Source organism: Arenimonas soli (genome assembly GCF_014643775.1).
Taxonomy (GTDB): Bacteria; Pseudomonadota; Gammaproteobacteria; order Xanthomonadales; family Xanthomonadaceae; genus Arenimonas; species Arenimonas soli.
The window spans coordinates 222,546-277,327 of the sequence record NZ_BMKC01000003.1 but is presented as its reverse complement, the minus strand read 5'-3'; the positions used below and the strand labels follow the sequence as shown (position 1 = coordinate 277,327).

Annotated in this window: 55 protein-coding genes, 1 tRNA gene and 1 other RNA gene (2 of these 57 cut by a window edge); 16 read left to right on the top strand and 41 right to left on the bottom strand. The window is 69.9% G+C overall.

Going from position 1 to position 54,782, the window contains the following annotated elements; genetic code table 11:
* The 23 genes from IEX13_RS11920 to xerD all read right to left on the bottom strand — a co-directional run.
* Window positions 1-202: the 5' portion of a DUF6249 domain-containing protein gene (locus IEX13_RS11920; protein WP_188664529.1), read on the bottom strand. It extends 176 nt beyond the left edge of the window; the window shows 202 of its 378 coding nt (coding positions 1-202); its start codon is at window positions 200-202; its stop codon lies off the left edge, out of view.
* Between the two features lie 13 nt (window positions 203-215).
* Window positions 216-1,709 (bottom strand): serine hydrolase domain-containing protein, encoded by a 1,494-nt coding sequence (locus IEX13_RS11915; RefSeq protein ID WP_188664526.1) that lies wholly within the window; start codon window positions 1,707-1,709, stop codon window positions 216-218.
* 310 nt (window positions 1,710-2,019) lie between these two features.
* Window positions 2,020-3,879 (bottom strand): S8 family serine peptidase, encoded by a 1,860-nt coding sequence (locus IEX13_RS11910; protein ID WP_229668541.1) that lies wholly within the window; start codon window positions 3,877-3,879, stop codon window positions 2,020-2,022.
* A 164-nt stretch (window positions 3,880-4,043) separates the two neighbouring features.
* A complete protein-coding gene (locus IEX13_RS11905; protein ID WP_188664523.1) occupies window positions 4,044-4,985 on the bottom strand; it encodes a radical SAM/SPASM domain-containing protein in 942 nt (313 codons plus the stop codon).
* Window positions 4,982-5,857, bottom strand: a complete 876-nt coding sequence (locus IEX13_RS11900) for a glycosyltransferase family 2 protein (RefSeq protein ID WP_229668540.1) — start codon at window positions 5,855-5,857, stop codon at window positions 4,982-4,984. The genes IEX13_RS11905 and IEX13_RS11900 overlap by 4 nt, the downstream gene beginning before the upstream one ends.
* On the bottom strand, window positions 5,854-6,693 hold the full coding sequence (locus IEX13_RS11895; RefSeq protein ID WP_188664521.1) for a class I SAM-dependent methyltransferase: 840 nt from the start codon (window positions 6,691-6,693) through the stop codon (window positions 5,854-5,856). Before IEX13_RS11895 ends, IEX13_RS11900 begins: the two co-directional genes overlap by 4 nt.
* A gap of 9 nt (window positions 6,694-6,702) precedes the next feature.
* Window positions 6,703-7,560, bottom strand: coding sequence for a glycosyltransferase family 2 protein (locus IEX13_RS11890; RefSeq protein WP_188664519.1), 858 nt, complete (start codon window positions 7,558-7,560; stop codon window positions 6,703-6,705).
* Window positions 7,557-8,747 (bottom strand): ABC transporter ATP-binding protein, encoded by a 1,191-nt coding sequence (locus IEX13_RS11885; protein ID WP_188664517.1) that lies wholly within the window; start codon window positions 8,745-8,747, stop codon window positions 7,557-7,559. The genes IEX13_RS11890 and IEX13_RS11885 overlap by 4 nt, the downstream gene beginning before the upstream one ends.
* The gene (locus IEX13_RS11880) at window positions 8,744-9,517 is read right to left on the bottom strand and encodes an ABC transporter permease (protein ID WP_188664515.1); all 774 of its coding nucleotides are present in this window, start codon (window positions 9,515-9,517) and stop codon (window positions 8,744-8,746) included. Before IEX13_RS11880 ends, IEX13_RS11885 begins: the two co-directional genes overlap by 4 nt.
* 1 nt (window position 9,518) lies before the next feature.
* The gene (gspD, locus tag IEX13_RS11875; RefSeq protein ID WP_188664513.1) at window positions 9,519-11,696 is read right to left on the bottom strand and encodes a type II secretion system secretin GspD; all 2,178 of its coding nucleotides are present in this window, start codon (window positions 11,694-11,696) and stop codon (window positions 9,519-9,521) included.
* A 4-nt stretch (window positions 11,697-11,700) separates the two neighbouring features.
* Window positions 11,701-12,429: a hypothetical protein gene (locus IEX13_RS11870; protein WP_188664511.1), complete on the bottom strand. Its 729-nt coding sequence runs from the start codon at window positions 12,427-12,429 to the stop codon at window positions 11,701-11,703.
* The gene (gene gspM, locus IEX13_RS11865) at window positions 12,422-13,015 is read right to left on the bottom strand and encodes a type II secretion system protein GspM (RefSeq protein ID WP_188664507.1); all 594 of its coding nucleotides are present in this window, start codon (window positions 13,013-13,015) and stop codon (window positions 12,422-12,424) included. The genes IEX13_RS11870 and gspM overlap by 8 nt, the downstream gene beginning before the upstream one ends.
* A complete protein-coding gene (locus IEX13_RS11860) occupies window positions 12,999-14,132 on the bottom strand; it encodes a PilN domain-containing protein (protein ID WP_188664504.1) in 1,134 nt (377 codons plus the stop codon). The genes gspM and IEX13_RS11860 overlap by 17 nt, the downstream gene beginning before the upstream one ends.
* Window positions 14,132-15,010, bottom strand: coding sequence for a type II secretion system minor pseudopilin (locus IEX13_RS11855; RefSeq protein ID WP_188664501.1), 879 nt, complete (start codon window positions 15,008-15,010; stop codon window positions 14,132-14,134). The genes IEX13_RS11860 and IEX13_RS11855 overlap by 1 nt, the downstream gene beginning before the upstream one ends.
* Window positions 15,007-15,699 (bottom strand): prepilin-type N-terminal cleavage/methylation domain-containing protein, encoded by a 693-nt coding sequence (locus IEX13_RS11850; protein WP_188664498.1) that lies wholly within the window; start codon window positions 15,697-15,699, stop codon window positions 15,007-15,009. The genes IEX13_RS11855 and IEX13_RS11850 overlap by 4 nt, the downstream gene beginning before the upstream one ends.
* On the bottom strand, window positions 15,696-16,151 hold the full coding sequence (locus tag IEX13_RS11845; RefSeq protein ID WP_188664495.1) for a type IV pilus modification PilV family protein: 456 nt from the start codon (window positions 16,149-16,151) through the stop codon (window positions 15,696-15,698). Before IEX13_RS11845 ends, IEX13_RS11850 begins: the two co-directional genes overlap by 4 nt.
* Window positions 16,148-16,600 carry a type II secretion system protein XpsH gene (gene xpsH, locus IEX13_RS11840; protein WP_188664492.1) on the bottom strand — a complete coding sequence of 151 codons (453 nt, stop codon included), beginning with the start codon at window positions 16,598-16,600 and terminating at the stop codon, window positions 16,148-16,150. The genes IEX13_RS11845 and xpsH overlap by 4 nt, the downstream gene beginning before the upstream one ends.
* Window positions 16,601-16,618: 18 nt before the next feature.
* On the bottom strand, window positions 16,619-17,044 hold the full coding sequence (gene gspG, locus IEX13_RS11835) for a type II secretion system major pseudopilin GspG (protein ID WP_229668539.1): 426 nt from the start codon (window positions 17,042-17,044) through the stop codon (window positions 16,619-16,621).
* A gap of 5 nt (window positions 17,045-17,049) precedes the next feature.
* Window positions 17,050-18,267, bottom strand: coding sequence for a type II secretion system F family protein (locus IEX13_RS11830; RefSeq protein ID WP_188664489.1), 1,218 nt, complete (start codon window positions 18,265-18,267; stop codon window positions 17,050-17,052).
* A gap of 4 nt (window positions 18,268-18,271) precedes the next feature.
* Window positions 18,272-19,972, bottom strand: a complete 1,701-nt coding sequence (gspE, locus tag IEX13_RS11825; protein WP_425489109.1) for a type II secretion system ATPase GspE — start codon at window positions 19,970-19,972, stop codon at window positions 18,272-18,274.
* A 105-nt stretch (window positions 19,973-20,077) separates the two neighbouring features.
* The gene (gene purL / locus IEX13_RS11820; protein ID WP_188664486.1) at window positions 20,078-23,932 is read right to left on the bottom strand and encodes a phosphoribosylformylglycinamidine synthase; all 3,855 of its coding nucleotides are present in this window, start codon (window positions 23,930-23,932) and stop codon (window positions 20,078-20,080) included.
* 73 nt (window positions 23,933-24,005) lie between these two features.
* Window positions 24,006-24,803, bottom strand: a complete 798-nt coding sequence (locus IEX13_RS11815) for a DsbC family protein (RefSeq protein WP_188664483.1) — start codon at window positions 24,801-24,803, stop codon at window positions 24,006-24,008.
* Window positions 24,804-24,886: 83 nt separating this feature from the next.
* On the bottom strand, window positions 24,887-25,840 hold the full coding sequence (gene xerD, locus IEX13_RS11810) for a site-specific tyrosine recombinase XerD (protein WP_188664480.1): 954 nt from the start codon (window positions 25,838-25,840) through the stop codon (window positions 24,887-24,889).
* A 45-nt stretch (window positions 25,841-25,885) separates the two neighbouring features.
* Here xerD and IEX13_RS11805 point away from each other — a divergent pair, with 45 nt between their 5' ends.
* Window positions 25,886-26,353 carry an RDD family protein gene (locus tag IEX13_RS11805; protein WP_188664477.1) on the top strand — a complete coding sequence of 156 codons (468 nt, stop codon included), beginning with the start codon at window positions 25,886-25,888 and terminating at the stop codon, window positions 26,351-26,353.
* Window positions 26,354-26,365: 12 nt separating this feature from the next.
* Here the strand turns inward: IEX13_RS11805 and lptG are convergent, their stop codons facing one another.
* Together lptG and lptF are read right to left on the bottom strand one after the other, a co-directional pair.
* Window positions 26,366-27,466, bottom strand: coding sequence for an LPS export ABC transporter permease LptG (gene lptG, locus IEX13_RS11800; protein WP_188664474.1), 1,101 nt, complete (start codon window positions 27,464-27,466; stop codon window positions 26,366-26,368).
* Window positions 27,463-28,542: an LPS export ABC transporter permease LptF gene (gene lptF, locus IEX13_RS11795; protein WP_188664471.1), complete on the bottom strand. Its 1,080-nt coding sequence runs from the start codon at window positions 28,540-28,542 to the stop codon at window positions 27,463-27,465. The genes lptG and lptF overlap by 4 nt, the downstream gene beginning before the upstream one ends.
* A 72-nt stretch (window positions 28,543-28,614) precedes the next feature.
* Between lptF and IEX13_RS11790 the strand changes: the two genes are divergently transcribed.
* The 3 genes from IEX13_RS11790 (at window position 28,615) to IEX13_RS11780 (ending at window position 31,242) form a co-directional block, all read left to right on the top strand.
* On the top strand, window positions 28,615-30,090 hold the full coding sequence (locus IEX13_RS11790; protein ID WP_188664467.1) for a leucyl aminopeptidase: 1,476 nt from the start codon (window positions 28,615-28,617) through the stop codon (window positions 30,088-30,090).
* A gap of 1 nt (window position 30,091) precedes the next feature.
* A complete protein-coding gene (locus IEX13_RS11785; protein WP_188664464.1) occupies window positions 30,092-30,517 on the top strand; it encodes a DNA polymerase III subunit chi in 426 nt (141 codons plus the stop codon).
* Between the two features lie 92 nt (window positions 30,518-30,609).
* Complete coding sequence (locus tag IEX13_RS11780) at window positions 30,610-31,242, top strand: DUF4328 domain-containing protein (protein ID WP_188664461.1); 633 nt, start codon at window positions 30,610-30,612, stop codon at window positions 31,240-31,242.
* Here the strand turns inward: IEX13_RS11780 and IEX13_RS11775 are convergent, their stop codons facing one another.
* Together IEX13_RS11775 and IEX13_RS11770 are read right to left on the bottom strand one after the other, a co-directional pair.
* Entirely contained in the window at window positions 31,243-32,553 is a 1,311-nt protein-coding gene (locus IEX13_RS11775; RefSeq protein WP_188664458.1) for an aminopeptidase P N-terminal domain-containing protein, read from the bottom strand.
* A 7-nt stretch (window positions 32,554-32,560) separates the two neighbouring features.
* Window positions 32,561-33,112 carry a UPF0149 family protein gene (locus IEX13_RS11770; RefSeq protein WP_188664455.1) on the bottom strand — a complete coding sequence of 184 codons (552 nt, stop codon included), beginning with the start codon at window positions 33,110-33,112 and terminating at the stop codon, window positions 32,561-32,563.
* Between the two features lie 149 nt (window positions 33,113-33,261).
* On the opposite strand from IEX13_RS11770, the gene IEX13_RS11765 reads away from it, so the two are divergent.
* The 7 genes from IEX13_RS11765 (at window position 33,262) to rpiA (ending at window position 37,974) form a co-directional block, all read left to right on the top strand.
* Window positions 33,262-35,481 carry a putative bifunctional diguanylate cyclase/phosphodiesterase gene (locus tag IEX13_RS11765; RefSeq protein WP_188664452.1) on the top strand — a complete coding sequence of 740 codons (2,220 nt, stop codon included), beginning with the start codon at window positions 33,262-33,264 and terminating at the stop codon, window positions 35,479-35,481.
* 32 nt (window positions 35,482-35,513) lie between these two features.
* The gene (locus IEX13_RS11760) at window positions 35,514-35,735 is read left to right on the top strand and encodes a TIGR02449 family protein (RefSeq protein ID WP_188664449.1); all 222 of its coding nucleotides are present in this window, start codon (window positions 35,514-35,516) and stop codon (window positions 35,733-35,735) included.
* Window positions 35,732-36,025, top strand: a complete 294-nt coding sequence (locus tag IEX13_RS11755) for a cell division protein ZapA (protein ID WP_188664446.1) — start codon at window positions 35,732-35,734, stop codon at window positions 36,023-36,025. The genes IEX13_RS11760 and IEX13_RS11755 overlap by 4 nt, the downstream gene beginning before the upstream one ends.
* A gap of 41 nt (window positions 36,026-36,066) precedes the next feature.
* A non-coding RNA gene (gene ssrS, locus IEX13_RS11750) (6S RNA) lies at window positions 36,067-36,250 on the top strand.
* 3 nt (window positions 36,251-36,253) lie between these two features.
* On the top strand, window positions 36,254-36,835 hold the full coding sequence (locus tag IEX13_RS11745) for a 5-formyltetrahydrofolate cyclo-ligase (protein WP_188664445.1): 582 nt from the start codon (window positions 36,254-36,256) through the stop codon (window positions 36,833-36,835).
* Window positions 36,835-37,314, top strand: coding sequence for an EVE domain-containing protein (locus IEX13_RS11740; protein WP_188664442.1), 480 nt, complete (start codon window positions 36,835-36,837; stop codon window positions 37,312-37,314). Before IEX13_RS11745 ends, IEX13_RS11740 begins: the two co-directional genes overlap by 1 nt.
* Window positions 37,315-37,974 (top strand): ribose-5-phosphate isomerase RpiA, encoded by a 660-nt coding sequence (gene rpiA / locus IEX13_RS11735; RefSeq protein WP_188664439.1) that lies wholly within the window; start codon window positions 37,315-37,317, stop codon window positions 37,972-37,974.
* Between the two features lie 282 nt (window positions 37,975-38,256).
* On the opposite strand, the gene IEX13_RS11730 is transcribed toward rpiA, so the two are convergent.
* From IEX13_RS11730 to rplM, 4 genes are all read right to left on the bottom strand, one after another.
* Entirely contained in the window at window positions 38,257-39,318 is a 1,062-nt protein-coding gene (locus tag IEX13_RS11730; RefSeq protein ID WP_188664437.1) for a cyclic nucleotide-binding domain-containing protein, read from the bottom strand.
* A 133-nt stretch (window positions 39,319-39,451) separates the two neighbouring features.
* Window positions 39,452-39,525, bottom strand: a tRNA-Gln gene (locus IEX13_RS11725).
* A gap of 30 nt (window positions 39,526-39,555) precedes the next feature.
* On the bottom strand, window positions 39,556-39,948 hold the full coding sequence (gene rpsI / locus IEX13_RS11720) for a 30S ribosomal protein S9 (protein WP_188664434.1): 393 nt from the start codon (window positions 39,946-39,948) through the stop codon (window positions 39,556-39,558).
* A gap of 9 nt (window positions 39,949-39,957) precedes the next feature.
* Window positions 39,958-40,389, bottom strand: coding sequence for a 50S ribosomal protein L13 (gene rplM / locus IEX13_RS11715; protein WP_188665328.1), 432 nt, complete (start codon window positions 40,387-40,389; stop codon window positions 39,958-39,960).
* 109 nt (window positions 40,390-40,498) lie between these two features.
* Here rplM and IEX13_RS11710 point away from each other — a divergent pair, with 109 nt between their 5' ends.
* Both IEX13_RS11710 and coq7 read left to right on the top strand, forming a co-directional pair.
* Entirely contained in the window at window positions 40,499-41,668 is a 1,170-nt protein-coding gene (locus IEX13_RS11710; protein ID WP_188664432.1) for a (Fe-S)-binding protein, read from the top strand.
* Window positions 41,665-42,309 (top strand): 2-polyprenyl-3-methyl-6-methoxy-1,4-benzoquinone monooxygenase, encoded by a 645-nt coding sequence (gene coq7 / locus IEX13_RS11705; RefSeq protein WP_188664430.1) that lies wholly within the window; start codon window positions 41,665-41,667, stop codon window positions 42,307-42,309. The genes IEX13_RS11710 and coq7 overlap by 4 nt, the downstream gene beginning before the upstream one ends.
* Here the strand turns inward: coq7 and speD are convergent.
* Complete coding sequence (gene speD / locus IEX13_RS11700; protein ID WP_188664428.1) at window positions 42,306-43,100, bottom strand: adenosylmethionine decarboxylase; 795 nt, start codon at window positions 43,098-43,100, stop codon at window positions 42,306-42,308. The genes coq7 and speD overlap by 4 nt on opposite strands.
* 183 nt (window positions 43,101-43,283) lie before the next feature.
* Between speD and crp the strand changes: the two genes are divergently transcribed.
* Both crp and IEX13_RS11690 read left to right on the top strand, forming a co-directional pair.
* The gene (gene crp, locus IEX13_RS11695) at window positions 43,284-43,955 is read left to right on the top strand and encodes a cAMP-activated global transcriptional regulator CRP (protein ID WP_425489108.1); all 672 of its coding nucleotides are present in this window, start codon (window positions 43,284-43,286) and stop codon (window positions 43,953-43,955) included.
* 3 nt (window positions 43,956-43,958) lie between these two features.
* Complete coding sequence (locus tag IEX13_RS11690) at window positions 43,959-44,417, top strand: GNAT family N-acetyltransferase (protein WP_188664412.1); 459 nt, start codon at window positions 43,959-43,961, stop codon at window positions 44,415-44,417.
* Here IEX13_RS11690 and IEX13_RS11685 read toward each other — a convergent pair whose 3' ends face one another.
* The 9 genes from IEX13_RS11685 to pdsR are packed head-to-tail and all read right to left on the bottom strand — an operon-like array spanning window position 44,418 to window position 53,895.
* Window positions 44,418-45,080 carry an HAD family hydrolase gene (locus IEX13_RS11685; protein ID WP_188664410.1) on the bottom strand — a complete coding sequence of 221 codons (663 nt, stop codon included), beginning with the start codon at window positions 45,078-45,080 and terminating at the stop codon, window positions 44,418-44,420.
* A 4-nt stretch (window positions 45,081-45,084) separates the two neighbouring features.
* A complete protein-coding gene (gene trpC / locus IEX13_RS11680) occupies window positions 45,085-45,873 on the bottom strand; it encodes an indole-3-glycerol phosphate synthase TrpC (protein WP_188664408.1) in 789 nt (262 codons plus the stop codon).
* Window positions 45,870-46,220 carry an antibiotic biosynthesis monooxygenase family protein gene (locus IEX13_RS11675; protein WP_188664406.1) on the bottom strand — a complete coding sequence of 117 codons (351 nt, stop codon included), beginning with the start codon at window positions 46,218-46,220 and terminating at the stop codon, window positions 45,870-45,872. The genes trpC and IEX13_RS11675 overlap by 4 nt, the downstream gene beginning before the upstream one ends.
* A gap of 5 nt (window positions 46,221-46,225) precedes the next feature.
* Complete coding sequence (trpD, locus tag IEX13_RS11670; protein ID WP_188664404.1) at window positions 46,226-47,260, bottom strand: anthranilate phosphoribosyltransferase; 1,035 nt, start codon at window positions 47,258-47,260, stop codon at window positions 46,226-46,228.
* A gap of 23 nt (window positions 47,261-47,283) precedes the next feature.
* Window positions 47,284-47,871, bottom strand: a complete 588-nt coding sequence (locus IEX13_RS11665) for an anthranilate synthase component II (RefSeq protein WP_188664402.1) — start codon at window positions 47,869-47,871, stop codon at window positions 47,284-47,286.
* A gap of 49 nt (window positions 47,872-47,920) precedes the next feature.
* Window positions 47,921-49,654, bottom strand: coding sequence for a sensor domain-containing diguanylate cyclase (locus IEX13_RS11660; protein ID WP_188664400.1), 1,734 nt, complete (start codon window positions 49,652-49,654; stop codon window positions 47,921-47,923).
* Between the two features lie 10 nt (window positions 49,655-49,664).
* Entirely contained in the window at window positions 49,665-51,140 is a 1,476-nt protein-coding gene (trpE, locus tag IEX13_RS11655; protein WP_188664398.1) for an anthranilate synthase component I, read from the bottom strand.
* 49 nt (window positions 51,141-51,189) lie between these two features.
* On the bottom strand, window positions 51,190-53,199 hold the full coding sequence (locus IEX13_RS11650) for an ATP-binding protein (RefSeq protein ID WP_188664396.1): 2,010 nt from the start codon (window positions 53,197-53,199) through the stop codon (window positions 51,190-51,192).
* 6 nt (window positions 53,200-53,205) lie between these two features.
* Window positions 53,206-53,895, bottom strand: a complete 690-nt coding sequence (gene pdsR / locus IEX13_RS11645; protein WP_188664394.1) for a proteobacterial dedicated sortase system response regulator — start codon at window positions 53,893-53,895, stop codon at window positions 53,206-53,208.
* A gap of 141 nt (window positions 53,896-54,036) precedes the next feature.
* Here pdsR and IEX13_RS11640 point away from each other — a divergent pair, with 141 nt between their 5' ends.
* A protein-coding gene (locus IEX13_RS11640) for a marine proteobacterial sortase target protein (protein ID WP_188664392.1) crosses the window boundary here: on the top strand, window positions 54,037-54,782 show its start. 1,264 nt of this gene lie beyond the right edge of the window; the window shows 746 of its 2,010 coding nt (coding positions 1-746); the start codon lies at window positions 54,037-54,039; its stop codon lies off the right edge, out of view.

The following is a 54,782-nucleotide window of genomic DNA, read 5'->3' as shown; positions in this document are numbered from 1 at the left end:
GCGCCCGGCGACGGTCGCAGTCCTGCGGCGGCGCCTCGCCGGGCAGCGTGTTGGGCAAGGCGACGCCCGATTCGGCCAGCTGCAGCAGGAACCGGTAGCGCATTTCGGCGCGGGCGCGGCGGTAGCGCAACACCAGGGCGGTGATCAGAACCGGGGGCAACATGATCGCTGCCGGGATAATCAGGATCGGAAGGAGTTCCATGGGTGTGCTCCAGTTACGGTTGGCTTGTTTCAAAAAGGGACGCTTCCACCTGGGCGTGCAGCCATTCGCGCATGCCTTCCGCGGCATGGTCCTGGTTGGCCAGCACGATGATCACCAGGTCGTCGTCGGGGTAGTGGATGAACTCGGCCGATATGCCGGGCGCGCCGCCGTTATGCCCCACCCAGCGCCGCTCGGGCGTCCCGCCGATGCTGGAAAGATAGCCGTAAGCCATGGGCCCGGTCTGCTGGTGGGGTGTCCACAGGACGTCGAGCTGCGCGCGGGTCAGCAGGCGCCCGGCGGCCAGGGCCCGCGAGAAGGCGAACAGGTCGCGGGCGGAAGCGTAGCCGCCGCCGGCTGCGGATCCCCGCAGGCTCAGCTCGGCGCTGTTGTCCTGCCACGTGCCCGTGTCGGTCTTGAGGTAGCCCAGCGCAAAACCGGCGGCTACGTCGTCGCTGCGGTAATGGTCCGCATGCACCATGCCGGCCGGCCGATAGATGTGGTCGCGGATGTACCGGTAGTAGTCGCTGCCGCTGACCGCTTCGATGATGAGGCCCAGGATGACCGGGCCGCCATTGCTGTATTCCAGCCCCTTGCCCGGCTCGAACCGCAGCGGCTGGTCCACGAAGGTTTCCAGGAATTCCTGCTGGGTGTCGAGCTCGTGGCGGCGCGCGGCGTGCGCGGCATTCCAGTAGTCGCCGACGCCGGACGTGTGGGTGAGCAGCTGGTGGATCGTCACGTGGTCACGGATCGTCGCGTTCGGGAAGTCCGGCAGATGCAGCCCGACGGTGTCCTGCCAATCCAGCTTGCCGGCCGCCTGCAGCTGGGCGATGGCGATCCCCGTGAACATCTTGTTGATCGAGCCCAGGTTGATCGGCGTATCGAGCGTGTTGGCGCGACCGGACTGGCGGTCCGCCAGGCCGACGGCGTCGGCGTAGATCACGTCGTCGCCGCGGGCCACCAGCACGGCGCCGGAGAACCGGCCGGCTTCGGACTCGACCTTGACGCGGTCGCGAATCACCGCGGGCAACTGCTCCTGCCCGACCGAGGCCACCTGCGGCGGCAGCGGCCTGAGGGCGAAACGATCGATCCGGGGCGAATCGGTTCCGATCACCGCTAGCGTCAACGACAGGCGCCGGCCGGTCGGCAAGGTGTACTGCAGTTCGCCGGTGGGGCCTTGTTCGCCCTGGATCACGTTGGGCGCTGGCAGCGCCCCCAACTCCGACGCCAGAGCCTCGGAGAGCATGGCCAAGGTTTCCAGCAGGTCTGCATCGCCATTGCGCTCACGCAGGCCGGGGCTGAAGTGGCGCGCCAGAAGCGCCTGGCGTTCATCGGCTCCGGCGGACACGGCGTGCCAGAAGTGCGCGGCCTGTTCCTCCAGCACGCCACTCGACGTGCTAGCGGGGGTGGCGCCGGACTCCGGTTCGGACGCGGCGGTGGCCGCCGAGCCCATTGCCGCCGCCAAGGCGAGGGCCGCCAAGGTGTGTCGCACTGCATCGATGGCCATCATTTCCAAGCTCCGGGGTGCGCGGACGTATTTCAGCGCTTCGGAGGCTTGGATGCGGGGTGGAGGTCGTTTGGATTCACCGGCGTGACAGCTACGCGGCCGGACGTCCGCTTCGGGTCGGTACCGGCCTTGGTGGCAATCGGCCAGGAGCGGCCAGTCAGCTGAACTCCCAGGACGTGCCAAAACCCGCTGCGGTGGCGACACCGGACCAGCTGCGGCATTGGCCAGGCCAATGGCCAATCCTCTTGCCATGGCCACGAATGCAGAAGGCCCGCTTGCGCGGGCCTTCTGTGGAACCGGTTTCCGTGTCGACTCAGTACGTGACGATGACGGTGGCCGTGCAGCTGGTGGTGCCGGCATTGCACACCTGGTAGCTCGCCGAGGTGGCGCCCAGGTTTTCGCTGAAGCCGCCGGAATTGCTGGTCGTGGTGATCTTGCCGCCGTTGCGGAAGATGTCCACCGTCGCGCCACCGCCGCTCCAGGACAGGCTGTAGTTGTAGTTCTTGCCGCGCTTGTTCACCGAACCGCTGAGGTTCTCCGGTGCGCCCGCCGGCGGCGGCGGCTCGCTGCCACCGCCACAGCCGCTCGCGGTCAGGTAGTCGCTGGCCGCCTTGGCCTTGACGATGCCGTAGCCGAAGTAGACGTCCGGGCCTGCGGCGCCGGCGTCCTCGGCCGTGGCCTTGAGGGCCTCACGGATCTGGGTGCCGGTGCAGGTCGGGTGGTTCGACCACACCAGCGCCGCGACGCCGGACACGCCCGGCGTGGCCATCGAGGTGCCGCTCATGTAGCCGTAGTCGCCGGCGCCGACGCTGATCGCGGCGGAAGACGAACCGACCAGCGCGCTGCGGTCCTCGAGCGCGGCGCCAACCGCCGGGATCGAGGTGGTGTTGGCGGTGCCGAGCGTTCCGTACAGCATGCCCGCTTCGTTGTTGATGATGATGGCGCCGATGCCGCCGGAGTTCTGGCAGTTCTTCACCTTGTCGTGGAAGGAGATCACGCCGCGATCGATCACGCAGACCCTTCCGGCCGCGCCGGCGGCCGTCGACTCGGCCGTGCCCATGAAGAAGGTGGAACCGGACGCGGAACCCGCGTTCTCCATGGCGGACGACGCAAACCCGCTGCCGTCGGCTTCGAGCGTGGAAAGCGTGGCGCCGCCGGCCGGATAGGTGGAAAGCGTGTCCACGCCGCCGGCCGTCGCTTCCACGCAGTAGCCATCGTGGGTTTCGGTGGTGGCGTTCTTGCCGCGACCCGTCGAGACCGTGCAGGACGGGAACTGCGAGAAGCTGGCGATCTGGTTATTGGCGTCGTTGGCGCCGATCATCATCACCGACTTGTAGCCGGCCGGGTAGGAACGCACGCTGTTGCCGTCGTTGCCCGCCGCGGCGATGACCAGGCCGCCATTGGCGGTGAACTGGTCGAAGGCATTCTGCTCGGTGCTGTTGGCGCCACCACCACCCAGGCTCATGGAGATGATCTTCGCGCCGGCCTCCGAACACTTCGACGCCGCATGGGCCAGGTCGGACGAGTAACCCCAGCCCGCGTCGTTGAAGACCTTGACGATGTGCAGCGGATTGCCCGGCGCCATGCCGACCACGCCGAAGCCGTTGTCGAGCGCCGCGACGGTGCCGGCGACGTGGGTGCCGTGCGGGCCGCCGTCCTGGTACCAGTTGCCCGTGCCGCTGTCGTTGCTGCCGGTGATGTTGCTGTCCGAGAAGTCCATGTTCGGACCGCCCGTCTCGCCCTGGCCCGCATAGGCCAGGCCGGAATCGATGACGCAGACCTTCTTGGCGCTGGCCAGGTTCAGGGCGACCTGGTTGGCCTGCGACTGATAGATCGCGTAGGGCGTCAGCTGGGTCGTGGTCGGGTCACCGGCGTCGTCGTTGTACAGCGCCATCAGGTAGCGCGGGTGGTCCTGCTCGACGTACTCGATGTTCGGATTGTTCTTCAGGCCATTGAGGGCAGCCGCGGGAACCGAAATGGCCATCGCGTTCATGCCCGAGATCTGCAACTTGATGCTGCCGCCGGAGGCGCGGACGGCGTTTTCGACGTTGCCGCGGGCACCGTCCTTGAACTTGACGATGTACCGATCGGCATCCGGCTGGGAAGCCAGGGCCGCGCCCGAAAACGCGAGTGCGACGGCAGTGCAAAGCAGATTACGGGTCAGCTTGTTCACTAAAATCCTCCAGCGGTTACAGGGACGCGGCGGAGACAGAACTGTGCTGCCCGTCGCAAAGTAACCGGAAGCTAGCAGGATTTATCCCGCATTCATATGGGGGCATTCTTTAACCGAATATTAACGAGCCGTTCATATTCGCGGGCCCGCCTGCAGGGGGTCGGCTAGTTGTTGCCGCCGTCGAGCGCCGCGTCCTGCGGGGGGCCGGCGGCGCCGGCGGGGCCGACTTCGCAGCCGCCGCAAATGCGCATGCCGGCGCGGTTGTCGCGCAGTTCGCTGACGAAGCCGGCCCGGGCGGCGCCCGCCAGCACCTGGTTGTAGGTCTGCTCGCGCAGGTTGCCCAGGATGCCCGCCTGCGGGTGCACGCAGCAGGGCACCACGGTGCCGTCCGCGTCCATGTACAGCTGGTTCACCTCCCCGTCCCAGGGATGGTCGGTGAACTCCGCCGGGTCGGCCATGAACAGGCAAACCCCCTTGCCGGGCTGCGGGTCGCGGCCGGTCAGGTTCTGGCTTGATTCGGGCAGCCACATCCAGCGCCGGAAGCGCGGCGTCCAGCCCCGCGGCAGCAGGAAGGCGTTCCAGCGTTCGCGCGCGGCTTCGTCTTCGCACACGGTCATCGTGCGCAGCTCGATGTCGCTGCCGTGCTTGTCGCACAGCGCCTTGGTGCGCTCCAGGAACGCTTCCAGCTTCGACCACTGCGACGGCGGGCGCAGCCGTTCGTACTCTTCCGGCGTGCCGTCGCCGTCGCAGCTGACGATGATGCGGCTGAGCACGCCGCCGGCGATCGCCTTCTCGAAGTCGTCCCAGTAGACCTTCTGCGCGTTGGTCGAAAGCTCGACCTGCTCCACCGTCCAGCGCTGCCTGGGGATATGCGCCAGCAGCCCGGAGAGGTTCCGGTGCAGCAGCGGTTCGCCGAAGTTGAACAGGCGCAGCAGGTGGATCCGATCCACGTCGATGTTGGCCAGGATCGCCGCGAAGTCGGCTTCCGGCACCTGGCTGATCTTGGGCTGCAGGATCGAGTTCGGGCAGCCCAGGCAGCGCAGCTGGCAGCCGTGCACGATGTCCAGGTGGGCCAGGTAGATGCTGCGGGCGGGCGCGCGGTTCATCGCCATAGCTTACGGGCCAGCGCCAGCGGCAGGTGCAGCCACAGCGCCAGGAACAGCAGCGGCTGCAGCCACATCGGCGTGTGTTGCGCCTCGAACTTGCGGAAGTAGCGCCACATGCCGCGGTGTTTCTGCCATTCCACCCAGGCCGGGCGGCGGCGGCTGGACACGCCGCGCAGGTGGGTCACGGCCAGGTCGTTGACCACCAGCACCTCGTAGCCGGCCTGGCGCACGCGGCGGCACAGGTCCAGGTCTTCGGCGTGCAGGCGGTAGCCTTCGTCGAAGCCACCCAGGCGCACGAACAGCACCGCCGGCAGGAACATCAGCGCGCCGGACACGGCCTCCACCGGCTGCACCGCCTGGGCCGGGTCGCGGCCCAGGAACAGGTTGTCGCGGCGGCCGAGGGAAAACAGCTGCTCGCGCAGCGACGGGTCGCTGCGGCGCGAGGCCGGGTCGGGCGTGCCGTCCGGGTCGCGGTGTTCGACGCCCAGCAGGCCGGCGCCGGCGCGCACCATCGCCACGTCCGCCAGGCGGGTCAGCGTGTCGCGTTCGACGAAGGCGTCGGGATTGACGAAGGCGATCCACGGCTGGGCGATGGCCGTGGCGCCCTGGTTGCAGGCGGCGGCGAACCCGCGGTTGTCGGGATTGCGCACCAGGCCGATGCGCGGGTCGCGCCGGGCCAGGCGTTCGACGATGGCGCAGGTGTCATCCCGGGAAGCGTTGTCGACCACCATCACCCGCATCACATGCCTGGCCGCCAGCAGCGCGGACAGGCAGCGTTCGATGGTGGCGGCGCTGGCGTAGGTCACCACCACCACGCCGATGTCGCGGGCGCCGAAGTCCAGCGCGCCCTGGGGTGCGGGGGTCTGGCTCACGCTTCGCCCCGGAGCCGGGCCAGTGTGGCCTCGAGGTGGGCGATGTGGGCGGCGGCGGCGCGGTTGCGGCGCACTTGATCGCGGTAGTCGGCATAGACGCTTTCGGCCAGGTCGCCGTGCAGCGACAGCGCCGGCAGCGCGGCCAGGGTTTGCGGTTCGCGGGCGCAGGCGGCCAGCAGGTACATCGGCGCGTATACCAGGCCGGGCTGCAGGCCTTCGGGCGTGGCGGTGCTGGCCTCGGCCAGGCCGCCGCCGGCCAGGTCCCACAGCACCGACTGGAACAGCAGCTTCTGGCCGAACAGGCGCCGGGCCGGGAAGCGCGCCGCCAGCAGGGCTTCGAACTGGTCGCGGTAGAGCTCGCGCACGTGGTGCGGGTTCACTTCGCCGGTGAGGTCGGTGTAGACGCGCTTGTCCGGCGTGGACACCAGCAGCAGGCCGCCGGGCGCCAGCAGGCGGGCGAAGCCGTCGAGCAGTTGTTCCTGGGCCTGCACGTGTTCCAGGGTTTCGAAGCTCAGGATCAGGTCGAAGCTGGCGTCGGGCAGGTGGTCCAGGGCCGTGGCGTCGGCCTGTTCGTAGACCAGGCCCGGGATGTGGGCATAACGCGTGCGGGCGTGTTCGATGGTTTCGACGTCGGCGTCCAGGCCCAGCACCCGGCCACCGGCGCGGGCGATCAGGGCGCTGCCGTAACCCTCGCCGCAGGCGGCGTCGAGCACGCGCCGGCCGGTGGCCAGCGGCCGCGCCAGGGCGTAGCGGTGCCAGTGCTCGTAGGCGATCTCGCGGTCGCGCTCGGGTGTGTAGCGCTCGCCGGTGAACGGCAGGACGGGGTGTTCGGACATGGGCAGATGCTAGCCGAACAGGTCGCGCTGCGGGCCGGAACGCGCCAGTTTTTCAAGGTTTTCCTGCAGGCGCTGGCGGTGCGGGCGCAGCGGGTCGGCCATGATGAACCGGGCCACGCGCTCGTTGTAGTCGGGCCAGCGGGCCAGCAGGCGGGCCAGGTTGTCGCCGTTGGGTGCCAGGTCCAGCGGGCCGAAGGACGCATTGCCCAGGTGCACCACGTAGGCGGTTTCACACAGCACGTTGCGCCAGCCCATGGCGGCCGCGCGCAGGCAGAAGTCGTTTTCCTCGCCGTAGCCCGGGCCGAAGGTGGCGGCGTCGAAGCCCCCCAGCTGGCGCAGCGCGGCCCGGCGCAGGTACATGCAAAAGCCCACAGCGGTGGGCAGTTCGGGCAGGTCCGGGTCGGCGGTCAGCGCGGCGGCTTCGGCCAGGGAATCGGGGTCTTCGGGCACCGGATTGGCTTCGCAGAAACGCGGGAAGCTGCATATCTCGGCGTTGTTGGACCAGGGGGTGATGGTGGCGATGCGCGGGTCGCGGTCGGCGCAGCGGGCGATCTGCTGCAGCCAGCCGGGCGTAGTGACGGTGTCGGAATTGAGCAGCACCAGGTCGGCGTCGCCGGTTTCCCCGAAGGCGGCATTGCAGTTGGCCGGGAATCCCAGGTTCAGCTCGCGGCGCACGTAGTGGGCATCAAGGGCGCTGCGGTAACACCAGCCGCGTGCCATGGGATTGACGCGCGGGTCGGTGGAGGCGTCGTCGGCCAGCAGCACGGTGGTGCCGGCCGGCAGGGTGCGGTCGAGCGAGGCCAGGCAGGCGTCCAGCGCTTCGAGCGCGTTGTGGATCGGCACGATGACGGTGGGAAGGCGGCTCATGGCTCACCCCATCGGTGCGGCAGGCGCACCAGGCCGAACTCGCGTGATTCGCCGCGCACCACGATTTCGCGCTCGCGCTGGTCGAACAGGCGCAGGCCTTCGGCGTCCAGCGCCACCGCGCGCAGGCGGTAGCGGCCGGGCAGCAGCGGCAGCGCGTCGAAGCGTATCCGGAAGCCGAAGCGGCCATCCCCGAGGGATTCGGGCACGGCGCCGTCCATTTCCGAACTCACGCCATACACCGGCGTGCCATCGGCGTGCAGCCAGCCCAGCATGGCCACCGGGGCGCGGCCGTCGCGGCTGTGAAGTTCGAGTTCGCAGTCCAGGCCGGCGCCCTGCCCCAGCATCAGGGCGTCGCCGCTGTCGTCGCCCTGCAGGCGGAAAACCTGCACGCTGACCTCGCCAGGCAGACGCGGCGTGGTGGCGGTTTCACTGGCGACTTCGCCCGCTGATTTTTCCGCCTGGGCGGCTTCGTAGGCCTGGCTGACCTCGAACACGTCGCCCAGGGCATGCACCTTGCCGTCGCGCAGCCACAGCGCGCGCCGGCACAGCTTGCGCACGTGGTAGAGCGAATGCGACACCAGCAACAGGGTGCCGCCGCTGGCCAGGTAGTCGTCCAGCCAGCGGATGCACTTGCGCTGGAAGGCCTCGTCGCCAACCGCCAGCACTTCGTCGGTGACCAGCAGGGCCGGGCGCACCGCGGCGATGACGGCGAAACCCAGGCGCACCACCATGCCCGACGAATAGTGTTTCACCGGTTCGTCGAGGTAGGCGCCGATGTCGGCGAAGGCTTCGATTTCCGGCAGCTTTTCCGCCAGCGCGCGGGCGTCGAGCCCGTGCAGGGCCGCGGCCAGGCGCACGTTGTCGCGGCCGCTGAGTTCGGGGTGGAAACCGGCGCCCAGCTCGAGCAGCGCGCCGATGCGGCCGCGGGTGCGTACGCTGCCCGAGGTTGGCGTCAGCACGCCGGTGATCAGCTTCAGCAGGGTGGACTTGCCGGCGCCGTTTTCACCGATGATCGCCAACGATTCGCCGGGCTGCACGCTAAAGGCGATGTCCTCGAGCACGCTGGCGTGGCGCCGCGCCGGCCGGCCACGCACCACGTCCCACAGCGCCGCCAGGCGGTCGCCGCGATGGCCCAGCACCGGGTAGCGCTTGCACAGGGCGCGCACTTCGACCAGCGGCGTGCTCACAGGAAGTCCTCGAGGTGGGCGCGGCCGCGGCGCATCAGCCACTGCGCCAGCACCAGCAGCAGGCCCGCGACGGCCGCGCAGACGGCCAGGGCCTGCCAGTCCACCGGCGCGCCGGACAGTCCGGCACGGATGGCTTCCACCGGCACCGTCATCGGGTTCAGGACCAGCCAGGGCGACACCGCCGGCGGCAGCAGCGCGCGGTCGTAAAGCACCGGCGTCATGAAGAAGCCCAGCACCAGCAGCTGGCTGGTCAGCGCCGCGATGTCGCGCAGGAACACCTGCAGCACCGCCAGCAGGCGCGCCAGCGCCAGCGCCAGCACCGCCACCACGCCCAGGCCCGCGGCCAGCGCCGGCAGGCCCTTCCAGTCCATCGGCACGCCCCACAGCCACAGCGCCAGCAGCACGATCGCGAAACCCGCCAGCTCGATCAGCGTGGCGGCGGCGACCCGGGTGTCCACGTACAGGCCGTGCGGCACGGTGACCTTGCCGATCAGCGCGGCGTTGTCGGTCAGCGCGGTGACGCCGCGGTTGACGGCATTGGCCAGCAGGTTCCAGGGCCACAGGCCCAGGGCCAGGAAGGCGGCGTAGGGAAGTTCGCCGCCGCCCATCGCGCGCGCCGGCAGCAGCGCACCGAACACCCAGGCCAGCACCGCCAGCTGCAGCAGCGGCAGCAGCAGCAGCCAGGCGGCGCCGAGCAGGCTGCCGCGGTAGCGTTCCTCGAGCTCGCGTCGTAGCAGCTCGCGGAAAACCGCGCGGACGGCCGGACCCATGTCAGCGCGAATCGTCTTCCACGCGCAGCGGATCCAGCGCGCGGAAACGCTCGCCGTATTCGTCGGTGAGGCGACGGGCTTCGTTGGGATCGCGGATGACGCGCGGGGTGACCAGGATGATCACCTCGGTGCGCAGGTTGTCTTCGGTCTTGCGGCCGAACAGCGCACCCACCACCGGCAGACGGCTCAGGCCCGGGACGCCGTCGCTGCCCTTGAGCGAGCTGTCGCGGATGAGGCCGGCAAGCATGACGGTTTCGCCGCTCTGGATCGCCGCTTCGGTGACCAGGCTGCGCTTGTTGATCGGCAGGTTGCCGTTGTCGTCCGGCGTGTCGCCCGGCGAACTCACTTCCTGGTCGATCTCCATGAACACGGTGCCGTCGCGGCTGATACGCGGGGTGACAGTGAGGATGACACCGGTATCGAGGTACTGGACCTGGGTGAAGGTGCCGTTGCCGCCGGTGCCGTCACCGACGATCGGGTTGAAGCTGGTCGAATTGACCGGGATCTTGGTGCCGACGTCGAGTTTGGCCTCGGCGTTGTTGCGCACCACCACCGAGGGCGTGGACAGCACGCGCACGTTGGATTGGTTGTCCAGGGCCGAGATCACCGCCGCCGCGTTGCGGCCCAGGAAAGTCCAACCCAGGCCGTTCGCGCCGGTGATGCTGCCAGCGATGTCGCCCCAGATGTCGCGGCCCAGGGCGCTGGGCAGGTCGTTTTCGGTCACGGCCTGCTCGAAGAACCAGTTGACGCCGTAGCTGAGCTTGCCGCTGAGTTCGACCTCGACCACCTGCGCCTCGATATGCACCTGCAGCGGCATCGTGTCCAGGCGTTCGATGGTGCGGCGGATGGACTCCCACTGGCCCGGCGTCGCGCGCACCAGCAGCGCGTTGGATTCTTCGACCGCGCTCACCGACACGTCGTCCGAGGCACCCACGGCGATGCCGTCGCCGCCGCCGCGGCCGGCGGCCGCCGCTTGTTCGGCCGCCTTGGCGCGCGCGCCCGGGTCGGCGGCGTCGGGTGCCGGGGTGTTGATCGAACGGATCTGCACCGGCTCCAGGCCGGGCATCAGCGACGGCGGGCCGGCGGCATTACCGCCGCCGGACGCCGAATAACCGCCACCGAAGACCTGGCTGAGCTGTTCGGCCAGGTCGGTGGCCTTCATGTACAGCACTTCGTAGGTGTACAGGCGCGCGCCTTCGCCGCCGCCGGCGTCCAGGCGTTCGATCCACTTCTTGGCTTCATTGAGGTAGCGCGGCTGCGGCGTGATCACCAGCACCGCGTTCTGGCCCTGCAGGGGCATGAAGCGGAACATGCCCGACACCGGCGTATTGCCCTCGGCGCCGAAGATGGCTTCGAGTTCGCCGACCACGTCGTCGGCTTCGGCCGACAGCAGCGGGTACACGCCCACCGACATGCCCGACAGCCAGTCGACGTCGAAGATCTCGACGGTGCGCAGGTAGTTCTGCAGTTCGGCGCGGGTGCCGGCCAGCACGATCATGTTGCGGGCCGGGTCGGTGCTTACCACCGCATTGGGGCGCGCGTAGGGTTCGAGCAGCTTCTTCATCTCGTTGGCCGAGATGAACTGCAGCGGCACCGCCCGCACCTCGTAGCCGCGCGCGTTGCCGGCGCCGCCGGTGCGCGGCGACAGGTTGCCGGCGATGGCCTGCTCGGTCGGCAGCACGTTGTAGCGGCCGTCGAGCCAGACCAGGCGGGCGTTGTTCCAGCCCAGCACCATTTCCAGCAGGCCCAGGGCCTGGGCGGCATTGACCGGACGCGGCGTCGCCAGCGTCACCTGGCCCTGCACGCCCGGCGCGATGACGTAGTTCTGCTGCAGCAGGTCGCCCAGGATCACCTTCACCACGGCGTGCACGGGCTCGCCTTCGAAGTTGAAGGTGGCCTCGCCGGGCAGGTCCAGCGACGGCGGCGGCGCCGAGGCCACCTGCTCGTTGATGACCCGGCCGGTGCCGGGCGTGAGCTGCGCGGCATAAGGGTCGGGCGCCGTCCCGGCAGACGGATCGGCGCCGGCTTCGGGCGAGGTGGCTTCCCGGCTGACCACGGGCACGCCGGCCAGCGGGTCGGCGCCGCGGCGGACCACCGGCGAGGCCGGCGTGGCGCAGCCGGCCAGGAACACCAGCAGGGCCAGCACGACGAGGGGGGCGGGACGGAGTCGGAAATTCATCTGGCTACTCTACCTTCTGGCCTTCCCGCGCGGACTGCTCGCGCATTTGCGCGCGGCGGGCCTCGATGCGGCGGCGGATTGCTTCGACTTGCTGTTCTTCGCTCATGGCCTCGGCCTCCTTGGCCGGGGCGTCGGCCGTTGCCTCGGCCGGCGCGCCTTCCGGGGCCGGCTCGTCACCCCGGCGGCTGCGGCGGCCGTCCGCGGCCGGGGTTGGCCCGGCGGCGGCCCGCGGTCGCACCGGGTCGCCGCTGCCGTCGTAGAGGCGCAGGTCCAGCCGGCGCTGGCCTTCCGGGCCCTCGAAGACCGCGGCCCGCGGCTCCAGCGACACCAGTCGCCAGGCGGTGCCTTCGACCAGTTCGCCCTCGCGCACGCGCTCGTCGCGGCGGCCGTCGGGCGACTGCAGCATCGCGGCGCGGAACTCGCCGACGAGCAGGACGCCAGTCAGGGTGAAGTCCAGCGGCGCGTCCTGGTTGCCCGACTCGGACACCGCCACCGGGCGGCGGTTGGGAATAAGCAGTGGGCGCTGGGCGACCTCCGCGTACTGGCTGGGCGGGCCCAGGCGCGGGCTGCTGTCGGCCAGTTCCACCTGCGGCAGGGGCGGTGCCAGCGCGGCGTTGTCCGGGTGCGGTCCGAAGTTGGCGCCCAGGCCGGCGACGGCCAGCAGCAGCAGGGCCAGGGCCCAGGCCGCCAGGGCGGCCGGCAGCACGTTGACCGGGCGCAGGGACTCAATCACGGGCCACCCCCGGCACGTCCAGCAGGTAGCCGTAGAGATTGAAGTTCACGTCCACCGCCCCCGATTCCTGGGCGGACCCGAGGTAACTGGCGCGCGACAGCAGGTCGAGGTTGTCCACGAACAGCTGCGGGCTGCCGCTTTCGAGCGCATGCAGGACGGCCGCCAGCTCGGGCATGCCGCAGCGCAGTCGCACCTGCACGGTGGCGCGCACGAAGGGTTCGTCGCTGCGGCTTTCGGTGGGGGTGCGGGCGGTGATCTGGCAGCGCGAGGACTGCGGGCTGGCCTGCGACACCACCGACTCGAGCCGCTGCACCAGCGCGGCCGTGGCCAGCTGCCGGTTGGATTCAGGCAGGTAGGCGGTGTTGCCGGCTTCGAAGGCGCGCACGCGCTGGAGCTCGGCCTCCAGCGCCGGGCGCTGGGCGATTTCCATGCGCAGCATCAGGTGTTCGTCGCGCAGCCGGCCGATGTCGTCACCCATGGCCAGCATCGGTGCGGTGAACCACCAGTGCACCAGCACGAAGTAGGCAAGCGCGGCGATGGCCGCACCCACCAGCAGCCAGCGGGCGCGGTCAGCGGCCGGCGTCATTGGCAGCCTCCGGCGTGGCGCCGACCACGCGTGCGGTCAGGGTGAACCGGTCGCGGCCGGTGCGCGGATCGGCCTGCACCGCACCGGTGAGCGCGGGCTCCTCGAGCAGCGGGGAAGCCTGCAGCAGGCCCACCAGCGCCGGCGCGGCCCGGCTCTGGCCGACCATCACCAGCCGGCCGTCGTCCACGGTGAGCTTGTCCACCGAGGTGTCGTCGGGGATTCGGCGGGTGAGTTCGTCGAGCAGTTCGAGCATGGTCGGCCGGGCGGCGCGGCGCGTGGCCAGGAAGTTCGCGGCCTCGACCTTGGCCACCAGCTGGTTGCGCGCCAGGCGGGCTTGCCGGACCTCGAGCGTGGCATTGGCCACGTCCGCGCGCAGGTCGGCCAGGGCTTGGCTGCGGTTGTAGCGCACCAGGCCCAGGGCCAGCAGCAACGCCACCGCGGCCACGGCCACCAGGCCCAGGTTGAGCCGGCGCGACGGGTCGCTGCGGCGGGCGCGCTGGGTGTGCGCAAGCAGGTTGATGCCCAGGCCGCGGCCATCGGCGTCGCGCACGTCGGCGCCGGCCAGGCACGCGGCCAGGGGGGTGATGGCCTGCAGTTCCTGCTCGAGGCGGGCACGCGGCAGCACCAGCAGTTCCACCTGCAGGGACAGGCCGGCGGCGTCGCGGGCCAGGACGCGGCCTTCGAAGCTCACCTGGTCGGCGGAGAACGGCGTCTGGCGGTCGATTTCGTGGGCCAGCACGTCGCGCAGGCGCGGTTCGGCCGCGGCGGGAAGCGTCAGCGTGCGCCGAAGCACGGCGCTGGCCGGCAGCATCAGCCAGACGGGCGCCGGCGAATCGGCCAGCCGCCGGGCCAGGGCCTCGCGCAGCGCCAGGTCGGCCAGCGACACGTCGCCAAGCAGGCGTTCGCCGCTGGCGTCGGCCACGGACACCTGCAGCAGGTCGGCATCGCGATCGAGCAGCAGGCGGTGGGTTTCGCCCTGCAGCAGCGGGCGCAGGCCCGGCGGCAGCACGGCGCGCCAGGCGGCCGCGGCTTCGCGGCCCCAGCCGGGCAGCGGCGTGCGTGCCAGTCGCAGGCGCAAGGTTTCAAGCGATGTGGTCAGTCGATCGACAGCAGGCATCAGTCGGGTTCCCCTACCCGCCAGGCCAGCGGTGCGTAGAGCTGGCCGAAGCCCGCCGCCGCGCCGATTCGCACGGTGCTGGTGACTTCGACCGCCAGGCCGTCCGCACGGACGGCGCGGCTGGCGACACTATACGTGCCGGACCCGGCCGCGGCGAGGGCGCCGCCTTCGGGCGAGACCGGCAGCGGCAGGCCGGGCTGCCAGGCTGAACGCGCCTGGATCCAGGCCTCGGCGTCGGCCTGGCCCATGCCCAGGGCCAGCAGCACCGGCATCTGGGCGAAATCGCGCAGCGGCCTTGGCGACGCCGTGAACACCGTGACGTGGGGCACCAGGCGCGCGTAGACGTCGGCGTCCATGCCCAGCACCTGCTGCAGCTCGGACACGGTGTTGAAGGGCTGGTCCTTGGCGCCGTAGTCGAGCCCGGCGGCGGCGTAGTCCGGATCTTCGGCGCCGCCACCGATCGCCAGCAGGTCGTCGGTGTCGCGCCAGTCCTGGATGGCGCCGGCCAACTGCCGGGCCCGCAGCTCCTCCACGCCCAGGGCGATCATCAGCTCGGCCAACAGCGCTGCGTCGGCCGCGTTCAGGTCCACTTTCCCGGACTCGTCCAGCACCCGCACGTGCACCTTGTGGCCCGCGTAGTCGAAGGTGTTGGCGCGGCCGTCGGGAAACCAGCGGCGGGTCGGGTCGGCGTCGGCCAGGCGCAGTGCCGCGACCTCCAGGCCGGCCTCGGCCGCAAGCTGGCCGGCCAGGCGGGTGCGCAGGGCGCTGCCCTGCATGGACTCGATGCGGGCGCTGAAGGCGAACACCACCACCACGCCGGCCAGCAACAGCAGCAGCCAGATCACCAGCAGCAGCGCGGCGCCGCGCGAGCCCCTCATCGCACCGGCCCCGGGGTTTCGGGCGGGGGCGCCGGGTCGCCGGGGGAGAGCATGCCGGCGCCGGCACCCGGCGGCAGCGACTGCCCCAGCCGCGGTGCGGCGACGAAATCCGGCCAGCGCGCGCGCGGCTCGGTGAATTCAAGCTCCAGCCGCACCAGGCGGGGGATCCGCCCCACCGTTTCCCAGTCGGCCTGCCAGTCGCCGGCCTCGCCCGTTTCGTCCAGGGTGCGCACGGCGAAGCGGGCGTCGCGGATGCCCTCGAGCAGCACTTCCGGCGGGCGCTCGTGTTCGATCGGGCCTTCCGGGCTTAGCTGCTGGTGCTGGAACTCCAGGCGCAGGCCGCCGGCACCGCGCACCAGGCGGAATTCCTGCACGTGCGGGCCGCCGCGCGAAAGGTAACCGGGCATCGGCGCCACCAGGCGCAGATGGTCGGCGCTGGCTTCGAACACCGGCGCTTCCTCGCCGGCGCGGGGCACTTCCATCGGCAGCAGCAGCGCACCCTCGAGCTGGCGACGCAGGAAACCCTGGGCCGCGCGCAGGCGTTCGTTGCGCGCTGACTCGACTTCGGCCGCGGTGGTGGCGCGGGTGGCATTGCTGAGCGCGGCGAAGGCCAGGGCCATGCCGGCCGCCAGCAGCGCCGTGGCCATCATCACCTCGATCAGGCTGAAGCCGCGTGCGCACCGGGTCACGGCAGCGCCCCTTCGAGCATGGCCGGATAACGTGCGCGCAGGCTGGTGAAACGCAGCTGGCGGGCGTAGTCGTCTTCGCCCCAGCCCACGTCGAGCTGCAGCTGGTACAGCACGGGCGCATTGGGCATCACCCGGCCCGCGGTTTCAACCGGTTCGGCGCCCGGGATCTCCGGCGCCGCCGGCGCCGGGTCGGGCACTTCGGTGATCTCCAGGGTCCAGCGGTAGCGCCCGCGCGCGAACTCTCCGTGCTGCGTGCCCGGCTCGATCGCCGACAGCACGCCCTGCTCGGCCAGCAGGCTTTGCGCCAGCAGGGTGGCTTCGGTCGCGTCGCCGGAGGTGCGGACCTGGGCCAGGCCACCGCCGAGGATGGCGATGAGGATGCCCAGCGACACCGCCATCAGAACGAAGGCCAGCATGACTTCGATCAGGCTGAATCCACTCGTGCGCTTCATGCCGGGCCCTCGCCACGGCTCAGCGTTACTTCGCCGGTGAGCCAGGCGACGTCGACGCGCCAGGCGGCTTCACCGCGCTTGATGACGATGCGGCCGCCGGTGGCGGCGCCTTCCGGGAAAAAACGCACCGCGGCCTGGTCGCGCGCGGGGCGCTCTTCGCGGGCGGTGGTGGCGACCACGTCCAGGCCTTCGGGCAGCGTGCCCTTGCGGTCGTCGGCGCCCTGCCAGCTGCGCGTGTTCACGTCGATCACGAACACCTGCGGCCGGCCGGTGGCGATGGCGCGGGCGCGGGCGAAGCGCAGTTCGCCGGCGACGGTGCGGGCGGCGTCGTGCAATTCGCGGCCCGGCAGCTGCCGGCCAATGACCGTCGCGCCGATGCCGGCCAGGGTGGCGACCAGCACCAGCACCATCAGCAGTTCCAGCAGCGACATGCCGCGCGCGCGATTCATGGCGGCGTCGCCGGCCCGTCAGGGCTTGCGGATGTCCGCGTTGACGCTTTCGCCGCCCGGCTGCTGGTCGGCGCCCAGGCTGACCAGCTCGAAGGGGCCGTTGGTGCCGGGGCGGCGCAGCTCGATCGGCGTCTGCCAGGGGTCCTTGAGCTCCTCGGCCGTGGCGTAGGGGCCCAGCCAGTTCGGCTGGCCACCGCTGGTGACCAGCTGGTCGAGCGAATCGGGCAGGCGGCCGGTGTCCTGCCGGTAGGCGTCGACCTTCTGGGCCAGGGTGATCAGCTGGCTTTCGGTCAGCTTGACGTTGGCGCGGTCCTGGCCGCCCATGACGCGGCTGGTGATCAGGGCCAGCACGCCGCCGATCAGCACGATCACGATCATGATCTCGATCAGGCTCATGCCGCGCTGGCTGCGCGGGACGGAGAACTTGCGGGGCATTGCTTGCATGGTGGTCAGCCTATGGCGTTGGTGAGGTCGTAGATGGGCAGCAGCACGGAGAGGATGATCACCGCGACCACCACCGTCATCAGGATGGTCAGGGCCGGCACCAGCGCCGCCATCAGCCGGTCGAGCGCGTTGCTGGTTTCCTGGTCGAAGGTGTCGGCCACCTTCAGCAGCATGGTATCGAGTTCACCTGACTCTTCACCCACCTGGATCATCTGAACGGCCAGGCGGGGGAAACACTTCTGCCGGCCCAGGGCATAACCCAGGCCGTTGCCGGTCTTGACGTCTTCGGCGGCCACCTCGACGGCGTCGGCCAGCACCCGGTTCGACAGCACCGGGCGCGACAGGTTCAGCGCGTTCAGCAAAGGTACGCCGTTGCGCACCAGGGTGCCCAGGGTGCGCGCCAGGCGGGCGGTGTCCAGGCGCGCCACGAGGTCGCCGACATAGCGCAGGCGCAGCAGCCGCGCATCGATGGCGCGGCGGGCGTCGGGCTCGCGCAGGCGCACCGCCAGCCACAGGCCGGCGCCCGCCACCCCGATCGCCACCAGCCACCACCAGGCCCGCATGAACAGGCTCATGTGCAGCACGGCTTCGGAATACCAGGGCAGGTCGGCGTTCATGCTTTCGAACAGCTCCTGGAACTGCGGCACCACCACGGCCATCAGGAAGGCCACCGAGGCGAACACCATCACCACCAGGATCACCGGGTAGATGAGGGCGTTGACCACCCGGCCGCGCAGCTTGGCATTGCGTTCGAGGTAGTCGGCCAGCCGGCCCAGGGATTCGTGCACGTTGCCGCCGGCCTCGCCCGCGCGCACCAGGTTCACGTACAGGCGCGAGAACACCCCGTGTTGCTGTTCAAGCGCCGTCGACAGCGGCGTGCCGCCGCGCACGGCCTCGCGGATGCGTTCGACCACGCGCCGGGCCTGGGCGGTTTCGGGCAGTTCGAGCAGGATGCCCAGGGCGCGGTCCAGGGGCTGGCCGGCCCCGAGCAGCGTGGCCAGCTGCTGGGTGAACTGCAGCACCTGGTCTTCGTCGAAGTCCTTTCGCCGCCACGGGGGTGTCCAGCCGACACCGGCGCCGTCTTCGTCGGCGCGGCGGGCTTCGACCGGCAGGTGGCCCTGTTCCTGCAGGCGCACGATCACTTCGTCGGCGCTCACGGCCTCCATCTGGCCTTCGAGCGTTTCGCCGACGGTGGACAGGGCCTTGTAGCGGAACAGCGGCATCGGCTCAGGCTTCCTGGGTGACGCGCAGGACTTCCTCGATGGTCGTCAGCCCCTGCATGGCCTTGAGCAGGCCGTCTTCGTACATGGTGCGCATGCCGCGGGCGCGCGCCGCGTCCTCGAGCTCGCCCATGCCGGCGTGCTGCATCACCAGGCGGCGCAGTTCGTCGTCCATCACCAGGAATTCCATGATGGTGGTGCGGCCCAGGTAGCCGGTGGGCGTCAACGCGGACGGCTTCGGGCGGAACAGGTAGATCGTGCCTTCGGGCTGGAACCGGCGCAGGCCGAATTCCTCGATCACTTCCGGAAGCGCTTCGTACTTCTCGGCGTGCGTGGGCTCGATGCGGCGCACCAGACGCTGGGCCAGGATGCCGTTCACCGTGGAGGTGAGCAGGTAGTCCTCGACGCCCATGTCCATCATGCGGGTGATGCCGCCGGCGGCGTTGTTGGTGTGCAGCGTCGACAGCACCAGGTGGCCGGTGAGCGCCGACTGGATGGCGATGCGCGAAGTTTCCAGGTCGCGCATTTCGCCGATCATGATGATGTCCGGGTCCTGGCGCACGATGCTGCGCAGGGCCTGGGCGAAGTCCAGGCCGATCTGCGGCTTGGCCTGGATCTGGTTGATGCCTTCGATCTGGTATTCGACCGGGTCCTCGACGGTGATGATCTTCACGTCGGGGGTGTTGAGCTGGCTTAGCGCGGCATAGAGGGTGGTGGTCTTGCCCGAGCCGGTGGGACCGGTGACCAGCAGGATGCCGTGGGGCTGTTCGAGCACCTTGACGAACTTGTCGAGGAATTCGTCGGTGAAACCCAGGGCCTTGAAGTCCAGCACCACCGATTCGCGGTCGAGCAGGCGCATGACCACGCTTTCGCCGTGGGCGGTGGGCACGCTGGAAACGCGAAGGTCCAGCTCCTTGCCCTGCACGCGCACCATGATGCGGCCGTCCTGCGGCAGCCGGCGCTCGGCGATGTTGAGCTTGGCCATGATCTTGATGCGCGAGATCACCGCGGCGGTGAGGTTGGCCGGCGGCGATTCGGCTTCCTCGAGCACGCCGTCGACGCGGTAGCGCACCTTCAGGCGGTTTTCGAAGGGTTCGATGTGGATGTCGGACGCACGCAGTTCGACCGCGCGCTGGATGACCAGGTTCACCAGGCGGATGACCGGGGCTTCGGACGCCAGGTCGCGCAGTTGTTCGACGTCGGCTTCGTCGCCGGTCGATTCGTCGCCGAGGTTTTCGACGATGGTGCCCATGGCCGATCGGCCGGTGCCGTAATAGCGCTCGATCAGGTCGGCGATTTCGGCGCGCAGGCCGACCGACAGCCGCACCGCGCGGCCGGTGGCCAGGGCCACGGCTTCGGCGGCGTAGGGGTCCTGCGGGTCGGCGACCAGCAGGTCGACGTGGGCTTCGTCCTCGCCCACCGGGCAGACCGAGGCCTGCTTGAGGAAGCGCAGCGAAAGCTGCACGCCCGGCGGCGGCGCTTCCGGGCAGTCCTTGGTGGACAGCAGCGGCAGGCCCATGACTTCGGCCGCGGTTTCGGCCATGTCGCGCTCGGACACCATGCCCAGGCGCACCAGCAGCGCCACCAGCGAACCGCCGGCTTCGGCGTGCAGGCGCTGGGCGCGCGCGAGGTCGCTGTCCTTGAGGCGGCCGCGTTCGGCCAAGGTTTCGGCGACACGCAGGTCGGCATTGCCGGGTTGTTCGTTCAGGGCCGCGGCCACGCGGGGCTCCACGTCTGGGGGAGCCCGGAATTTAGCAGGTTGCCCCCGCCCCTGCCCTCCCCCGCGGCCGGGCGAGGGCGTAGGAATGCGCCGTCAGCCGACCCAGGCGCGGGCGTTGCGGAACATGCGCATCCAGGGCGAGTCCTCGCCCCAGCCGGCCGGGTGCCAGCTCATCTGCAGGGTCCGGAACACGCGCTCGGGGTGCGGCATCATCAGCGTGGCGCGGCCGTCGCGGCTGGCCAGGCCGGTGATGCCGGCCGGGGAGCCATTGGGATTGGCCGGGTAAGCCTCGGTGACGGCGCCGCTGTTGTCGACGAATCGCAGCGCCACCGCCGCCTGGTCCTGGTGGCCCGGCTGGTCGAAGCGGGCCTGGCCTTCGCCATGGGCCACCACCACCGGGATGCGTGAACCGGCCATGCCGGCCAGCAGGATCGAGGGCGAGTCCAGCACTTCCACCAGCGCCAGGCGGGCTTCGTACTGTTCGCTGCGGTTGCGCAGGAAACGCGGCCAGTGTTCGGCACCGGGCACCAGGCCCTTGAGCTGGGCCAGCATCTGGCAGCCGTTGCACACGCCCAGGCTGAAGCTGTCGGGGCGTTCGAAGAAACGCGCGAACTGCTCGCGCAGGTCCGGGCGTTCGAGGATGGACGTGGCCCAGCCGCGGCCCGCGCCCAGCACGTCGCCGTAGCTGAAGCCGCCACAGGCCGCCAGGCCCTTGAAGTCTTCCAGCCGGTGCCGGCCCTCGATGAGGTCGGTCATGTGCACGTCGACGGCGCTGAAGCCGGCGCGGTCGAAGGCGGCTGCCATTTCCACCTGGCCGTTGACGCCCTGTTCGCGCAGCACGGCGACCTTCGGGCGCACGCCGGTATGGATGTAGGGCGCGGCGATGTCCTGGGCCGGGTCGAACGTGAGCACCGGCGACAGGCCGGGATCGGCGAAGTCCAGGCGCGCGGCACGTTCGCCGTCGGCCCCGGCCGGATCGTCGCGCAGTGCCTGGATGGCGTGCGTCACCGACCACCAGGCGCCGAACAACTGCTGCCAGCTCCACTCGGCCAGCAGGTCGCGGCCCTGGTTGACCCGCACCACCGGCGCCGTGGTCGGCTTGCCGATGCGCTGGGCGCAGTGGGTGAGGTCGTGGCGATTCACCAGGTCGGCGAAGGCGACGCGGTCTTCGGACGCGATCTGCACCACCGCGCCCAGTTCTTCATTGAACAGCGCGGCGAAGGCGTCGTCGCCCCAACCTTCGAGGTTGAGCTCCAGGCCGCAGTGGCCGGCGAAGGCCATCTCGCACAGCGCCGCGAAGGCGCCGCCGTCGGAACGGTCGTGGTAGGCCAGCAGCAGGTCGTCGGCGCGCGCGGCCTGGATCAGGTCGAAGAAGGCGCGCAGGCGGCCGGGTTCGTCCAGGTCCGGGCAGGCACCGCCGAAGGCGCCGTGCACCTGGGCCAGGATCGAGCCGCCCATGCGCCGCTGGCCGGCGCCCAGGCCGATCAGCCAGATTTCGGAATCGGCGCCGCGGTCGAGCACCGGCAGCAGCTGCCGGCGCGCGTCGGCGACGCGGGCGAAGGCGCTGACCACCAGCGACACCGGCGAAACGACCTTTTGCGGGCCTTCATCGGCCTGCCACTGCGCCTGCATGGACAGCGAGTCCTTGCCGACCGGGATCGACAGGTCGAGCTCGGGGCACAGTTCCATGCCCACGGCCTTGACCGCGTCGAACAGCGCCGCGTCTTCGCCCGGGAACGAGGCCGCCGCCATCCAGTTGGCCGACAGCTTCACTTCCTCGAGCGAAGCCACCGGGGCCGCGGCGAGGTTGGTGATGGCTTCGCCCACGGCCATGCGCGCCGACGCGGCGGCATCGATCAGGGCCAGCGGCGTGCGTTCGCCCACGGCCATGGCTTCGCCGGCGACGCCGTTGAAGTCGGTCAGGGTGATGGCGACGTCGGCCAGCGGCAGCTGCCAGGGGCCGACCATCTGGTCGCGCGAACACAGGCCGCCGACGCTGCGGTCGCCGATGGTGACCAGGAAGTTCTTCGACGCCACCGTCGGGTGCGCCAGCACGCGCAGGCCGGCTTCGTGCAGGTCGAGCTTCCCGCTGTCCAGGCGCGGCCAGCGCGGGGCCGGCTCACGCTGGGTGTCGCGAAGCATCTTGGGTGAATTGCCGAACAGCAGGTCCATCGGCAGATCAATGGGCGTGCTGTCGTCGGGCGCGCGCAGCACCAGGCGCTCTTCGGCGGTGGCATGGCCGACGACCGCGAACACGGCGCGCTCGCGCCGGCAGATGGCTTCGAAATCGGCCACGCGGTCGGCGGCGACGCCCAGCACGTAACGTTCCTGCGCCTCGTTCGACCACAGCTGCATGGGCGACAGCGAGGGGTCGTCGCTGGGGATCTTCGCCATGTCGATGACGCCGCCGACGTTGGAGTCGTGCAGCAATTCCGGGATGGCGTTGGACAGGCCACCTGCGCCGACGTCGTGGGCGGTCAGGATGGGGTTGCGTTCGCCCTGGGCGAAACAGCGGTCGATGACTTCTTGGCAGCGGCGCTGCATCTCGGGGTTGTCGCGCTGCACCGAGGCGAAGTCGAGGTCTTCCGAGCTCTGGCCCGAGGCCACCGACGAAGCGGCGCCGCCGCCCAGGCCGATGAGCATCGCCGGGCCGCCCAGCACCACCACCGCGTCACCCGGGCGCAGGCCCAGCTTGGTGACCTGGGAGGGATCGATGGCGCCCAGGCCGCCGGCCAGCATGATCGGCTTGTCGTAGGCGCGCACCAGGCCGGGCTGGTCGGTGGCCTGCTCGAAGCTGCGGAAATAACCGGCCAGCGCGGGGCGGCCGAATTCGTTGTTGAACGCAGCGGCGCCGATCGGGCCGTCGGTCATGATTTCCAGCGCCGTGGCCATGCGCGGGTTGAGCGGGCGTTCGTTTTCCCAGGGCTGGGGCAACGACGGAATGCGCAGGTGCGACACCGAAAAACCGGTGAGGCCGGCCTTGGGCTTGCCGCCGCGACCGGTGGCACCCTCGTCGCGGATTTCGCCGCCGGCGCCGGTGGCGGCGCCCGGGAAGGGCGAGATGGCGGTCGGGTGGTTGTGGGTTTCGACCTTGATGGCGAAGGCCGAGTCCATCGGCGCGCTGTGGCCGTATTCGCCGGTGCCGGCTTCGGGCCGGAAGCGCGCGCCGGGATGACCCTGCACCACCGCGGCGTTGTCGCTGTAGGCGGTGAGGGTGAGCTGCGGGCTGCGCGCGTGGGTGTTCTTGATCATGCGGAACAGCGAATGGCTTTGCTGTTCGCCGTCGATGGTCCAGTCGGCGTTGAAGATCTTGTGCCGGCAGTGTTCGGAATTGGCCTGCGCGAACATCATCAGTTCGGCGTCGGACGGGTCGCGGCCCAGGTCGCCGTAACGGCGGCGCAGGTAGTCGATTTCGTCTTCCGACAGGGCCAGGCCCAGGCGGCGGTTGGCGGCTTGAAGCTGGTCGAGGGCGATGCGTTCGACCTGGCCGGGCTGGCCGGCCACGAAAAGCGCCGAGGCCTGTTCGCGCGCCTCGAGCAGGGACTGGGTCATCGGGTCGTGCAGGATGCGGGCGAGCCTGGGCCAGCGCGGGTCGTCGGCGCCGGGCAAGCCTTCGAGGTCGAGGCGGGTGCCGCGTTCGACGCGCTTCACCGACAGGCCGGCGCCGCGCAGGATTTCGGTGGCCTTGCTGGCCCAGGGCGACATCGTGCCCAGGCGCGGCACCACGAAGCGCGGGCTGGCGCCGGGCGCGGGCGCTTCGAAGGACACGCAGCCTTCGAGGATGCGGCCCAGCGCGGCGGTGTCCGGGCTGGCGCCGGACTCGGGTTCGATGAAGTAGACGAACCAGGCGCCGGTAAGCCGGAGCCCGGGCACGAGCTGCTGCAGGCGGGCTTGGAGACGTTCGTGCCGGAAAGGCGACAGGGCCGGCAGGCCCTCGAGGACGATCATGTCCGCACAGATCCCAGGGGAAGCGAGCCGCCAATTGTAAACCAAGGCCGGGCCCGGGGCCCGGCCGGCGCGCTCATTCCACCGATCCGGTGCCGACCTGCTCCAGCCGGGCCAGCAGTTCGGCCGGCGGCACGAAGCCGCCCAGGTGCGTCCCGTCGGCGGCGTAGATCGCCGGGGTGCCGTCCAGGCCCACGCGGCGGCCCAGGTCGTAGTCCCGCGTGACGGGGTTGGTGCAGTCCTTGCGCGGCAGGTCCTTGCCGGCCTTGGCCGCGGTCAGGGCCTTGCGGCGGTCCGGGGCGCACCAGACGTTGACGGCCTTCTGGAAGGATTCCGACCCAATGCCCGCACGCGGATAGAACAGGTAGTTCACGGAGATGCCCAGGCGATTGTATTCGGCGATCTCGTTGTGCATGCGCCGGCAGAAACCGCAGTCGATGTCGGTGAACACCGTCACTTCGTGTTTCGGGTCGGCTGCTGCGAAGGTGATGCTGGATTCGTCGCCCACGCTGGCCAGTATGTCGCGGCGCAGCCTGGCTTCGCTGGCCAGGGTGAGGTTGTCCCGGCTGGCGATGTCGATCAGCGCGCCCTGGAGTAGCCGCTTGCCGTCCTCGGAGACGTAGATGACGCGGGCGCCGACGGCGACCTCAAGGTAGCCCGGGATCGGCGAAGGTGCGACCGCGTCCACACGCGTGCCCGGCGCCAGTGTCTGCAGCGAGGCCTCGATGCGGGCGCGCGCGTCGGCGTCGGCCCTGGCCGGCGCGTTTGCGGTGGCATTGGCGGCGGGCTTGCCGTCGGCCGGGGCCGGGCTGTCAGCGGCGCAGGCGGCCAGGGAAGCGGAGAAGACCAGGGCAAGCAGGGTGGGACGGATCATCAGGGGGTGTTCCTTGCGGCGTTTCGGTTCCGACCCATCGCGGGCCGGAAAGTTCAGGGATTCTCGCACAGGCAGGGATGGGTTCAGGCGCGCGGGTGGTGTTGCTGGTGCAGGCGCTTGAGGCCTTCGCGGGCGACCAGGGTGTAGATCTGGGTGGTCGAGAGCGAGCTGTGGCCCAGCAGCATCTGCAGGGTGCGCAGGTCGGCGCCGTGGTTGAGCAGGTGGGTGGCGAAACTGTGCCGCAGCCCGTGCGGGCTGACCCGCGCCGGGTCGATGCCCGACACCGCGGCAAGGCGTTTGACCACGTTCCAGAACTGCTGGCGGCTGAGCGCCTCGCCGCCCCGGCCCAGGAACAGCGGCGCCGTCGCCCGCCCGCCGGCCAGGACCTGCCGGGCCTGGTCCAGGTAGGCCTGCAGCCAGTGCTGGGCCTCTTCACCCAGCGGCACCAGGCGGTCCTTGCCGCCCTTGCCGGTGACCCGCAGCACGCCCTGGCGAAGGTTCACCGCCATCGCCGGCAGGTTCACCAGCTCGCTCACCCGCAGGCCGGTGGCGTACATCAGCTCGACCATGGCGCGGTCGCGCAGGCCCGCGGGCGTCCCGGTGTCCGGCGCCTGGATCAGGGCTTCGACTTCGCTTTCGGACAGGGCCTTGGGCAGGCTGCGGCGCAGCTTGGGCGGGTCCAGCCTCGCCGTCGGGTCCTCGTCGCGCAGGCCCAGCCGCGCCTGCTGGGCGAAGTAGGCCCGCAGCGCCGAAAGCAGCCGGGCATTGCTGCGCGCGGCGTAACCGGCGGTGGTGCGGTAGGCCAGGTACTCGAACAGGCCCTGCCGGTCGACGGCGCCCAGGCTTTGCCCCCGCGCGGCCAGCCAGCGGGCCAGGCCCTCGAGGTCGCGCCGGTAACTGTCCAGGGTCAGCCGGGCCAGGCCACTTTCGGCCCAGGCCCGGTCCAGGAAGCCCGTGATCGCCCGCTGGTCGGCCTCCGAGGCCGGCGGCAGGGACTGGGCGCGGGCGCGTCGGTCGGCGGGGGAACGGGCGGGCATGCCGGCAGCTTAACGGCCGGCACCGGCCCCGGCTATGCTGTCGCGATGTCCGAAAACCCTTCCCCGCCGAGCGCCGCGAGCGCCCGCCCGGCCCACCTGGGCTGGCGCCTGTTCGCCCTGGTCTATGACTTTTTCCCGGTGCTGGCGCTGTGGTTCGCGACCAGCGCCCTGGTGCTCGTGGTCAGGGGCGGCGAGCCGGTGGAACCCGGCAGCCTGGTTGCCTGGCTGGAGCTGGCGCTGCTGTGGGCCGTGACGGGCTTTTACGCGGTGTTTTCCTGGCACCGCGGCGGCCAGACGCTGGGCATGCGGCCCTGGCGGCTGAAGGTACTGCAGGCCGACGGCCGGCGCCCGCCGCTGCGCGCCCTGCTGATTCGATATGCGGTGGCGACCGTGTCGTTGGCGGCCGCTGGCCTGGGCTTGCTGTGGTGCCTGGTGGACCGCAACCGACGTGGCTGGCACGACCTAGCCAGCGGCACCGTGCTGGTGCGGCTGGACGCGCCGCCGCGCCGCTGATCCACGCAGTGCCTAATCGCGCCGGGCGAACAGCCCCCAGGTCACCGCCAGCAGTCCCAGCGGCGGCAGCAGGTAGGCCAGGCGCGCATCGAAGCGGTAGACGTCGGAAAGACTCACGACCAGCCGCTGCGCCAGCAGGTAGGCGATGCCGATGACGATGGCGATGAACAGGCGCTTGCCGAAACCGCCGGAACGCAGCGAACCAAAGGCGAAGGGCAGCGCCGACAGGCACAGCACCACCACGTTGAGCGGATAGAACCAGCGCGCCCAGTAGGCGTTCTCGAAAGCCTTGGCGTCCAGGCCGTTGCGTTCGAGGTAGGTGATGTTGCGCTGCAGTTCGGCGCTCGACAGGTAGCGCGGCCGCGCCACCGCCGACGACACCACTTCGTCGCCCAGGGCCGTGGTCCAGGCTTCCGATGCGTGGGTTTCGACCTGGACCGAACGTTCGCCGAACCGGCTGCGCCGCAGGTCCCTGAGCAACCACTGGCCGTCGCGGTGTTCGGCCGACTTCGCTTCGGCCAGCGACAGCAGGCGGCCTTCGTCGTCGAATTCGTACAGGCGAACGCCCTGCAGTTCGGTCCAGGCCTTGCCGTCCAGTTCGCGGCGCTGGCCGTCGCGGGCATTGAGGAAAAGATTGCCCTCGCGCGCCCACAGTCCCGACACCCGCGCCATCACCACGTCACCGGCCTTGGCCGAGTTGGCCACCAGCTGCGCCTGCTGTTCACCCATGGGCGCCACGGTTTCGGCGTTGACCACCATCACCAGGGCCAGCAGGCCGCTCGAGCCCAGGGCCCCCAGGCCGATGCGCAGCCGCGACAGCCCGACGGCGCGCATGGCGGTCAGCTCCGAACGTGCCGCCAGCCCGCCCAGGCCGAGCACGGTGCCGATGAGCGCCGTGGTGGGAAACAGCTCGTAGGTGCGCCGCGGAACCGTGTAGAGCGTGTAAAGGAAGGCATGGCTGAGCGTGTAGCCGCCCTCGCCCACCTCGTCGAGTTCGTTCACCATCGCGGTGAGCACGTCGAAACCCAGCAACACCACCCAGGCAGCCAGGGTCGACACCAGCACGGTGCGCGCCAGGTAGGCGTCGATGCGGCCCGGCCGCCGCAGCATCATGCCGGCACCCGCCGGCGCGGCAGGCGCCCGTCGATGGCGTAAAGCCAGGCCGCCAGCGCCGCCATCGGCAGCAGCAGCCACCACAGGCCCAGCCAGGCCGGCAGCGTGCCCACCGCCAGCCAGCCCTTGCCCAGGACCAGCAGGATCATGGCGTTGATGTAGATCAGCAGCGCCGCCAGGATGCGCCCGTAGCGAGCCTGGCGCGGCTCCCCGCGGCCCAGCGGCAGGGCCAGCACGCCAAGGACCAGCACGATCAGCGGCGTCGCCATTCGCCAGTGCAGCTCCGCCTGGGCGGCCGGCGCGGGGGAAGCCCAGAGCACGCGGGTCGGCACGGCATTGAGTTCGTCGGCGTCGACATCGGGCTCGCGGTCAGGCACCTGCAGTTCGTTTTCCTGGAAACGCATCATGCGGAAGTCGCGCGCGGCGGGGTTGCCCTCGACCCGGAAGCCGTCGCGCAGCAGCAGGTAGCGGCCGCGTTCGCCCTCGAGGATCAGTTCGCCCTCGCGGGCGGTGACCACGTCGATACGGCCATCACGCTCGGATTGCACGAACATGCGGCCAAAACGCGAGCCCTCGGCGTCGATGTCGCCGACATAGAGGATGCCGCCCCGGCCCGGCAGCTCGATGAAACGCCCGGCTTCCAGCCCCGCCACCAGGAAGGACCGGTTGGCGTCTTCGACCATGCGCTGGGCCAGGCGCGCACCCGCCGGTGCGGCCCAGAGCGACGCCGCGGCGACCAGCAACGCCACCGGAAGCGCCACCGCGACCAGCGGCCGCCACAATTGCCGCGGCCCCAGCCCCACGGATGCCAGCACGGCCATTTCGCTGTCGCCGTAGAGGCGGCCAACCGCCAGCAGCAGGCCGACGAACAGGGCCAGCGGCAACAGCAGCGGCAGCACCTGGATCGAGCGCAGGCCCAGCTGCGACAGCAACAGGCCGGCCGGCACCTGGCCGCGCGCGATGTCGCTCATCAGGTCCACGAGCAGGCCGCCCAGCCCCACCAGCAGCAGGACCACGGCGACGGCAGCGACGTTCTGGGCGAATTGGCGCAGCAGGTAACGCTCGATGAGCAGCATTCAGGGGCGCCGGGCTGGGAGGGGGACGGGCTTGCTAGAATCGGGGTTTGCAAATTGTAACGGTGATCGCCCATGAGCCTCGAATTTCGCCTGAACCGCCCTGAACCCACCCAAGCCGACGTCGACTGCGTCGTGGTGGGCCTGTTTGCCGATGGCAGCCTGTCCGCATCGGGCAAGGCCATCGACAAGGCAGCGGGGGGCCGGCTGTCGACGCTGGCCAAGCGCGGCGACCTTTCGGGCAAGACCGGCCGGACCGCCCTGCTGCACGACCTTGACGGCGTGAAGGCGCCGCGCGTGCTGGTGGTGGGCCTGGGCGAATCCGGAAAGTTCGGCGCCCCGCAGTTCCAGAAGGCGGTCACCGATGCCGTGCGTGCCCTGCGCAGCGGCCCGACGCGCAGCGCCCTGCTCACCCTGGCCGAAGTGCCCGTGGCCGGCCGTGATGCCGGCTGGGCCGTGCGCCAGGCGGTGGTGTCGGCCGACCACGCCACCTATGCCTACACCGCCACCCGCAGCGTCAAGAACGGCGACGACGGCCTGAAGTCCGTCGAAGTCGTCGGCGACCCGGCGCACCAGCGCGAGTTCGAACGCGGCCAGGCCATCTCCGCCGGCGTGGCGCTGGCCCGCGAACTGGGCAACCTGCCGCCGAACATCTGCAACCCCGGCTTCCTGGCCGACACCGCCCACCGCATCGCCAAGGACCACGCGGGCGTGACCGCCGAGATCCTCGAACGCGCCGACATGGAAAAACTGGGCATGGGTTCGCTGCTGGCGGTGGCCCGCGGCTCGGCCAACCCGCCGCGCCTGGTCGTGCTGCGCTACAACGGCGCCGGCGACGCCAAGCCCTATGCCCTGGTCGGCAAGGGCATCACCTTCGACTCGGGCGGCATCAACCTGAAGGTGCAGGGCGGCATCGAAGAAATGAAGTTCGACATGTGCGGTGCCGCCAGCGTCTTCGGCACCTTCCTGTCGGTGGCGAAGATGAAGCTGCCGCTGAACCTGGTGATGGTGGTGCCGGCGGTCGAGAACATGGTGGACGCCGATTCCTACCGGCCCAGCGACGTCATCACCTCCATGTCCGGCAAGACCATCGAGGTCGGCAACACCGACGCCGAGGGCCGCCTGATCCTGTGCGACGCCCTGACCTACGTGCAGCGCTACGAGCCGCAGGCCATCGTCGACGTCGCCACGCTCACCGGCGCCTGCGTCATTGCCCTTGGCAAACACGCCGCCGGCCTGATGAGCAAGCACGACGACCTTGCCGACGAACTGCTGGCCGCCGGCGACAACGTGCACGACCGCGCCTGGCGCCTGCCGCTGTGGGACGACTACCAGAGCCAGCTCGAGTCCGGCTTCGCCGACGTCTACAACATCGGCGGCAAGGCGGCCGGTACGATCACCGCCGGCTGTTTCCTGTCGCGCTTCACCGAAGGCCAGCGCTGGGCGCACATCGACATCGCCGGCGTGTCCAACACCGAGGGTCGCAAGGGCCTGGCCACCGGCCGCCCGGTAGGCCTGCTGACCCAGTGGCTGGTCGACCGGGCCGGCTGACATGGCACGCGCCGATTTTTACCTGATCGGCAAGCCGCGCTTCCGCGAGCAGCCGCTGCTGCTGGTGTGCGAACTGGCCCGCAAGGCCGTGCACGCCGGCCAGCCGCTGCTGGTGCTGGCGGCCTCGGCGGAACAGGCCGAAGCCCTGGACGACCTGATGTGGTCCTTCGACCCCGATGAATTCCTGCCGCACCAGATCGCCGGCATGGACGAGGACGAAGACGAGGTGGAGGTGCTTATCGCCCCGCCCGAACAATCCCCGGCGCTGCGCCCGCTGGTGCTGAACCTGCGCGACGCGCCGGTGCCCGCCGGCTTCGAGCGCGTGCTCGAAGTGGTGCCCGCCGACCCGGCGGCCCGCGCCCCCCTGCGCGAACGCTGGAAGCACTACCAGTCGCAGGGAGTGGTGCTGAACAAGTTCGACATGTAGGCTCCCGGTCCACGCAGGGGATCGGGGAACGCCACGTGGCCGCAAAGGATGGGTATCAATCACTGGAAGGGCTGACCAGGATCGTACTGGTCATGCTCTGGCTTGACGTCATGCTGCAGGTCGCCTACGCCGGCGCGAGCCTGGGCGTGGTCTCGCTGATCAACGCCCTGATCGACGGCAGCTTCATCCCCGAGGACGACAGCCTGGCGCCGTCCGAGATCCTGCAGGCCATCGTGGGGCTGGCCAGCGCGGCGGTGTCGCTGAGCCTGTTCTTCATCATTGGCCGCTGGATCTACTGCGCCGCCTGGAACATCCGCCACCTCGGCGGCCTGCGCCTGCAGATCACCCCGGGCTGGGCGGTGGGCTGGTATTTCGTGCCTTTCGCCAACCTGGTGATGCCCTACCGCGCCATGAAGGAAATCTGGCTGGCCAGCCATGCGCCGCGCGACTGGCAGCCCGGCGACGCGGGGCCGCTGCCGCTTTGGTGGGGCCTGTGGCTGGTGGGCAACATCATCGGCAACATCAGCTTCCGGCTTACCCTGCGCGCCGAGACTCTCGAACAGATGCGGGTCGCTGAATGGGTGGGCATCGCCCAGTGCGCGCTGGCGGTGCCGTTGGCGCTGGTGTTCATGCGCATCGCCCGGGCCGTGTCGGCCGAACAGGACCGCCAGGCCGGCGCGGCGCAGGCCGAGCCGCCGCCGGTTCCGGTGCAGGTCATGGCCTGATCAGCGCCCGGCCAGGACCGCCTCGATCGCCTCGATGTCGCGGGGCACCGCGTTGGTCAGGACCTCGTGCCCGGTTTTGGTGATGGCGACGTCGTCTTCGATGCGGATGCCGATGCCCTGGAACTTCGCCGGCACGCCCTTGCTGCCGGGCGGGATGTACAGGCCCGGTTCGATGGTGAAGACCATGCCCGGCTCGAGTTCGCGGAACTCGCCGGCGACCTTGTATTCGCCGACATCGTGCACGTCCAGGCCGATCCAGTGGCCGGTCTTGTGCATGTAGAAGCGCCGGTAGGCGCCCGACTGCAGGGCGGCCTTCAGGCTGCCCTTGAGCAGGCCCAGCGACAGCAGGCCTTCGGCCAGGACTTCCACCGCCGCTTCGTGGCCCAGGATCCAGGGCCGGCCAGGCGCGGCCTGTTCCATCGCCGCGTGCTGGGCGGCCAGCACGATGTCGTAGAGCGCGCGCTGCTCCTTTGAATAACGCCCGTTCACCGGCCAGGTGCGGGTGATGTCGGAGGCGTAACCGGCGTATTCGGCGCCGGCGTCGCACAGCAACAGGTCGCCGTCGGCCAGCGGTGCCTTGTTGGCGCGGTAGTGCAATACGCAGCCGTTGGCGCCGGCGCCGACGATGGGTTCGTAGGCGGCCACGGCGTCGTGGCGCCGGTAGGTGTACTGCAGCGCCGCCTCGACTTCGTATTCGTGGCCGCCCGGGCGGGTGGCGCGCATGGCGGCCAGCTGGGCCTCGCAGGCGATGCCGGCGGCGCGGCGCATCAGCTTGAGTTCGGCGGCGCTCTTGAACAGGCGCAGTTCGTGCAGCAGGTGGCCCAGTTCGAGGAACTCGTGCGGCGGCTGGGCGCCATGGCGCACCTGCGAGCGCACCCGGTTCACCCAGCCGATGAGCTTGAGGTCGAATTCGGTGTCGCGGCCGAAGTGGTAGTAGACGCGTGAACGCCCTTCCAGCAGGCCCGGCAGGATGTCGTCGAGGTCGGCGATGGGATAGGCGTCATCCATGCCGAACGCGTCCACCGCGCCCTCCGGGCCGGCACGCGGGCCGTCCCAGGCTTCACGCTCGGCGTCGCGTTCACGGCAGAACATCAGCGCTTCGCCGTGGGCGCGCCCGGGCACCAGCACCAGCACGGCTTCGGGCTCGGGAAAGCCGCTCAGATACCAGAAGTCGCTGTCCTGGCGGTACGGATAGTGCGTGTCGTGGCTGCGCACGCGCTCGGGCGAGGCCGGCAGGATGAGGATGGCGTCCTCGTCGGCCATGCGCATGAGCTGCTTGCGGCGGCGCGCGAATTCGGCGGCTTTGATCATGGCCGGCTCAGTTGAGCTTGCGGCGATGCCGGGGTCCGAGCACGCAGTCGCTGTGCAGCAACAGCGCGGCGACTCGTATGAATTCAGCGACTTCTTCCAGCGCCTCGGCGTCGGCTTCCGGCTCTTCGTAGCTCAGGTCGCTGGCGGCGATGCGGGCCATGTCGGCCAGGGCTTCCTCGGAATCTTCCGACAGCGGCGGGTTGGCACCCGAGGCCAGGCCGAAACCGCCGAGGAAACCGCGGCACCAGGCAAGCAGGCCGTCGCCCCGCTCGTCCACGGGCCGGTCTTCGGCCGGCAGCAGCAGTTCGAAGCCGAAATCCGGGGATTCGAGCTGGGCGGCGCTGGCCAGGTAAAGCAGGTCAAGCGCGCTGTCGGGCTCGGGCGGCGACAGCAGCGGGTCGGTCATCACGGCCGCGAACCAGCCCTTGCGGTCGTGCGCACCTCCGCCCGAAAGGTAGCCACACAGCGACCCATGCAGCTCGGAAGCGGCCAGCGAGGCCTCCAGGGCCTCGAGTTCGGCGGCCACGAGGGCATGCGTCGGGAGCTGGGCTTGGGTCATCGAATCGGCCTTGTCGGGGGTGCGGGCATTCTAGCAAGGGCGACCGCGCCGCTTGTGGGCCTGTTAGCGCCACCCTACACTCGGCCAGATAACGGGGAAAACCCAGGGGACCACGGGGCGTAATGGCGCTGAACGCAAATGGGGCGGTAGTGGCCCAAGCCGGCGGCCTGGTCCTGGGAGGCATCGTGCAGTGGCTGCTGCTGGCGATCGCCCTGTTCCTGTGCTGGCTGCTGTGGCGGGTCCGGAGCCACCGCCGCCGGCAGGAAACGTCCCTGCTGGGCGAGATCCACGAACGCGAGGAGCGCCTGAACCTGGCCCTGTGGGGCTCGGGCGACGAGTTCTGGGACTGGAACATCCGCGAAAACAGCCTCTACCGGCTCGGTGCCAACCAGCTGCTGGGCCACGGCAGCCGCGACAAGATGAGCACCGACGACTGGCGCACCCAGTCCATCCACCCCGAAGACCTGCCGCGGGTGCAGAAGCTGCTGCAGGAACACATTGTCGGCCACACCGACGTGTTCGAGTCCGAACACCGCATCCGCAACGCCCGCGGCGAGTGGGTGTGGGTTCGTTCGCGCGGCAAGGTGGTCGAACGCGACAGCGCCGGCAGCCCGCTGCGCATGGCCGGCACGGCCCGCGACATCACCGCCATCCGCCGGGCCGAGCGCGAACGCCGCGTCGCCCTGGAAGTGCTGCGCAGCATGAGCGAAGCCGTGGCGGTGATCGACCTGGATTTCCGGTTCATCTCCGTGAACCCGGCCTTCTCGCGCATCACCGGCTACAGCGAAGAGGAAGTGATCGGCCAGAACAGCCGCCTGCTCGACTCCAGCCAGCACAGCGCCGAGTTCTACCGGCGCGTGCGCGACGTGCTCGAACGCACCGGCCATTGGGCCGGCGAGATGTGGCAGCGGCGCAAGGACGGCGAAGAATTCCTCGGCTGGATCGAGATGAGCGAGGTTCGCGACGCCCTGGGCCTGCGCAGCCATTTCGTCGCGGTGGTCAACGACATCACAGACAAGAAGCGCGCCGAGCAGGAACTGCGCTACCTGGCCAACTACGACACCCTGACCGGCCTGCCCAACCGCGCCCTGCTGTCCGAACGCCTGGGCCGCGCCATCGTGCGCGCGCGCCGCCAGGAAACCCGGGTGGCGGTGCTGTTCCTCGACCTCGACCGGTTCAAGGACATCAACGATTCGCTGGGCCACGCCGCCGGCGACCGCCTGCTCAAGGCCGCGGCCACTCGCCTGCAGGCCACGGTCGGCGCCTCGGACACCGTCGCGCGCCTGGGCGGCGACGAGTTCACGGTGGTGCTTGAAGACGTGGAATCCTTCCCGGCGGTCGAACGCATGGCGCGCGAGATCCTCACGGCCTTCACCATGCCGCTGGAGGTGGACGAACGCCACGACGTCTCGATCACGCCGTCACTGGGCATCAGCCTCTACCCCGACCACGCCCTGGTGCCCACCGACCTGCTCAAGTTCGCCGACACGGCGATGTACCAGGCCAAGGCCGAGGGCCGGAACACCTACCAGATCTACAACGAAACCATGGACGCCGAATCGCGCCGGCGAGCCACCGTGCTGGCGTCGCTGCGCAAGGCTCTCGACCGCGGCGAGTTCCGGCTGGTTTACCAGCCGCGCATGGCGCTGGCCGACGGCCGCATCACCGGCGTCGAGTCGCTTCTGCGCTGGCACAGCGCCGAGCTGGGCGAAATCCCGCCGACGGTGTTCGTGCCGCTGGCCGAAGAGTCGGGCCTGATCCTGCAGATCGGCGACTGGGTGCTGAGCGAGGCGCTGCAGACGCTCAAGCGCTGGCGCGCGCACGGACTGAGCGAAATCTCCATCGGCGTGAACGTCTCGGTGCTGCAGCTGCTGCGCGGCAACCTGCCCGAGCAGCTGCGGCGGCTGATGCAGGACCTGGGCGTGCCCTCGAACCGCATCGAGCTCGAGGTCACCGAATCGATGGTCATGCAGAACGCCGAGCAGACCACGCACGTGCTCAACGAGTTGCGCAAGCTGGGCATCACCCTGGCCATCGACGACTTCGGCACCGGCTATTCGTCCCTGGTCTACCTCAAGCGGCTGCCGATCGACACGCTCAAGATCGACAAGGAATTCATCGGCGACCTCACCCGCGACCCCGACGACGAGGCGATCACCGCCACGGTCATCACGATGGGCCATTCGCTGGGCCTGAACGTCATCGCCGAGGGCGTGGAAAGCGAACAGCAGCTCAGCTACCTGCGCGAACAGGGCTGCGACGAAATCCAGGGCTTCTGGCTGTCCCCGCCCCTGGACGCGCACCGCTGCCTGGCCTTCATCCGGAGCTGGCAGCCCGCCACCGTGGCCGCCATCCCGGCACCTTATTGACCCCGTCCCGAGGCCCGCCCAAGATGTCCGCGATGAGCGCCAACGACCCGATTGCCCAGCTGCAGGCCCTGGCCGAGCGCTTCGAGCGCCTGGCTGAACAGCACCGGCGCCTGCTCGACGAAAACCGCAGCCTGCGCCAGGGCCAGGAGCAGCTGGTGTCCGAACGCGCCGCGCTGCTCAACAAGAACGAACAGGCCCGGTCCCGGGTCGAGGCCATGATCGCGCGCCTGAAGTCGCTGGAGCACAACGCGTGAGCGAGCCGGTCAACGTCAAGATCCTCGACCGCGAATACACCGTGGGCGTGGAACCGGGTGAACGCGAGGGCCTCACCGCCGCGGCCCACCTGCTTGATGCCCGCATGCGCGAGATCCGCGGCGGCAACCGCATGGCCGCGATCGACCGCGTGGCGGTGCTGGCGGCGCTGAACCTGGCCCACGAACTGCTGCAGCTGCGCGGTCAGTCCGAGCAGCGCGACCAGGCCCTGAACCAGACCCTGTCCGAACTCAACCGCAAGCTCGACGGCCTGTTCGACGCGGCGCGCTGACGTTCACGCTTTCCGGCGAAGCCGGGCATATAATTGCCCCCAGTCCTCTGCCGTGTCCGACAGCGTGCCTAACATTCGCCTTGTCCCATAAACACGACCCGGGAATCTGGCCCAAAGTGGTGTGCATGTCCGCCCTGTTGCGGAAAGCCTGAAGCGATGGTCCGGGTACCCACTTGATCCCAGGGATCAAGGTCGTTTCGCACGCATCGGCATGGTGGAGGCTATCTTTTGAATTCGACGCGCCCCGAACTTCGCAGACAACTGCAGGCCCGGCGCGCCGCGCTTTCCCCGGGTGAACGCCTGGCCGCCGCCGATGCGGTGGCACGGCATGTTTGCGCCCAGCCCGACCTGCGCGAGCCCGGCTACGTCGCCGGCTATTGGGCCGTGGGCGGCGAAGTTCCCCTGCACGCGGTGCAACTGCGCCTTGCGCCTGACCAGGTCTGGTGCCTGCCGGTACTGCAGGAAAACGGCCAGCTGCGTTTCGCGCCCTGGCGCGCCGGCGACCCGCTGGTGAACAACCGCTTCGGCATCCCCGAACCCGAACTCGAACCCGCCTCCACGCTGGCGCCCGAAGCCATGTCCCTGGTCCTGCTGCCGCTGGTGGGCTTCGACCGGGCCGGCAACCGCCTGGGCATGGGCGGCGGCTATTACGACCGCAGTTTCGCCTTCCGGCGCACGGCCGCGGCCCCGCCGCGGCTGGTCGGCGTGGCCTATGCCTGCCAGGAAGTCCCGGAACTGGCCGCGCAAGACTGGGACGTGCCGCTCGACGCCGTCGCCACCGAGCTCGATTGGCTCGCGTTCGGGCGATAATGCCGGCCATGAAACACTGGCTGATGAAATCCGAACCCGACGAATTCTCGATCGACGCGCTTGAACGCGTCGGCACCGAGCCCTGGAGCGGCGTGCGCAACTACCAGGCGCGCAACTACATGCTCAAGGACATGAAGGTCGGCGACCCGATCCTGTTCTACCACTCCAACTGCGCCGTGCCCGGCGTGGTGGGCATCGCCCGGGTGGCGTCGGAACCCTACCCGGACCCGACGCAGTTCGAACGCGGCTCGGACTACCACGACCCCAAGAGCAAGCCCGAGGAACCGCGCTGGTGGCTGGTTGACGTGGGCTTCGAGCGCAAGTTCGCCGGCACGGTGTCGCTCGAGGCCATGAAGGCCGAGGCGGAAAAGTTCGGTGATTTCGCCCTGCTCCGCCGCGGCAACCGGCTGTCGGTGATGCCGGTGGGCGCGGCCCAGTACAAACGTATCCTTTCGATGGCAAAGGCCGGAGGCCAGTAAATGTCCCGCGACGAACAGAAGAAGCTGGCCGCAGAAAAGGCCCTGGAATACGTCGAGGACGGCATGGTCGTCGGCGTCGGCACAGGTTCGACGGTGGCGTTTTTCATCGACGGCCTGGCCCGGATGAAGAACCGGATCGAAGGGGCGGTGTCGAGCTCGGAACAGAGCACGCGGCAACTCGAATCCCACGGCATCCCGGTGTTCGACCTCAACGCGGTGGGGCCGCTGAAGCTTTACGTGGACGGCGCGGACGAATGCGACCCTTACAACCGCCTGATCAAGGGCGGCGGTGCGGCGCTGACGCGCGAGAAGATCATCGCGCAGGCGAGCGACCGCTTCATTTGCATCATCGACGCAGCCAAGCAGGTCGAACACCTGGGCGAGTTCCCGGTGCCGGTGGAAGTGATCCCGATGGCGCGCAGCCTGGTGGCCCGGGCCATCGCGAAGATGGACGGGCACCCGATCTGGCGCGAAAACGTGGTGACCGACAACGGCAACTGGATCCTGGACGTGCACCACTGGCGCATCGCCGACCCGGTGGGCCTGGAAGCCAAGCTCAACCAGATCCCGGGCGTGGTCACCTGCGGCCTGTTCGCCGCCCGCGGCGCCGACGAAGTCATCATCGGCGGCAAGGTCCGCCCCATCCGCCGCCCCGCCTGAGCAAAGCCCTCCCTTGCCGGGGAGACTTCAGTCCCGATGCTCTTGGCCTTTGGCCAAGTGTCGCCCCTGCTGGTTTCGCGGGTGGAGGCAGCGTGCATCTGCCCCGGCCGACCCTCGGAGACATGGATGTCGACGAGGAGCCTACAGGGACGTACTTGCGGCGTGTCGGTCGGGGCGAAGACGCGGCGCCTCCACTCGCGACAGCTGCGATTACATCGCTTTGCTTGGCCAAAGGCCAAGGGCAGAAGATTCGCGCCTGAAGGCGCTCCTGCAGGTTCGTGCTCAGGGGGCGGGGGTGCTGGCGGCAATCATGCGCAGCATGGCGCCAAGACCGCCGTGCAGGGCACTTACTTCGTAGCCCAGCCGCTTTAGCACGAAGGCCGCCGCGGCCGAGCGTTCGCCCGTATTGCAGTAGACCACCACGCGCGCGCCCGGCGACAGCACGCTGCCCACGTCTTCGCGCAGCCGGTAGAGCGGCACGTTCACCGAACCATCGATCGCACGCTGAGCGTGTTCCTCGGGCATGCGCACGTCCAGCAGCACCGCGCCCGACTGCACCTGCCGGGCCGCGTCCGCAGGCAGCACCCAGGACAGCATCGGCGGCTTCAGGACCGCCTCGAAGGCCTCGCGCGACAGCCGCATCAGCTGGCCACCCTGCATCATCCGCACCGTCGCGTTGCGCGGCAGGTTCGACAGCAGCGCATCCTCGCCGAAGGTGTCGCCTTCGCGCAGGTAGGCCACCACCTGCGGCGCCCCGTCCAGGTACTTCGAAACCGATGCCGTGCCCGAGCGCACCACGTAGAAATAGTCCGCCGGATCGCCCTCGCGCATCACCACTTCGCTGGGCTTCACGGTCACCGGCTCGAACATCTGGAACATCTTTTCGATGTTGCCCGTCGGCAGGCGCGCGAACGCCGGCGCGCGCAGCAGCCGGAACACCCAGTCGTTGCCACCCGGCGCGCTGCCGAAGTGCCGGTTGTTGTCGTCACGGCTCAGCTGGTCCCAGGTGATCAGCTTTTCCAGGTAACGCCGGTCCACGCGCATCACCTTGGCGTTGGCGGTCATGACCTTGGCCGTGAACCGGCGCGGGATCGCGTCGTTGAGCGAATAGCGCCCGTGCGGCGCCGAGGCGATGTGGGCCACGTTCCGGCCGTCCGGGTACACGCAGCGCAGCTCGCCTTCGAGCAGGTAGATGGTGTCGTCGTCCAGGTCGCCGGCTTCGAAGACGTTGTCGCCGCGCTGGTAGTCCGACACCAGGGCCTCGCGGGCCAGCTGGTCCCGGGTTTCCTGGCGCAGGGACTCCAGCGGGAAGAGGCGGGCGAGTTCAGTAGCGGGGACGGGCATGGGCTGGCTCCGGGAGCAATTGCACCCGAGTCTATCGCCGGGCGGGGTTTGAGGGGTAGTCGGTCGCACGAGGACCGAATGCTTTCCCCCGGCCAAAATAAAAGAGGCCCCTTTTCAGGGGCCTCTTCCATTTTGGCTGGGGGACTAGGATTCGAACCTAGATAGGCAGAGTCAGAGTCTGCAGTCCTACCATTAGACGATCCCCCAATTCCGGGACCGCGCCAGTTTACGAAGTTATTAGCGCTTCGAGAACTGGGTGGCGCGGCGAGCCTTGTGCAGGCCGACCTTCTTGCGCTCGACTTCGCGGGCGTCGCGGGTCATCAGGCCGGCCTTGCGCAGGTCGGGCTTGAGCGTGTCGTTGTATTCGACCAGCGCGCGGGCGATGCCCAGGCGGATGGCGCCGGCCTGGCCGGTGATGCCACCGCCCTCGACCGTGACGGTGAAGTCGAACTTGTCGGCCATGTCGCTGACCACCAGCGGCTGGCGCACGATCATGCGCGAGGTCTCGCGGCCGAAGAACTCGTCGACCGGACGGCCGTTGACGACGATCTTGCCGCTGCCCGAGCGCATGAAGACGCGGGCGGTGGAGGACTTGCGACGGCCGGTGCCGTAGTTCTGCTGGGTAGCCATAAAGATGCCTTAAGCCTTGAAGTCCAGCGCCTGCGGCTGCTGGGCGGAGTGCGGATGTTCGGAACCCTTGTAGACCTTGAGCTTCCGGTACATGGCGCGGCCGAGCGGATTCTTGGGCAGCATGCCCTTGACGCCGATTTCGATCACGCGCTCCGGGTGCGCGTCGAGCACCTGGCCCAGGGACTGGGTCTTGAGGTTGCCGACGTAGCCGGTGAAGCGGTGGTACTTCTTGTCCTGCATCTTGTTGCCGGTGACGTGGATCTTCTCGGCGTTGATCACGACGAGGTAGTCACCCGTATCAACGTGCGGGGTGTATTCCGGCTTGTGCTTGCCGCGCAGGCGACGCGCGAGTTCCGAGCACAGGCGGCCCAGGGTCTTGCCGCTGGCATCGACCACATACCAGTCTTGCTTGACGGTCTGGGCGTTGGCGCTGACGGTCATGGACTTCATGACGGCTCCAAATATAGAAATCGGGGTTGAAAGAAGCGGAATGATAACCGCCGTTCCGCCCTCGTGCAAGCCCGTTTTAACCCCGTGTTAGCATCGCCGCATGCCCGCCACGCCGCCCCTGGCCCGCCCTTCCCCGCCCCGGGCGCCGGACGCCGCGCCCCTGCTGGCCCTGGCCGACCAGTGCGTGCAGTGCGGATTGTGCCTGCCGCATTGCCCCACCTACCAGATGGACCGCAGCGAGGCCGAGTCTCCGCGGGGCCGGATCGCCTACATGCGGGCCCTGGCGTCGGGCCAGATGGCCCCGGGGCCCGTCGGCGACGGCCACCTCGACCATTGCCTGGGCTGCCGCCGCTGCGAGGCCGCCTGCCCGGCCGGCGTGCGTTACGGCGAACTGCTCGTGGGCAGCCGCGCCCTGCAGGCCGCGCGCAGGCCACCCGCGACCCGTCTCCACGCCGCCCTGGCGCTGCTGGCCCGGCCCCGGCTGCTTGCCTTCCTGGTAGCCCTGCAGCGGCCGCTGGCCCGGGCCCTGCCGCGAAGCTGGCGGGCCGCCCTGCCGCCGCCGCCGCGGCGGGAGGCGCGCGCCGAACCGGCACCGCCCCCGGCCGGGGCCCCGATCGTGGCGGTGTTTACCGGCTGCATTGCCCGCCCGCACGAGGCGGGCACCCGCGACGCCCTTTCGCGCCTGCTGGCGGCCGCCGGGCTGGCCAGCGTGTCGCCCCCGGACCAGGGCTGCTGCGGCGCCGCCGCGGCCCACGCCGGCGATGCCGCCGGGGCGGCCAGGCTGGCCCGGGCCAACCGGGAGGCTTTCGCCGGCCATCCCCGCGTGCTGTGCCTGGCCTCCGGCTGCCACGACAGCCTGGCCCGCAGCCTGGACGGCGCCGGCCGGGTCGAAGACCCGCTGGTTTTGCTTGACGAAGCCGGCGACCGGCTGCGCTTCCGGCCCGCCCGGCATCGGGTGGCCCTGCACCTGCCCTGCACCCAGCGCAGCGTGGTGCGCTCGGACGCCGCCCTGCGCCGGCTGCTGGCCCGCATTCCCGGGCTGGACCTGGTGGAACTGCCCGACACCGGCTGCTGCGGCGCCGCCGGCCTGCACCAGCTGGCCGAGCCGGACCGCGCCGCGGCCTTCCGGGCACCGCTGCTGCAGGCCCTGGACGGGTCCGGCGCCACCGAACTGCTGTCGGCCAACATCGGCTGCCGGCTGCACCTGGCCGCCGGGACTACAATGAGCGTGCGACACCCCATTGATTTCCTGGCCGAGCACCTGGCATGACCATCCCCCGCCAATTCAGCCCTTTCGACCGTCTGATCATCGAGTTCCAGCATGCCCTGGGCACCAGCCTGGGCCAGGCCCACGCGGAACGGCCGAACCCGGCCGGCAACCTGCCCGACCCGGCGCTGGCCGAACCCGAGCGCCGCCATGCGGCCGGCCTGATGCGCATTAACCATACCGGCGAGGTCTGCGCGCAGGCGCTGTACCTGGGCCAGGCCGCGGTGGCGCGCGATGACGCGACGCGCCGGCACCTGCAGCACGCCGCCCAGGAAGAAGCCGACCACCTGGCCTGGTGCGGCGACCGCCTGGCCGAACTCGACAGCCGGCCCAGCGTGTTCAACCCGCTCTGGTACGCCGGCAGCTACGCCATCGGCCTGGCCGCCGGCCTGCGCGGCGACGGCTGGAACCTGGGTTTCGTGGTGGAAACCGAACGCCAGGTGGAAGCCCACCTGGAGGAACACCTGCAGACCCTGCCGACCGGGGACGAACGCAGCCGCGCCATCCTGCGCACCATGAAGGCCGACGAGGCCCGCCACGCCGACGACGCCGAACAGGCCGGCGCCCGCGTCCTGCCCCAGCCCATCCCCCGCCTGATGGCCCTCACCTCGCGCCTGATGAAGGCCGTCGCCTACCGCACTTAGTCGGCCAGGTTGCGGCCGTTGAAGAGTTCGACGATCTCGCGCTTGAGCTGGGATTCGATGCGCATGCGGTCCTTGAATCCCAGGTTCTTGGCCTTTTCCTCGAACAGGTAGGTGTCGAGGTCGAACTCCTTGAGGTGCATCTTCGTGTGGAACAGGTTTTCCTGGTACACGTTGACGTCGATCATCTCGTAGCGCGACTTGATCGGCTTGGACATGAAGTCCTGGATCGAATTGATCTTGTGGTCGATGTAGTGCTTGGTGCCCTTCACGTCGCGGGTGAAACCGCGCACGCGGTAGTCCATGACCACGATGTCGGACTCGAAGCTTTCGATCAGGTAGTTCAGGGCCTTCAGCGGCGAGATGACGCCGCAGGTCGCCACGTCGATGTCGGCGCGGAAGGTGGCGATGCCGTTGTGCGGATGGGTTTCCGGATAGGTGTGCACGGTGATGTGCGACTTGTCCAGGTGCGCCACCACGGCGTCGGAGATGATTTCCTTGCCCGCGGCCTTCTTGTCGATGACCGGCTCTTCGGAAATCAGGATCGTCACCGACGCGCCCTGGGGGTCGTAGTCCTGGCGGGCCACGTTCAGGATGTTGGCGCCGATGATCTCGGCCACGTCGGTCAGTATCTGGGTAAGGCGCTCGGCGTTGTACGCTTCGTCGATGTACTCGATGTAGCGCTGGCGCTGTTCTTCCGACACGGCGTAGCAGACGTCGTAGATGTTGAAGCTCAGGGCCTTGGTCAGGTTGTTGAAACCCTGGAGCCTGAGGCGGGGAAGCGGCTTGACCACGATGGCTTTCCTGCGTGCGGAGGGGGTGGAGCGGAGGGCGGGCATTATCGGCCAAATGCCCCCCGGGGGAAACCTTGCCCCGGCCGGGCCGCCGCCGGCATTGCCGATAGCGCCATGACGGCCTAATCTGAATGCTTCACAGCCATCCGAGGACGCGCCATGGCGCAGGAAAGCACTTCGCCGATGCCGATCCAGCCGCACAAGGTGGTCAACAGCCCGTTGGCGCCCGACGCCGCGACCTTCAGCCGCTTCCTGGACCACTGCCACCGGCGCCGGTACCCGTCCCGCAACGACGTCTTCCGCCCCGGCACGCCCGCCACGTCGCTTTATTACGTGGTCAGCGGCTCGCTGTCGGTGGTCAGCGAAGAACCGGACGGCCGCGAGCTGATCCTGGGCTACGTGAACGCGGGGGAGTTCATCGGCGAGATGGGCCTGTTCTTCGCCGCCGACGCCCGCGCGGTGGTGGTGCGCACCCGCAGCGCCTGCGAACTGGCCGAAATCAACTACGACCGCCTGCACCAGCTGTTCGCCGGGCCGCTGGCGGCCGAATGCCCGCGCATCCTGTACGCGATCGGCCTGCAGCTCTCCAAGCGTTTACTGGACACCAGCCGCAAGGCGAGCCGCCTGGCCTTCCTGGACGTGAGCGGGCGCATCATCCGCACGCTGCACGACCTGTGCCAGGAGCCCGACGCGCTCTCGCACCCGCAGGGCACCCAGATCCGGGTGTCGCGCCAGGAACTGGCCCGCATCGTCGGCTGCAGCCGGGAGATGGCCGGCCGCGTGCTCAAGCAGCTGCAGGAACAGGGCCTGCTGCACGCCCGCGGCAAGACCGTCGTGGTCTACGGTACCCGCTGACCGATGGCACGCCTGGCCGCCGGCACCGACACCCTGCTGGTGCGGCCGGCCGCCGCGCAGGACGCCACCGGCGTGGCCACGCTGCTGGGCGTGCTGGGCTATCCCTGCGACCGCGACGAAGCCGCTGGCCGGCTGCGCGCCGTGGCCGAAGAACCGGGCCAGCAGGTGCTGGTCGCCGACCGCCACGGCTGCCTGGTTGGCTTGCTGGCCCTGGACATCCGCTACTACCTGCCGCTGGGCGGGCCGACCTGTCGGATCACGGCGCTTGCCGTGTCGGCCGGCGAACAACGCCAGGGCGTGGGCCGCATGCTGCTGCGCGAGGCCGAACAGCGCGCCCGCCAGGCCGGCGCGGCTCGTATTGAACTCACCTCGGGCGCCCAGCGGGCCGAAGCCCACGACTTCTACCGCGCCTGCGGCTACGAAGACGGGGCGCTGCGTTTCCTCAAGCGCCTGGGCGACTGATCACAGCAGGGTTTCGAAGGCGCCGCGCAGGCGCTTGTCGACGCGGGCCAGGTTGCGCGGGTCGGGCTGCACCAGCACCGGACGGGCGGTTTCGCACAACAACGGCAGGTCGATGGCGCTGTCGGAATACACCGCGGCGAAGGGTGGGTGGATGCCCAGGCGCTCAAGCGCCTGCAGCTTGCGCGGGCCTACCGTGTGTTCGGCGCCGATATAGCCACCCAGTGCCGGCCGCACGCTCGAGCCGACCACGGGGACATCGGGCTGGCCCAGCGCCCTCCACAGCGAACGCGCCAGGCCGGCTTCCGCGCCGGTCACGATGACCACCGGGTCGCCCGCGGCCAGGTGGGCGTGCAGGCGCGCCACCGCCGGGGCGATCAGCAGCTGCTCGCGGCGGGCGGCGCACAGGCGCAGGAAATCCTCGCGCGCCTCGGCCAGGGCTTCGTCGGTGCGCCCCACCGTGGCCAGCCAGGTATAGAAGCTGGCCGGCATCCAGGCCACGCGCCACCAGCCGAAGGCCGGCCTGAGCACGGGGAAACTCGCGCCCGCCAGCAGCCGCCGCAGCGGGTGGCTGGCCAGCAGGTCGCGCAGCCAGGCGGCCGCGCAGTCGCCGCGCACCAGGGTGCCGTCGAAATCGAACAGGACGGTGGCGGCGCGCGCGGGCATGGGCTCAGCCGAACAGCCTGGCCAGTTCGGCGCCCGGGTCGTCGGCACGCATGAAACTTTCGCCGACCAGGAAGGCATTGACGCCGTTGGCGCGCATGCGCGCCACGTCCTCGCGGGTGGCGATGCCACTTTCGGTCACCAGCAGGCGGTCGGCCGGCACCGCCGGCTTCAGGTCCAGGGTGGTGTCGAGCGAGACCTCGAAGGTGCGCAGGCTGCGGTTGTTGACGCCCACCAGCGGGGCCCCCACCTGCAAAGCGCGCTCGAGTTCGTCGATGTCGTGCACTTCCACCAGGACGTCCATGCCCAGCTCCAGCGCCAGGTTCGCCAGCCGGCCCAGGGCCGCGTCGTCCAGCGCCGCGACGATCAGCAGGATGCAGTCGGCGCCCAGCGCACGCGCTTCGTGCACCTGATAGGCATCGACCACGAAATCCTTGCGCAGCACCGGCAGCGAACAGGCCGCGCGGGCTTGCTGCAGGTAGGCGTCAGCACCCTGGAAAAAATCCACGTCGGTGAGCACCGACAGGCAGGCGGCGCCGCCGCGCTGATAGCTTGCGGCGATGTCGGCCGGCCGGAAATCCGGACGGATGACGCCCTTGCTGGGGCTGGCCATCTTCACTTCGGCGATGACCGCCGGCAGGCCGGCGGCGACCTTGGCCTGCAGCGCCGCGGCGAATCCGCGCGGCGCCGGCGCGTCGGCGTGGCGGGCGATGAGTTCGGCCAGCGGCAGCGCCTCCGACCGTTCGGCGACCTCGATGGCCTTGCGGGCCAGGATGGTCTGCAGGATGTCGCTCATGCGCCTTCCCCGCGTCGGGCCGGGCCGCCGTAGGCACGTTCGACCCTGGCAACGCGCAGCTCGAAGTGTTCGTACCATCGCTCGCGGCCGTCGCGGCGGGCGTCGGCGTGTTCGGCGTCGGCGCGCCAGGCGGCGATGGCCGCCTCCGATTCCCAGTAGCTGACGGTGATGCCGAAACCGGCCTCGTCGCGCGTGCTTTCGATGCCGAGGAAACCCGGCTGCTGCGAAGCCAGCTCGACCATGCGGTCGGCGGTGGCGCCGTAGCCGTCGTCGCCGGGGGTGCGCTGGTTGGCGAAGATCACCGCGTAATACGGCGGCTTGGGCGTGCGGGCGAATCGCTCGGACATGGCGGTCAGTTCCCGGCCAGGCGGCGCGTGGCCGCGACGAATTCATCGAGCTTGGCGCGGGCCTTGCCGCCTTCGAGCGCGGCGCGGGCCTGGCCGATGCCGTCGGCGATCGAAACCGCACGGCCGGCCGCGTACAGCGCGGCGCCGGCGTTGAGCGCGACGATTTCCCGCGGCAGGCCATCCTTGCCGTCCAGGGCCTCGAGCAGCATCTCCCGCGACTGGTCGGCGTTTTCGACGCGCAGGTTGCGGCTGGCGGCCATCGGGATGCCGAAGTCTTCGGGGTGGATTTCGTATTCCACCACTTCATTGCCGCGCAGTTCGCCGACCATGGTGGCGCCGCCAAGCGAAATTTCGTCCATGCCGTCGCGGCCCCAGACCACCATCGCGCGCTTGGCGCCCAGGCGCTGGAGCACGCGCACCTGGATGCCGACCAGGTCGGGGTGGAACACGCCCATCAGGATGTTCGGCGCGTCGGCGGGGTTGGTCAGCGGGCCCAGGATGTTGAACAGGGTGCGCACGCCCATTTCCTTGCGCACCGGCGCCACGTTCTTCATGGCCGGGTGGTGGATGGGCGCGAACATGAAGCCCATGCCGGTTTGCGCGATGCAGGCCGAGACCTGGTCGGGCTGCAGTTCGATCACCGCGCCCAGGGCTTCAAGCACGTCGGCGCTGCCGGACTTGGACGACACGCTGCGGTTGCCGTGCTTGGCCACCTTGGCGCCGGCCGCGGCCACCACGAACATGCTGGCCGTGGAGATGTTGAAAGTATGCGCGCCGTCGCCACCGGTGCCGACGATGTCGACGAAATTATGGGCGTCGGGCACGGTCACCTTGGCCGAGAACTCGCGCATCACCCGCGCGGCGCCGGCGATCTCGCCGACGGTTTCCTTCTTCACGCGCAGGCCCGACAGGATCGCGGCGGTGAGCACGGGCGAAACGTCGCCGCGCATCACCTGGCGCATCAGGTCGACCATTTCGTCGTGGAAGATCTCGCGGTTTTCGATGATGCGCTGGAGCGCATCCTGCGGCTTGATCGGCATCGGCATCACCTGTGGGGGCGCCTTCAGGCGCGGCTGGCCTGAAGGAAGTTACGCAACATGTCGTGCCCATGCTGCGTGAGTATCGATTCGGGGTGGAACTGCACGCCTTCGACCGGCAGCGACTTGTGGCGCAGGCCCATGATCTCGTCCATCGAACCATCGGGATTTTCCGTCCAGGCGGTGATTTCAAGGCAGTCGGGCAGCGACTCCCTTTCCACCACCAGCGAATGGTAGCGGGTGGCTTCGAAGGAATCGGGCAGGCCCGCGAACACGCCCAGGCCCTTGTGCCGGATGGGCGAGGTCTTGCCGTGCATGATCGTGCGCGCGCGCACCACCTTGCCGCCGAAAGCCTGGCCCAGGCTCTGGTGGCCCAGGCAGACGCCCAGGATGGGTACCTGGCCCGACAGCTTTTCCAGCACTTGCAGCGACACGCCAGCCTCGTTGGGCGTGCACGGCCCGGGCGAGATGACGATGCGTTCGGGCGCCAGGGCCGCTATCTGGGCCACGGTCAGCTCGTCGTTGCGCACCACCTTCACGTCCTGCCCAAGCTCGCCCAGGTACTGAACGAGGTTGTAGGTGAAGCTGTCGTAGTTATCGATCATCAACAGCATGGCGGCGCTTGTGAAACCCGGGAAGCGGCCGATTATACGGCCTGCGGCTTCAGCCCGGCGCCACTTCGACCCGGTTGCGACCGTTGCGCTTGGCCCGGTAGAGCGCGTCGTCGGCGGCGGCGAGCAGGCGTTCGGGGGCGCGGGCCAATTCGCCGGCCTGGATGCGGCGGGTGACCACGCCCAGGCTGATGGTCACCGCGATCGACGCGTGCCCCACGGCAAACGACCCGGCATCCTCGACGGCCGCGCGCAGGCGTTCGGCCAGCTGGCCGGCTTCGATCATGCCGGTGTCCACCGCAAGCACCGCGAACTCCTCGCCGCCGACGCGCGCCAGCAGGTCGCTGCCACGCACCTGTTCCTCCAGCAGCAGCGCGATGCGGCGCAGCACCGCGTCGCCGGCCGGGTGCCCGTGCTGGTCGTTGATGGCCTTGAAGTGGTCGATGTCCAGCGTCACCAGGCTCAACGGCCGGCCGGTTTCCGCGGCGCGGGTGGTTTCGCGGGCCAGCTGGTCGCCGAAGTGGCGGCGGTTGGCCAGGCCGGTCAGGGCGTCGGTCATCGCCAGCACTTCGAGCTGGGCATTGGCCTCGCTCAGGGCCTGGGTGCGCTCGCGCACGCGTTGTTCCAGGCCGGCGGCCATGTCGGTGAGCTCCCGCTCGCGCAGGGTAAGGTCCTCCACCAGGCCGCGCAGGGCCACGGTGAGTTCGCGGGCTTCGCGATAACCCCGCTCGGGCGGGAACGCAGCGTCGGGTTCCCGCGCCTGGATGCGCCCTGCGGCCACCGACAGCGCGTGCAGGGGGGCGCCGATCCAACGGGCCATCACCGTGCCCAGCAGCAGGAACAGCAGGGTGAAGACCGCCGCCGCCAGCCAGATCTGCCGGCTCAGCTCCTGCACCGGCTCGAAGGCCATGTCGGCCTCCTTGCGCACCAGCACCGTCCAGCCCAGGCCTTCGTAGGATTCGTGGCCCCGGGTCGGCACGAAGCCCGTGAGGTACTGCTCGCCGTCGGGCCAGGTTTCCAGCACCGCGCCGCGCTGGCCCTCGCGAACGGCCCTGGCGCTGGGCACGTCGAGCATCTGTCCGCGCATGGCCTCCGGCCCCATGACCACTTTTCCGGCCTTGTCGAGGAAAAAAACCTCTACCGGATCGTTGGCACGACTGGGGAGCATCTGGTCCTGGCGCAGTCCTTCCGCCCATCGCCACGACAGCTGGGCGACCATGACGCCGACCACGGCGCCGAAGTCGTCGTGCACGGGGGCCGCCACATCGAGCACGCTCAACGGTTCGCCGCCGGGTCCGGTCAGGTACTTCGAAAGCAGCAGGGCACCGTGCAGATCGCCAACATAGGGATCCTTGCGCCCTGCAATGAACCAGGGGCGCTTGGAGGCATCCTCCCCTTCCAGCAGTCCGCGGCTGCCGACCCGAACCCTGCCGTCGACACCGACCACCCCGATCCAGACGTAGTCCGGATAGTTGAGCTGCATCAGGTCGAACAAATCGCGAAGCGCCTGCTCGTTCTGCTCGGGCTGGTCGAGCATGGGCATCAGCGCCATCGACCGCATGTCGTTGAGGCGTTCGAACAGGCCGCGGTCCAGGCGGCCAGCCAGGGCCATGGCGCGGGTCTGCAGGCGCAGGCCGATGTCGTCCTGCAGCTTTTCGGCGGAAACCCGCTCGACCTGCCAGGCAAGCACGGCCACCAGCGCGATCGCCAGCATGCCGAAGCTCAGCCCCAGCCAAAGCCGCAGCCCGGCGCTGCGGGGGTGGATGCGTAGGAAGAAGCCTTCCAACCCCGGCAACTCAGAGCCCGCCCGCGGCCTGGGCCACGGCCCGGAACAGGGCGCGCCCCTTGTTCATCGTCTCTTCCCACTCCTTCTGCGGATCGGAGTCGTGCACGATGCCCGCGCCGGCCTGCACGTGCAGGCGACCGTCCTGGATGACCGCGGTGCGGATGGCGATGGCGGTGTCGGCGTCGCCCCACCAGTTCAGGTAGCCCACGGCGCCCGAATAGATGTTGCGCTTGACCGGCTCGAGCTCGCGGATGACTTCCAGCGCGCGGATCTTGGGTGCGCCGCTAACGGTGCCGGCCGGGAAGGTGGCCTTGATGACGTCGGCGAAACCCAGGCCCGGCTGCAGCTGGCCACGCACTTCGCTGACGATGTGCATCACGTGCGAATAGCGTTCGATGATGAAACGGTCGGGCACGGTGACGCTGCCCGGGTTGGCGACCCGGCCGACGTCGTTGCGGCCCAGGTCGATCAGCATCAGGTGTTCGGCGCGCTCCTTGGGGTCGGCCAGCAGTTCGGCCTCCAGCGCGGCGTCGGCCTCGGGCGTGTCGCCGCGTGGGCGGGTGCCGGCGATCGGGCGCACCGTCACTTCCCCGCCCTGCAGGCGCACCAGGATTTCCGGCGAACTGCCCACCACCTGGGTGTCGCCCAGGTCGAGGAAGTACATGTAGGGCGACGGATTGAGCGCGCGCAGCGCCCGGTACACGTCCACCGGCCGGGCGCGGAAGGGCACGCTCAAGCGCTGGCTAAGCACCACCTGGAAGATGTCGCCGGCGCGGATGTATTCCTTGCAGCGTTCCACCGCCGCCAGGAAGCCTTCGCGGGTGAAGCCCGACACGAAGTCCTGTTCCTGCAGCAGCGACGGGTCGAGCACGTCCGGATAGCTGCGGCCGGAGTGGCGAAGGCGGTGCACCAGTTCGTCCAGCCGGCGCACGGCGCGGGCATACGCCTGCGGCTCTTCCGGGTTGGCGTGCACCACCAGGTACAGGCGGCCCTTCAGATTGTCGAAGACCGCCAGCTCTTCGCTGAGCATCAGCAGCGCATCGGGCGTGCCCAGCTGGTCGGGCTTGTCGCCGCCGGCCAGTCGCGATTCGATCCAGCCGATGGTCTCGAAGCCGAAATAACCCACCAGCCCGCCGGTGAAGCCGGGCAGTTCCGGGATGCGCGGCACCTTGAACGAGGCGCGCAGCCGGTCGACCTCGGCCAGGGGGTCCTCGAGCCCGCGGGTCTCGACGACTTCGCCGTGTTCACGCACCTCCAGCTGGTGGCCGCGGAAGGTGTAGGTGCGGCGCGCCGGCAGGCCGATGATCGAATAACGACCCCAGGTTTCGCCGCCTTCCACCGATTCGAAGAGGTAGGTGTGCGGGCCATCGGCCAGCTTCAGGTACACCGACAGCGGGGTGTCGAGGTCGGAAAGCACTTCGCGCACCACCGGGATGCGGTTGTGGCCGGCCTGGGCCAGGGTCTTGAACTGTTCGGCGGAAATCACGCACGGCGCCCGTGTTTGGCAGGCCCCGAGTATATCCGCCGCGTTTGGCTCAGGGCATGCCGCGCAAGTGAAGCACGAACTCGACGCCGTCGCCGGCCGGCAGGTTGTGGGCCTCCGCGTGGCCGCGGTGCAGGTCGGCCACCAGGCGCACCACGTACAGGCCGAAGCCCAGGTGGGCGGCGCCTTCGGCGCGCTGGGAGCTGTCGCGCAGGCTCACCAGCGAATCGAACAACCGGCCGCGCATGGCCTCGGGCAGCAGCGGCCCCTGGTTGGCCAGGGCGATGCGCACCCCGCCCTGTTCCCGGGTCGCCGACAGGCGCACCCAGCCGCGCTCGGACGTAAAGCCGCGGGCGTTGTCCACCAGCTTGTCCAGGGCCTGCACCAGCAGGTCGGGCGCCGCGCGCAACGGCAGCGGGCCGGGCGGCAGGTCCAGCCGCAACGAGCGCGGCGCCAGCAGGGCCTCGTAGGCATCGGCGCAGCCCTGCAGCAGGGCGCGCAGGTCCAGGTCTTCGGCCTCGGCGGCTTCGATGGCGTGTTCGATGCGGGTGACCTCGCTCATGGTGCGCACCAGGTGGCCCATGCGTTCGACGCCGTCGCGGGCACGCGCCACCACCACCCGCGCCTGCGGGTCGAGCCGGGCATCGTCGAGGTTGTCGAGCGAGGTCCGCACGATCGCCAGCGGCGTGTTCAGTTCATGCGAGAGCTTGCCCGACAGCGAACGCAGGTAGTCGGTGTAGGCCGCCACCTGGTCGAGCAGGCGGGCGAAGCTGCGCGACAGGTCGCCGATTTCGTCGCGGGCGCTGGTGCGCGGGAAGGGCGTGACCCGGCCTTCGCGGTCGAGCGCGTGTTCGGCGGCGTCGCGCAGGCGGCGGATGCGCTGGCCCAGGCGCGTGGCGAACAGCAGGATGATGCCGCCCGAGGCCAGGAAGGCGACCAGGCTGACGCCAAGCAGGCCCGAAAAGGCCTGGTCGGTGAGCAGCAGCACTTCGGAGTTCGAGCGTTCGATCAGCACCGCGCCGCGCACCTGCCCCGCCACTTCCAGCGGCACCGCCGCCGACAGCAGCAGGCGGGCGCCGGCCGGATCGCGGCGCCAGGCCACGGCCGGTGCGCCGGCCACGGCCCGGGCCACTTCGGCGCGCAGCAGCCGTCGCGCCGTGGGCGGCTCGTTCGCGGTCGCGGTGACGTCGCGGAACAGCAGGGCCCGGTAGATGCCGCGCCGCCAGGGCAGGATGTCCTCTTCGGACTGATCGGCGCGAAGTTCACCGGCCCGGGCCAGCACCCAGCCGTCGCGGTCGGCCACGCGCACGCGCATGCCTTCGGGTGCCAGGGCCTGCAGGACCGGCTCGAGCGAAGCCAGGACCCCGTGCAGCGGTGCGGGCCGGACCAGGCCGGCGCCGTCGAGCGTGCCGGCGGAACGGATGGCGCCGCCGGCGTCCACGTCCTGCACCCGCAGCCCGATCGCGCGAACGCTGAAGTCCTGCGGCAGGGCCAGTTCGACGTCGTAACCGCCTTCGCGTTCGCGCCAGGCGCCTTCGACGCGCACGGGCGGCGGCAGGCCGTCTTCGCCGGCCACGCGCAGCTCGCCGGGTCCGGCGTTGGCCAGGCGCAGCGCCAGCTCGCCGCCCCGGCCCAGCACCCGCAGGTGCAGGCGGTCGAAGGCCAGGTCGGCCGGCCAATGTGCGTCGCCGCGCTGCGGGCTGGCGTCGTCCACGGAAATCCACAGGTGCAGGCGTTCGCTGGCGCGGCCGGCGACGACGCGCACCCAGGGCTTCGGGCCACCAAAAACCAGCGGCACCGCAGTGGCGCCGCGCCAGTCGCTGGCATCGCCGTCGAGCCGCGGCGCGAAGTCCAGCGGATGCACGAACCAGCTTTCACCCGCCGCCGGCAGGCCGCCCGGACGCACGGCGATGCCACGCGCCAGGGCGTCGGCGGACGCCAGCAGGGCCTGTTCCTGGCCCTGGCGCAGCAGCGTTTCCATCTGCCGCACGAACTGCCAGCCGGCCCAGGGCAGCGCCAGGATCGACAGGGCCACCAGCAGCAGCTTCGCGCGCAGGCTCATGCGGGCTCAGGCGCGCCAGCGGTAACCGGCGCCGTGCACGGTGTCGATGTCGTCGAAGGCCGGGTCGAGCGCCTGGAATTTCCGGCGGATGCGCTTGATGTGGGACGTGATGGTGGCGTCGTCGACCACCACCTGGGCTTCGCGCATCAGCTGTTCGCGCGTTTTCACGTGGCCCGGGTAGCGCACCATCGCGTGCACCATCCAGAACTCGGTGACGGTGAGCGCGACGTCCCGGTCGTTCCAGGTCACGCGCATGCGCTCGAGTTCCAGCGTCAGCCCGCGCAGGCGGAACACCTGCTCCTTCACCCGCGGCGCCGCCAGCGAATCCATGCGCCGGAACAGCGCATGGATGCGCGCGGTGAGCTGGGGCAGGCTGGTGTCCTTGCTGAGGTAATCGTCGGCGCCCAGGCGCAGGCCCGAGATGACGTCCAGGTCGGAGTCGCGCGCCGTGAGGAACAGGATCGGCAGCGTCGCCGACTTCGCGCGAAGTTCCCGGCACAGGTCGAAACCGCCTTCGGGCTCGTCGCCCAGGCCGACGTCGATGATCACCAGGTCCGGAAGCTTCAGCGCGAAGGCGGCCTGCGCCTGCGTGCGGCTGGCAAGGGGCAGCACCCCGTAACCATGCCGGCGCAGGGCGTCGGCGTAGTTGTCGCGGATGGCGGGTTCGTCTTCGACGATGGCAACGGTGCGTGACATGGCGGCCAGCCTAGGCCAGCGGCACCGGGCCGGCAATGTGTTGCCCGCAAACGGCCACATTTGATCAGCGTCCCGCCCCGGCCTGCCCCGCGACGGGCCGCCGGCGGCGTTGTGATGCAGCTGTCCCCACGGAGAGCCGCCATGACCGAGCGCGAAACCCGCAAACCCCGCCTCTACCGATCCCTGCGCCGGGCCGGCTGGGCCCGCCGCTGGCTGGCCGGCCTGCTGCTGTCGCTGCTGCCGCTGCTGGCCTGGGCCGGCGAAGACCCCGAGGGCCTGATGTTCCGCGAAGGCGACCAGTGGGTCGCCAGCCTGGCCATGGACACCAGCGTGCACATGCAGGTGCACGGCCTGATGGCCGAGGTGTCGGTGCGCCAGACCTACCGCAATGATTCAAGCCAGTGGCGCGAGGGCCGCTACCTGCTGCCGCTGCCGGAAAACGCCGCCGTCGGCGCCCTGACCCTGCGCATCGGCGAACGCCTGGTCGAAGGCGAGATCCGCGAGAAGCAAGACGCCAAGGCCGTCTACGAAGCCGCGGCCGCGGCCGGCCAGCGCGCCAGCCTGGTGTCGCAGAACCGGCCGAACCTGTTCCAGACCGCGGTGGCCAACATCGGCCCGGGCGAAGAGGTCGAGATCGAAGTGCGCTACTGGCAGCCGGTGGCCTACCGCGACGGCGTGTTTTCACTGGGCCTGCCGCTGACGCTGACCCCGCGCTACCTGCCGGACGCATCGCCCGATGCCTCCTACGCCATGCACGCGACGTCGCTGGTGGCGCCCGAGGCCCTGCCCGCCGCAGCCGCCAGCGTGGATGGCGGCGTGGCCGCCGGTCCCACCGTGGCCCTGGTCGCCGACATCGATGCCGGCCTGCCGCTGCAACGCATCGAAAG

Excerpts from the sequence above, each read along its gene's own strand:
- IEX13_RS11915 (WP_188664526.1), bottom strand. The coding sequence starts at position 1,709 with ATGATGGCCATCGATGCAGTGCGACACACCTTGGCGGCCCTCGCCTTG.
- IEX13_RS11905 (WP_188664523.1), bottom strand. The coding sequence starts at position 4,985 with ATGAACCGCGCGCCCGCCCGCAGCATCTACCTGGCCCACCTGGACATC.
- IEX13_RS11895 (WP_188664521.1), bottom strand. The coding sequence starts at position 6,693 with ATGTCCGAACACCCCGTCCTGCCGTTCACCGGCGAGCGCTACACACCC.
- IEX13_RS11890 (WP_188664519.1), bottom strand. The coding sequence starts at position 7,560 with ATGAGCCGCCTTCCCACCGTCATCGTGCCGATCCACAACGCGCTCGAA.
- IEX13_RS11880 (WP_188664515.1), bottom strand. The coding sequence starts at position 9,517 with ATGGGTCCGGCCGTCCGCGCGGTTTTCCGCGAGCTGCTACGACGCGAG.
- gspD (WP_188664513.1), bottom strand. The coding sequence starts at position 11,696 with ATGAATTTCCGACTCCGTCCCGCCCCCCTCGTCGTGCTGGCCCTGCTG.
- gspM (WP_188664507.1), bottom strand. The coding sequence starts at position 13,015 with ATGACGCCGGCCGCTGACCGCGCCCGCTGGCTGCTGGTGGGTGCGGCC.
- IEX13_RS11860 (WP_188664504.1), bottom strand. The coding sequence starts at position 14,132 with ATGCCTGCTGTCGATCGACTGACCACATCGCTTGAAACCTTGCGCCTG.
- IEX13_RS11855 (WP_188664501.1), bottom strand. The coding sequence starts at position 15,010 with ATGAGGGGCTCGCGCGGCGCCGCGCTGCTGCTGGTGATCTGGCTGCTG.
- IEX13_RS11845 (WP_188664495.1), bottom strand. The coding sequence starts at position 16,151 with ATGAAGCGCACGAGTGGATTCAGCCTGATCGAAGTCATGCTGGCCTTC.
- xpsH (WP_188664492.1), bottom strand. The coding sequence starts at position 16,600 with ATGAATCGCGCGCGCGGCATGTCGCTGCTGGAACTGCTGATGGTGCTG.
- gspG (WP_229668539.1), bottom strand. The coding sequence starts at position 17,044 with ATGCAAGCAATGCCCCGCAAGTTCTCCGTCCCGCGCAGCCAGCGCGGC.
- IEX13_RS11830 (WP_188664489.1), bottom strand. The coding sequence starts at position 18,267 with ATGCCGCTGTTCCGCTACAAGGCCCTGTCCACCGTCGGCGAAACGCTC.
- purL (WP_188664486.1), bottom strand. The coding sequence starts at position 23,932 with ATGATCGTCCTCGAGGGCCTGCCGGCCCTGTCGCCTTTCCGGCACGAA.
- IEX13_RS11815 (WP_188664483.1), bottom strand. The coding sequence starts at position 24,803 with ATGATCCGTCCCACCCTGCTTGCCCTGGTCTTCTCCGCTTCCCTGGCC.
- xerD (WP_188664480.1), bottom strand. The coding sequence starts at position 25,840 with ATGCCCGCCCGTTCCCCCGCCGACCGACGCGCCCGCGCCCAGTCCCTG.
- IEX13_RS11805 (WP_188664477.1), top strand. The coding sequence starts at position 25,886 with ATGTCCGAAAACCCTTCCCCGCCGAGCGCCGCGAGCGCCCGCCCGGCC.
- lptG (WP_188664474.1), bottom strand. The coding sequence starts at position 27,466 with ATGATGCTGCGGCGGCCGGGCCGCATCGACGCCTACCTGGCGCGCACC.
- lptF (WP_188664471.1), bottom strand. The coding sequence starts at position 28,542 with ATGCTGCTCATCGAGCGTTACCTGCTGCGCCAATTCGCCCAGAACGTC.
- IEX13_RS11790 (WP_188664467.1), top strand. The coding sequence starts at position 28,615 with ATGAGCCTCGAATTTCGCCTGAACCGCCCTGAACCCACCCAAGCCGAC.
- IEX13_RS11785 (WP_188664464.1), top strand. The coding sequence starts at position 30,092 with ATGGCACGCGCCGATTTTTACCTGATCGGCAAGCCGCGCTTCCGCGAG.
- IEX13_RS11780 (WP_188664461.1), top strand. The coding sequence starts at position 30,610 with ATGCTCTGGCTTGACGTCATGCTGCAGGTCGCCTACGCCGGCGCGAGC.
- IEX13_RS11775 (WP_188664458.1), bottom strand. The coding sequence starts at position 32,553 with ATGATCAAAGCCGCCGAATTCGCGCGCCGCCGCAAGCAGCTCATGCGC.
- IEX13_RS11770 (WP_188664455.1), bottom strand. The coding sequence starts at position 33,112 with ATGACCCAAGCCCAGCTCCCGACGCATGCCCTCGTGGCCGCCGAACTC.
- IEX13_RS11760 (WP_188664449.1), top strand. The coding sequence starts at position 35,514 with ATGAGCGCCAACGACCCGATTGCCCAGCTGCAGGCCCTGGCCGAGCGC.
- IEX13_RS11740 (WP_188664442.1), top strand. The coding sequence starts at position 36,835 with ATGCCGGCCATGAAACACTGGCTGATGAAATCCGAACCCGACGAATTC.
- rpiA (WP_188664439.1), top strand. The coding sequence starts at position 37,315 with ATGTCCCGCGACGAACAGAAGAAGCTGGCCGCAGAAAAGGCCCTGGAA.
- IEX13_RS11730 (WP_188664437.1), bottom strand. The coding sequence starts at position 39,318 with ATGCCCGTCCCCGCTACTGAACTCGCCCGCCTCTTCCCGCTGGAGTCC.
- rpsI (WP_188664434.1), bottom strand. The coding sequence starts at position 39,948 with ATGGCTACCCAGCAGAACTACGGCACCGGCCGTCGCAAGTCCTCCACC.
- rplM (WP_188665328.1), bottom strand. The coding sequence starts at position 40,389 with ATGACCGTCAGCGCCAACGCCCAGACCGTCAAGCAAGACTGGTATGTG.
- IEX13_RS11710 (WP_188664432.1), top strand. The coding sequence starts at position 40,499 with ATGCCCGCCACGCCGCCCCTGGCCCGCCCTTCCCCGCCCCGGGCGCCG.
- coq7 (WP_188664430.1), top strand. The coding sequence starts at position 41,665 with ATGACCATCCCCCGCCAATTCAGCCCTTTCGACCGTCTGATCATCGAG.
- crp (WP_425489108.1), top strand. The coding sequence starts at position 43,284 with ATGCCGATCCAGCCGCACAAGGTGGTCAACAGCCCGTTGGCGCCCGAC.
- IEX13_RS11690 (WP_188664412.1), top strand. The coding sequence starts at position 43,959 with ATGGCACGCCTGGCCGCCGGCACCGACACCCTGCTGGTGCGGCCGGCC.
- IEX13_RS11685 (WP_188664410.1), bottom strand. The coding sequence starts at position 45,080 with ATGCCCGCGCGCGCCGCCACCGTCCTGTTCGATTTCGACGGCACCCTG.
- trpC (WP_188664408.1), bottom strand. The coding sequence starts at position 45,873 with ATGAGCGACATCCTGCAGACCATCCTGGCCCGCAAGGCCATCGAGGTC.
- IEX13_RS11675 (WP_188664406.1), bottom strand. The coding sequence starts at position 46,220 with ATGTCCGAGCGATTCGCCCGCACGCCCAAGCCGCCGTATTACGCGGTG.
- trpD (WP_188664404.1), bottom strand. The coding sequence starts at position 47,260 with ATGCCGATCAAGCCGCAGGATGCGCTCCAGCGCATCATCGAAAACCGC.
- IEX13_RS11665 (WP_188664402.1), bottom strand. The coding sequence starts at position 47,871 with ATGCTGTTGATGATCGATAACTACGACAGCTTCACCTACAACCTCGTT.
- IEX13_RS11650 (WP_188664396.1), bottom strand. The coding sequence starts at position 53,199 with ATGAGCCTGCGCGCGAAGCTGCTGCTGGTGGCCCTGTCGATCCTGGCG.
- pdsR (WP_188664394.1), bottom strand. The coding sequence starts at position 53,895 with ATGTCACGCACCGTTGCCATCGTCGAAGACGAACCCGCCATCCGCGAC.